Origin of the sequence: Actinomadura sp. 9N215, assembly GCF_044326345.1 — a bacterium.
GTDB lineage: Bacteria > Actinomycetota > Actinomycetes > Streptosporangiales > Streptosporangiaceae > Spirillospora.
Genome location: NZ_JBIRBA010000002.1, coordinates 57,672 through 115,342, shown reverse-complemented (window position 1 = coordinate 115,342; position 57,671 = coordinate 57,672). Strand labels below are relative to the sequence as shown.

The window sequence follows — 57,671 nt, the reverse complement described above, 5'->3', positions numbered from 1 at the left end:
GCCGGGTTCGAGGCCGCCCTGACGCCCGTGGGCGCCGGATGCCCGGATCCTTGGATCGTCTGCGCGGCGGTCGCCCAGCACACCGACCGGCTGAAACTGCTGGTGGCCTTCCGGCCGGGATTCACGCTGCCCACCTTGCTGGCGCAGCAGGCCCAGGCGTTCCAGCAGATCTCCGGGGGGCGGTTGCTGCTCAACGTCGTCACCGGCGGGGACCCCGTCGAGCAGCGGGCGTACGGCGACTTCCTGGATCACGACGCCCGGTACCGCCGGACGGCCGAGTTCCTCCAAGTCCTGCGCCGCACGTGGAGCGGTGGCCCCTACGACTTCGACGGCGAGTACTACCGGGTCGAGAACGGCGGCCTGACCGACCCGCTCACGACCGTGCCGGAGATCTATTTCGGCGGCGCCTCCCCGGCCGCCGAGCGCGTCGCGGCCGATTCCGCGGACGTGGCGCTGATGTGGGGCGAGCCGCCCGCCGCCATCGCCGAGCGGGCCGCCCGGCTGCGCTCCCTGGCGTCCGCGCAGGGGCGCGAGCTGCGGCTGGGCATCCGGCTGCACGTGATCGCCCGGGACACTGCGGAGGAGGCGTGGGCCGAGGCCGGGCGCCTGCTGGCGGGCATGGACCCGGACCGGATCGAGGCCGCTCAGCGGCGTTTCGCACGGTTCGACTCGACGGGCCAGAACCGCATGACGGCCCTGCACGGCGGCGATACGCGGAGCCTGGAGGTCTCCCCCGGCCTGTGGGCCGGGGTCGGCCTGGTCCGCGAAGGCGCCGGGACGGCACTCGTCGGCGCCTACGGCGAGGTCGCCGAGCTGATCCGGGAGTACGCCGGGCTCGGGATCGAGGAGTTCGTCCTGTCCGGCTGGCCGCACCTGGAGGAGGCGTACCGGGTCGGCGAATACGTACTCCCCCGGCTCGCCGCAGTACCGGTCTGAGCGTCCGCGGTCGTCCGGCCGTCCGCGGTCGGCCCACAGGTTCGTGAAGTCCGTCAGCCGGCGACGCGGCAGGCGCCTGTCGGTGCGGTCATCGGATCGCCTCCGTGAATTCCAGCCACTTGCTGTCGGTGACGGCCATGACGGTGTGCGGGACACCGGTCGGATGGATCAGGGTCTGGCCGGGCCCGAGGTGTGTCGGCACACCGCCGGCCGTCCCGACGAGGGACCCGGTCAGCAGGTAGATGTGGCTGTCGTGCCGGTGCCGGTGCTCGGGCGAACGGACACCGGCCGGATAGAAGACCTCCCAGAGGGTCCCCTGTTCTCCACGCAACCGGAGCCGGACCAGGCCCCGCCCGCCGATCAGCGGAAGTCCCTCGACGTTGGTCAGCGGCTGCCATGAGCCGGTTTCCGTGCTGGTCATCACGCGTCCCTCACCACGATGAGCAGACCTTTCCAGGCGCCGGCTCGCCGGTGTCCGGGACGGCGTCTCGCTTTCCACGGTCAGCCTGCGATCGGTACGGCCGCGGAGCGCCAGCCCAAGGCGGGGGCTATCAGGGTGCGGGCGTCGTGCAGGATCTGCCGGTAGTCGTGCTCGCTGAACTCGTAGGGCAGTTCGAGGCGCAGTTCCGTCACTTCCGCCGCGGCGACGTCGGCGCGCAGCCGTTCGACGATCTCCTCGGACGGGCCGACGAGGTCGGGGGCGAAGCGGACGCGCTGCTCGCCGTGGACAGTGAGCGTGCGCTCGTGCCGGCTCGCCTCGTACTCGCGGTAGCGCTTGCGGGTCGCCGCGTCCGCGCCGTCGAACGGGACGATCACCCTGCCGAGCGCGATCCTGCCGGGGCGTCCGGGCGGCAGCAGGTCCCGGTACAGGGCGATCTGCTCACGCTGCTGCTCGGCGTGGGCGTCGGGGCCCTCGCCCTGGACGATGTTGCCGGTCAGCAGGTTCAGCCCGTTCCCGGCCGCCCAGCGGACCGAGCGCGGGCTGGTGCCGCCCAGCCAGGAACGGTCGAGGATGCCGGGGCTGTACGGCTGGAGCCGGGGACGTTGCACGGCGCCTGGGGAGTGGATGACGGTGTCGGGCCCGCCGAGGTACTCGCCGCGCAGGTTCTCCAGGACTCTGCCGATGCGCCCGTAGGACAGGTCGTACTCGCGCCAGTCACCGTCGTGGACGAGGTCCGCGAGCAGTTCGGCGTGTGGCATCCCGGTGCTGAATCCGGCCTGGAGCCGTCCCCGCGACAGGACGTCGACGGTCGTCAGGTCTTCGGCGAGGCGGAACGGGTTCTCGTAGCCGATCGGGATGACGCCGGTGCCGAGTTCGATCCGGCGGGTGCGCTGCGTGGCGGCGGACAGGAACACGGCGGCGGACGAGACGCCGTGTTCCAGGTGCCGCTGCCGGATCCAGGCGCCGTCGTAGCCTTCGGTCTCGCCGTACTCGAAGAGCCGGAGCGTCGCCTCCAGCCCGGAGTAGGGGTCGTCGTCGGCGTAGTTGCCCGGGGTGAGGAAGGACAGCGAGGTGATCTCGGGCATGTCAGGCGCGCTCGTGCGGGATCTTCTCGCCGGCCTCCACGGCCACCGGCAGCCGGTTCTCCGGCGGTGGCAGCGGGCAGGTCGCCAGGTCGGTGTAGGCGCAGGGCAGGTTGGTGGCCCGGTTGAAGTCGAGCGTGACCGTGCCGTCCGCGTCCGGGGACAGGTGCAGGGAGCGGTTCGCGGCGTAGGTGGTGACGCCGGACGTCGCGTCGGTGAACAGCACGACCAGGCTGCCCGGCTCGTGGCCGGGGAAAGCGGTGAGGGCCAGCGCGCGCCCCTCCAGGTTGAAGTGGACACGGCCGGGGGCGTCGTAGACGTGTTCGAGACCGTCCACGGCGGCGCCCACCGTGGTGGGGCGCGGCTCGTCGAGGGGGAAGTAACGGCCGGTCACCACCCACCGCGGGTCCGGCTCGTAGGCGGGCGTGCCGCGGAAGGACGTGCGCAGCGGGTTGTCGGGATGGCGGGGGCGGACGATGTCGTGCCCACCGCGCTTGGCCACCTCGATCACCGCGTCGCCCCAGCGGGCGAACACGCCGCCGCGTTCCGGGATGATGCCGAAGCGGTGTTCGCCGTGCACGGTCCGGCCGTCCACGACCAGTTCCTCGCCCTCGCCGAGGACGACGACGGGGCCGCCGGGGCCGGTGGTCCAGGCGCCGGGGGCGTCGGTGAAGGTCTGGGGCTCGGCGTTCAACCAGTGCAGTCCGGTGACGGCGAGAAAGCCGTGCTTGCCGGCCAGCCGTTCCTCCTTGGCGGCGTGCCATTCGCGCCATTGCTCGGCGAACGCGGCGGTCTCGGCGGACGCGGTGCTGTGAACGGTCATCGGAAATCCTCCATCGCCTGTGCCCGCCGCCCCGGGAGAGCATCCGGTAATACCTACCTAAAAAGTAGGAAATATCTCAACGCCGGTCAACGGCCCGTCCGTGGCCGTGCTCAGGGCCGGCCGCCGGTGGTGGACGTGAGTGAGATCGCCCGGGACGGGCAGAGCCGCTCGGCGCGATCGACGGCCTGCCGGTCGCCGTCCTCGGGTTCGGGCGTCAGGACGACGACCAGGCCGTCGTCCCCATTGTCGAAGACGCCGGGGGCGGTGATCGCGCAATGGCCGGCGCCGATGCAGCGGTCCCTGTCGGCGGACACCTTCATGCCGTTCCCTCCGTCACCACGTCACCGGAAGCTTGTGCAGACCCTGCATGGTCCCGCCGCGCCGCCAGGGGAGCTCGTCCACGGGCACGGCCAGACGCAGGCCGGGGACGCGGTCGAACAGGGTGGTGTAGGCGATCTCCAGTTCCAGCCGTGCCAGGTTCTGCCCGATGCACTGGTGGATGCCATAGCCGAACGTCAGGTGCTGGCGGGAGCCCCTGCCGACGTCGAAGACGTAGGGATCGTCGTAGACGGCGGCGTCCCGGTTCACCGTGGAGGACGAGACGATGATCCCCTCACCCGGCTTGATCACGACCCCGTCGATCTCTACCTCCTCGGTCGCCACCCGCACCCCGGACACGTCGGTGACCGACACCATGCGCAGCAGCTCGTCCACCGCGCGGGTGGTCTCCTCGCCGCCGCGGCGCAGCCGGGCGAGCTGGTCGGGGTGGTCCAGCAGGGTGACCACGCCCATCGCGATCATCTGGGAGGTGGTGTCGTGCCCGCCGACCAGCAGCGTCAGCGCGATGCGCAGCAGGTCCACGCGGGTGAGGTCACGCTCGTCCACCCGGGCGGCCAGGTCGCTGAGCAGCGTGCCGTCCGGGTCGCGCTCCTTGGCGGAGACGAGCCGTTCCAGGTAGTCCCACAGCGCCTGCCCCGCGGCCTCGGCGCCGGCCGGATCCTTGGCCTGGAGCAGGCCCGCGGTCCGCTCCTCGAAGAACTCGTGGTCGGCGTAGGGCACCCCGAGCAGGTCGGAGATCACCCTGGACGGGATCGGCAGCGCGTAGCTCTCCACCAGGTCGGAGGGCGGGCCCTCGCGCACCAGCGCGTCCGCCAGTTCCGCCGCCTCCCGCTCGACGGCCGCGCGCCTGGCGCGGACCCTGCGGAGGCTGAAGTAGGGCGCGAGCAGCCTGCGGTGGACGGTGTGCGTGGGCGGGTCGAACCCGATGAGCGCCAGCGGCTTGAAGATCGCCGCCTCGAACCGGGGAAGCACGACCGGGAAGTCCTCCCGTGCCCGGTCGGCCGACATGCGCGGGTCACTGAGCAGCGCCCGGGCCTGCGCGTGCCCGGTCACCAGCCATGCCGTGCTGCCGTTCCACAGCTCCACCCGGTTCAGGGCGCCCTTCTCGGCCTGTTCCTGGTATTCGGGTGACGGCTGGTAGGGACACGTGCGGTCCTGTGGATAGCGGAGCATCGCCTCTGGGCCGGCCATCTTGGACCTCCTCGCTGACTGGGCGATGAATCTCGGCACGAAAACCAAACATTCCGGCAATGGCGCTCCGGCGCGTCGGCCTCAGCCGTCGTCGACCGTGATCGCGCCCGCCGGGCACAGGTAGGCGGCCCGGCGCACCCGGGCGGCCAGACCCTCCGGCGGACGGTCGCTCAGCACCAGCACCAGGCCGTCCTCGTCCTGGTCGAACACCTCGTCCGCGGTGGCCATGCAACGTCCCGCGCTGATGCACCGCTCCGGGTCGGCCCGCACCCGCACGGCGGTCACCATTCGACCGGCAGGGACAGCACCCGCTGGACGGTCCCGGCCCCGAGGATCGGCAGGTCGTCGACCGGGCCGGCCAGCCGCAGCCCGGGCAGGCGGGTCAGCAGCTGGTGGAAGGCGATCTCCAGCTCCAGCCGTGCCAGGTTCTGCCCGAGGCACTGGTGGATGCCGAATCCGAAGGTGACGTGGTGGGTGTCGGCGCGCAGGATGTCGAACTCGTCCGGCCGCTCATGGACGCCGGGGTCGCGGTTGGCGAGCGTCCCGGACACCAGCACGCCCTCGCCCGCCTTGATGCGGTGGCCCGCGATCTCGATGTCGCCCTTGGCGACGCGGGTGGCGACGAGGTCGGTGGTGGCGATGTACCGCAGCAGTTCCTCGACCGTTCCGGGCAGCCGGTCGAGGTCCTCGCGGAGCCGGGCCAGCTGGCGGGGATGCTCCAGCAGCGTGATGACGCCGAGCGCCAGCGACGAGGACGTCGTCTCGTGCGCGGCGATCAGCAGCACCAGGGCGATGGACACGAGTTCCGCGTGGCCGATGTCGCCGGTCGCCACGCGCTCGCGGACCAGCGTGCCGAGCAGCGCGTCGTCCGGGGCCTTGATCTTCTGGGTGACCAGCCGGTCGATGTAGTCGACCAGATCCTGCGCGGCCCGGCCCGACTCCTCCTCGGTGCCCAGCATCACCTTGCCGCTGGCGTCCTGGAAGAAGTCGTGGTCCTCGTAGGGGACGCCCAGGTGGCGGCAGATCACCAGGGACGGCAGGGGCACGATCAGGGCCGGGACGAGGTCCGCCGGCGGCCCCTGCTCGACGATGGCGTCGAGGTACCCGGCGACGATCTCCTCGATGGCCGGGCGCATCCGGCGGACCGACTTGAGGCTGAAGTGGGGATTGAGGTACCGGCGGTAGATGTCGTGGTCCGGCGGGTCCATCGCGATGAGCGCGAGGCTGCGCGCGATCTGCGACCGGAACCTCGGCGCGACGATGGGAAACCCGGGATGGGTACGCTGCGAGGACAGGTTCGGGTGGGTGAGGACCTCCCGCGCCTCCCGGTAACCCGTGATCATCCACGCCTCGCGCCCGTCGTACAGGGTCACCTTGAGGACGGGTCCGGCCTCGCCGATCCGCTGATATCCGGGCGGGGGCTCGTAAGGGCAGGTGCGCTTCTGCGGGTACGGGGGAGCCGTCGCCATTCCGGCCTGAGTCATTTCGTCCATCCTGGGAAGACGCAATGGAACGCCGCCTATAGCAGGCGGCGACCGTCACACTAGACATCCGATTGCGCGAGAGACAACGCCACCTTTAGAACTGTTTTAGCCCTGTTCATACGCTGGGCCCGGCCATCCGTGCATGACATTGGCACTCGGACCTTGGCGCATTTAACACCGCGTCGGATATTCGGCGACCTGACGTCGCACGGCGCGCCGTGAGCGTCCTCACATGGCCGGCCCTGGAGGCGACAGGACCAGCCGGTCCTTGCTCAGGGAGTTGCCGCGTACGTACTTCCAGGCCGGGGTTCGTACGCACTTTCTCTGATGTGCGCGCGGCCGGGCGGCCTCAGAATTCCTTTGTCGATCGCCAAGGAGACGCGGACGACCGGTCCGCCGCCCCTGGTCCTGCCCGAGCAACCTTGTGCGCCTGAGGAGAGTCATGCAATACGAACTGCTCGGTCCGCTGCGCCTGGTCGAGTCCGAGTTCCGCGCCTTCAACACGCCGAAGGTGGAGACCCTGCTCGCGACGCTGCTGATACGCGCGAACCAACCGGTGTCCACAGACCATCTGATGCTCCAGCTGTGGGGGGATTCGCCGCCCCGCCGGTGCCGCGCGGCGCTGCACGTCTACGTGTCGCAGCTGCGCAAGGCCCTGGCGGGCCTCTCCGCCGGCGCGGTCGTCCGCACCCACGGGCAGGGCTACCGCCTGGAGGCCGACGAGGACTCCATCGACTCGGTGCGGCTGCGCCGGTTGCACGAGGAGGGACGGATGCTCCTCGACGACGACCCCGAGCGCGCGCTGGCGGCGTTCCAGGAGGCGGTCGGGCTCTTCCGCGGGCCGGTGCTCGCGGGCGTCGGCGACGGCCTGTTCATCGGCGCCTTCGTCCGGTGGGCGGAGGAGACCCGGCTGGAGTGCCGGGAGGCGGTCGCGCAGTGCTCGCTGCGGGTGGGCCGGCACCGCGAGCTGATCGGCGACCTGTCGGTGTGGGTGGACGAGAACCCGCTCAACGAGACGTTGCGGGAGCAGCTGATGCTGGCGTTGTTCCGGTCCGGCCGCCGCGCGGAGGCGCTTGAGGTGTTCCAGTCGGCGCGCCGCGCGCTGCGGGAGGAACTCGGCCTGGACCCGCGCGCCACGATGTACCGGCTCCAGGCCGCGATCCTCCGGGCGGACGCCGACGACTTCCGGGTGGCCAGCTGACCGCTGCGGGGCGCCGCACGACGTCCCCGGGTCGCCGCCGGCAGGTCCACCCGGAAGTCCCAGCGGGGAAGGCCACCTCCGTCAGCCCTCTTCGACCGTGGAGGCGGTCTCCCCCGCGTCCGCCGGGTCGTCCGGCGCGGTCCGCGGTGCGCCGTCCGCGCGGCGCCGCGCGCCCGGGCCGAACCAGAGCAGCAGCGCCAGCACGATCGACGCCGCGGTGACCAGCGCGGCCCAGCCGAACACCGCGGAGATGTTGTCGGCGGGCCCGCGCCCGTCGCGGGTGAAGGGAATCAGCAGCAGCCCGAGGCCGAGCGAGCCGCCGATGGTCAGCGCGGTCTGGAGCAGCCCCGCGGTCACCCCGGCGTACTCCGCGGGCGCCGTGGTCAGGATGATCATGTTGAACGGGATGATCGCCACTCCGACGCCCGCGCCCATCACCAGCAGCGGCGGGAGCACACCGGTCAGGTAGTCGCTGCCGCCGTCCAGCCGCGACAGCCACAGCACCCCGGCCAGCACCAGCACCAGCCCGGCCACCGCCCGCGCCTTCAGGTCGATCTTGGCCAGCCGCTTGGTGAGCCACTGCGTGGTGACCAGCAGGGCCAGGCCGAACGGCAGGATGCCGAGACCGCTCTCCAGCGCGTCCAGTTCCAGGACGCCCTGGAGGTACTGCACCAGGTAGATCAGGAAGCTGGTGAGCACCAGCGCCAGCAGCAGCAGGTTCAGGAACGCGGCGGCACGGTCGCGGTCGGCGAACACGGCGGCGGGCAACAGCGGTTCGGCGGCCCGGGAGTCGACCACGGGCAGCAGGAGCCACAGGATCGCCGAGGCGGCCAGCGGCGTGACGGTCCAGGTGTCGGCCCAGCCCGCCGTGGTGGCGTGCACCAGTCCGTACACGGCGAGGGTGAGCGCGCCGGTCACCACGGCGGCGCTGGGCAGGCCGAGCGGGCGGGAGCGGGTGGCCTCGTCCTTCAGGCCGATGGCGGTGACGGCGGCCGCGATGACGGCCAGTCCGACCGGGACGTTCACCAGCAGGCTCCATCGCCAGTCGCCGGCCCAGGTGAGCACGCCGCCCAGCACCATGCCCGCCGACGCGCCGAGGCCGGTGATGGTGGAGTACAGGCCGAACGCGCGCTGCTGGCGCGCGCCCTCGAACACGGTCGCCAGCAGGGCCAGCCCGGTCGGCCCGGCGAGCGCGGCGCCCGCGCCCTGCAGCGCGCGGCCGGTCAGCAGCAGGCCCAGGTTGGTGGCCAGCCCCGCGATCAGCGAGGCCACCACGATCAGCGCGACGCCCGCGACGAACACCCGGCGGTGCCCGAGCACGTCGCCCAGCCGTCCGGCCAGCAGCAGCAGGCCGCCGAAGGCCAGCAGGAAGGTGTTGGGGACCCACGATCCGGACGCGGCCGACAACCGCAGGTCGTCCTGGAGATCGGGCAGCGCGACGTTCACGATCGTGCCGTCCAGCTGCAGCATGAACTCGGCGCCCACGATGGCGACGAGGACCAGTCCCCACGCCTTGGAGGGACCCGGGCCGGCCCGCGTCCCATCGGTCTCGATGCCGGTGTCTGCGCTCATCGAACCTCCGCTCGTTCAGGACCGCTCGTTCGGGCGACTGGAGGCCGTCGACGGGCGGCGGGACGGCCGACCGGACGGCCGGAGGCGGCCGGGTAGTATGTCGAGGCAACCTCAGGTTGTCTCCGACAAGTTAACCTGAGGTAGCCTCAGGTAGTCAATGCGGAAGGGTGTGCCATGACCGACGATGTGCCGCACATCGCCCGGCGCCCCAAGCGGGCGGACGGAGCGCGCAACTACGACGCGATCCTGGCCGCCGCCCGCAAGGCGTTCGAGGACGCCGGCGCGCAGGCGTCGCTGGAGGAGATCGCGGGGCAGGCCGGGGTCGCGATCGGCACCCTCTACCGCCATTTCCCCACCCGCGCCTCACTGGTCGAGGCGGCCACCCGCGACGGCCTGGGCGACCTGGTCGCCCAGGCCGAGCGCCTGGCCGGGGCGCGCGATCCGCTGGACGCCCTGGTCGAGTGGATGCAGCAGGCGGTCCGGCACTTCAGCACCTTCCGCGGCCTGGTCGGCATCCTGGCGCAGAGCATGTACGACGAGGGCACCCCCTCGCACGAGATGTGCGGCGCCATGCACGAGAGCGGCACGACGCTGCTGCGCACCGCGCAGAAGGCCGGCCGGGTGCGCGCCGACCTGTCCCCCGACGAACTGTTCGACCTGCTCACCGGGGTGGCGTGGGTGCGCGAGACCTCACCCGCCGACCGCGACCACAGCGACCGCCTGCTGAGGCTCATACTCGAAGGACTCGCCATCGGGGTTGGCATATAGGACAATTCCTACTAATTTTGTAGAGATATGTGGAGGGCCCCGGGTATGCGACATTCCCTCACCTCTCCGTATGACAGCCCACACGACCCTCACCAGACCTCCGACCCCGCCGGCCCGAGCGACTGCGTCCGCACGGCCGAGCTGGCCGCCCTGCGCGAGCTGACCACCGCGCCCGGCGCGGCGGGCCGCCTGATCGCCGTGCTCGGCGAGCCGGGCTCAGGGAAGACCCACCTGCTGGCGGCGCTGGCGCAGAGCCGCCGGTGGACCGCCCTGCCCGCCACCGTGCACCAGTGCTCCCGGCACGGCCGGGAACGGGCCATCGACGCCGTCCGCGCGCTGCTGCGCGGAGCGCGGCGGGCCGGAGCCGCCCGGTCCGGCGACGCCGGTCCCGGCACGGTGACGAGCATGACGCACCGCGGCCGGCCCGACCGCGAACTCGTCGTGCTGGAGGACGTCCACCTGGCCGACGAGCGGACCATCGCCGAACTCGCCGACCTGGCCGCCGGGAACCCCGCGCCGCTGGTCGACGTGCTGGTGTCGCTGCGGCCCCGGCAGGCCCCCACCGAACTCATCGAGGCGATCACGCGCGGCGTCTCCTTCGGGCGCACGACCTCGCTGGAGCTGGCGCCGCTCACCGACGAGCAGACGATCGCGATGGGCCCGGTCTCGCCGTCCTACGAGGCGCGCCGCCGCGCCGGCGGCAACCCGTTCAACCTGCGCGCGCTGCAGGCGCTCGAGCAGAGCACCCGGACGGGCAACGACAGCGCCGTCGCCCCGTTCGAGTTCGCGGTCCTCAACGAGACCCGCGACCTGACGCTGAACGAGCGGTACGTGCTCCACGCGGCGGCGATCCTGCGCAGCCGGTTCGACGTGGAGCTGCTCGCCGAGATCGCCGGCCTCGACGCCGTGGTGGTGTCGGCGGTGATCCCCGGCCTGACCCGGCGCGACCTGGTCAGGGCGGAGACGGGCGAGTGCGTGTTCTCGATCCGCGACGAGGTCTTCGGCACCCTGCTGCGCCGCACGATCGACCCGTGCTGGGCGGCGCGGGCCCACAAGCGCGCCGTCCAGCGGCTGTCGGCCCGCGGCGTCGGCGCCACCCACCTCGGCTTCCACCTGCTCGGCTCGGTGTCGAAGGCGCGGGCCGACGAGCTCGTCCAGATCGTCGACGGCTCGTACGAGATCATGGAGACCGACGTCAGCGAGAGCGTCTCCTGGCTCACTCCGGTGATCGCCGAGGCCCCCGCGGCCACCCCGGCGGGCGACCGGGCCCGGCTCGCCCTCAGCACGGCGTTCGGCCGGATCGGGCGGATGCACGAGAGCCGCGACCTGCTGTTCGCCGTGCACGAGGCCGGCTGCACGGCCGCCCCGGCGGAGCTGGCCGAGCAGATCGCGTTCGTCTCCGTCGTGGAGGGCGTGCTCAGCGAGGACGTGCAGACGCTCGACATGCTCACCGAGTGGATCGCGAGGCCCGACCTCCGCGGCACCCCGGCGTGGGCGCGGCTGGTGTTCGCCCGCGGCCTGCGGGTGACGATGCTCGGGCGCACCTCCGAGGCCGACGAGGTGGCCGAGGCGCTGCGCGACGCCCTCGACCACGGCGACGCCCTCACCGGCGCCGGGCTGCTGGCCCTCCAGGCGCTGGACGCGACCGCGCTGCGGGATCTCGACCGCGCCGCCGCCCTGCTGGACGACATCGGCGAGCGCCTCGACCGGGCACCGGGTCACCAGGTCGCGCAGCGCCTGGAGAGCGTGCTGGTCACCGCGCTGGCCAACGACTACCTCGGCCGCTACACCGAGGCTCGCCAGCAGTTACGACGCGGAGTCGAGCTGGCCCGGCGCTCGCAGCGGGCCTACCTGCTGCCCACGCTGCTGGTGCTGCTGTCGGAGACCGAGCGCCAGCTCGGGCTGCTCTCGCACGCGCGCGACTCGGCCGACGCCGCCATCATCGAGGCGATCTCGGGCAACTCGCTGCGGCACGCACAGGCGGTGGCGCTGCGATCGGCGGCGGAGGTGTGGCTCCAGCCGCCGGGCAGCGGACGGGCCCGGGCGCTGGCCCAGCAGGCGCTCGCCCAGCAGTCGCCCACCCGCAACGTCAACGGCAGCGCCTGCGTGGCGGCCGTCGCCCTGGCCAAGTGCTCCTGGCTGGAGGGCGACCCGCACCACTGCGTCACCCTGCTGCTGAACGAGGGCAAGGGGCCGGGGCTGTGGTCGATTCCCGTGGCCATGCGGGGCGTCGCCTGGGAGCTGATGTGCGCGGCGGGCCTGGACGCCGGGCTGCCGCTGGACGAGTGGGCCGCCAGCAGCGAGGAGCACGCCCGGCTGTTCCCGCTGCCGCACCATCGGGCGTACGCCGATCTCACGCGCGGGCACCTGGCGCGCTCGCGGTCCATGCCGGCCGAGGCCCTGGAGTGCTACCGGGACGCCGCCGGCCGGTTCGGGTCGGTGGGCATGCAGATCGAGCAGTGCTACGCGCTCGGCCAGATGGCGCGCGCGCTGGGCGACCTCGGGCGCGTGGCGGAGGCGCACGGCGCCCGCAACCTCGCCGTCGACATCGCGCAGCGGCCGAAGGCGGAGACGATGCTCGACTGGCTGTCGCGCCGGGTGCCGGCCTCGTCCGCCGCCTCGTCGGCCCAGGCCGAGTCCGCGCCCGGCGGCGCCGCCGACGCCCGGTCGACGGTCCCGACGACGGCGGACATCGGTCAGCTGGAACGGTTCGGCCGTCTCACCAAGCGCGAACGCCAGATCGCGCTGCTGATCTGCTCGGGCATGAAGCGGCGCGAGATCGCCGACCGCCTCCGCATCAGCATGCGCACCGTGGACGTCCACCTGACGCGGATCTACCGCAAGGCGGGCGTCAACTCCCGGATGGAGCTGGCACTGACCATGGGGCCGGTGCGGGCCGTCGTCACCGGACGGCCGACGGAGACGGCGTAGCGCCTTTTAGAGGACTTTGAGAAGGCCGATCTAGTGTCGGCCTCGATGCGGCGCGCCCGCTTCCCGCCCTTTCCCTGCCTCACCCCGAGGAGAACGCCATGCCAGCGAGCACACTGCCGGACCGGTTCGCGCCGCTGCTCGACGCGGTGGGCGACCTGCTGCCGCTGGCGGCGGCGCCGCCGGACCCCACCTCCGACCGGGTCGGCGAGCTGGCCGGCGACGGGCGCTCGCTCATCCTGCACGACCTGACCGAGAAGGTGGTCGAGTACGAGTCCAACAACCCCGACCCCACCGGCGGGACGCCCACCGAGGAGGACTTCGCCACCGTGAGGCTGGAGATCTTCGGGCCGGGCGGCGAGCCCCTCGGCCACACCGCCGGCGCCGGGCGCATGCTCTACAGGCGTCCGGAGGACGGGCACTTCATCGCCTACTTCGGGGAGGAGATCCGGCTCCTGGACGGCAACGTGATCCGCGCGGGCGGGCTGGTCGACGACGCCCGGCTCACCGCGGGCGAGGCCGCCGGGTTCCCGGCCGTGGTCGTCGCCGGCCCGCTGCGCGGCGCGATCGGCTTCCGCCAGTTCCGCCCGGTCGGCGAGGCCCACGGCACCTACGAGTCGTCCATCGTGGTCTACCGGAACTGAGTGGTCTACCGGAAATGAGTCGTCCACCGGAAACGACGGGAGCGGCCCGATGACCCTGACCCGACTTCCTCCGCGCCGGATCGGCTCCCTGACCGTCGGCGCACAGGGCCTCGGCTGCCTGGGCATGTCGGAGTTCTACGGCGCGACCGACGACGCCGAGTCGGTCGCGACGATCCACCGGGCGCTGGAGCTGGGCGCGACCCTGCTGGACACCGCGGACGTGTACGGGCACGGCGCCAACGAGGAGCTGATCGGCCGGGCCCTGGCGGGACGGCGCGACCAGGCCGTGGTGGCGACCAAGTTCGGCGTGGTCCGGCCGGACTCCGGTGTCGGCACGGGCATCCGCGGCGACGCCGAACACGTCCGCCGCGCCTGCGAGGCGTCCCTGCGGCGGCTCGGCACGGAGCACATCGACCTGTTCTACCTGACCCGCCTCGACCCGCGGGTGCCCGTCGAGGAGACGGTCGGCGCGATGGCCGAGCTGGTCAGGGCCGGGAAGATCCGCGAGGTCGGGCTGTGCGAGGTCGGTCCGGGGACGCTGCGCCGCGCCGCCGCGGTGCACCCGGTGGCGGCGTTGCAGACCGAGTGGTCGCTGTGGTCGCGCGACGTCGAGCCCGGCATCGTCGCCGCCTGCCGCGAGCTGGACGTGGCGCTGGTGCCGTACGCGCCGCTGGGCCGGGGCTTCCTGAGCGGCGCGATCCGCTCGCGGGACGGGCTGGACGAGGGCGACTTCCGCAGGTTCGGGCTGCCCCGGTTCACCGCGGAGAACCTGACCCGCAACGTGCCCCTGGCCGACCGCCTCGGCAAGCTCGCCGACGAGCTGCGGGTGACCTCCGCGCAGCTGGCGCTGGCCTGGCTGCACCACCAGGGCCCGGACGTGGTGCCCATCCCGGGGACCAGGCGCCGCACCCACCTGGAGGAGAACGTCGACGCGGCGTTCCTGCACCTGACCCGCGCCGACCTGGCGGCGGCGGGCGCGGCGGTGCCGCCGGAGCAGGTGCACGGCGCGCGGTGGAACGAGCAGAGCATGCGCTACATCGAGAACTGAGGAACCGCTTCCAGCAGCGTCTTGGTGTAGGGGTGCCGGGGACGGTCGAAGACGTCCTCCATCGTCCCGCTCTCCACCACCCGGCCGTCCTTCATGACGACGACCCGATGGCTCAGCCTGCGCACCACCCCGAGGTCGTGGGAGATGAACAGGTAGGCCGCGCCGGTGCGCCGCTGGACGTCCAGCAGCACCTCCAGCACCTGCGCCTGGATGGAGGCGTCCAGCGCGGACACCGGTTCGTCGCAGACGATCACGTCGGGCGACGCCGCGAGGGCGCGGGCGATGGCCAGCCGCTGGCGCTGCCCGCCCGACAGCTCACGGCCCCGCCGGTCGAGCACGTCCTCGCCGAGCCCGACGTCGGCCAGCAGGTCGCGCACCCGCGCGAGCCGCTCGCCCCTGGGCGTGCGCACCGCGCGCAGCGGCTCCTCCAGGACGCGCCGCGCGGTGTAACCGGGGTCGAACGACGCGAGCGGATCCTGGTAGATCATCTGGATGCGGCGGCGCTCCCGGCGGCGGTCGCCGCCGCGCAGGTCGCGCCAGAACCGCCCGTCCAGCTGGACCGCGCCGGCGTCGGGCCCGACATGCCCCATCAGCAGCCGCCCGACGGTCGTCTTTCCCGACCCGGACTCGCCGACGACGCCGAGCGTCTCGCCGGGCCGCACCTCCAGCGACACGGCGTCGACGGCGGTGAGCACCTGCCTGCCGGGCCGCCGGTAGCGTTTCACCAGTTTCGCTGCGCGCAGTACCGGCGCGGCGGCGGCGTCCACCGGCGGGAGTTCGCCGGGCCCGGCGCCGACGGCCTCGACCAGGCTCCGCGTGTAGGGGTGCGCGGGCGCGGTCAGCACACGGCGGGCGGGCCCGTCCTCCACGAACCGGCCGTCCTTCATCACGTACACATGGTCGGCGATCTCCGCGACCACGCCGAGGTCATGGCTGATCAGCAGCACCGCGGTGCCGTCGGCCGTGCGGGCCTTCAGCAGGTCGAGCACCTGGCGCTGGACGGTGGCGTCCAGCGCCGTGGTCGGCTCGTCGGCGATCAGCAGGGCGGGGCGGCCGGCCAGCGCCGAGGCGATCAGGGCGCGCTGCCGCAGCCCGCCCGAGAGCTCGTGCGGGTACTGCCGGGCGCGGACCCGCGGCTCGGGCACGCCCACCGCATCGAGCAGCCGCTCCACCTCGGCGTCGAGCTCGCGGGCGGGCACGACGCGGTGCTCGCGCAGCACCTCGGCCACCTCGGCGCCGACGTGCCGCAGCGGGTCCAGCGAGCCGAGCGCGTCCTGGAGCACGAGGCCGGCCCGCCGGCCGCGCAGCGCCCGCCAGTCCCGCCTGGTGAAGGCGCGCAGGTCGCGGCCGCCGAAGGCGAGTTCGTCCGCGCGCACCACGGCGTCGTCGCCCGCCAGCCCGACGAGGGCGCGAGCGGTGACGCTCTTGCCCGAGCCCGACTCGCCGACGATCGCCACCACCGAGCCGGGGGCGATCTCCATCGAGACGTCCCGGACGGCCGCGACGCGGCGCCGCGTCCCCTCGAACGTCACGCTCAGGTTCCGGACGGAGACCAGCGGTGCGGCGGCGCCGTCCGGCACTGCGGCATCCCGCGCCGCTTGTGATCTCACCGCGTGCTCCCGTCGCCCCGCCGCTGCAAATGCTGTCCCACGGCCGTGACGGCCAGGACCGACGCCGTGATCGCGGCGCCGGGGAAGGCGGCGGGCCACCAGGCGACGCCCAGCAGCTCACGGCTGCCCGCCAGCATCGCCCCCCACTCGGCGGTGGGCGGCTGCGGGCCGAGCCCGACGAAGCTCAGCGACGAGCCCGCCACGATCATCGCGCCGAGGGTCACCGTGCCGAGCGCCAGCACCGGGCCCACCGCGTTGGGCACCACATGCCGGACGATCACCTGGACGCGGGTCCAGCCGAACCCGTGCGCGGCCTCCACGTACGCCGACCCGCGCAAGGTGATCACCTCGGCCCGCACCACCCGGGCGAAACCGGGCAGCGTGATCACCGCGAGCCCCACGGTGGCGCTGCCGGACCCGGGCCCGAGCACCGCCACTACCAGGAACACCAGCAGCAGGCCTGGCACCGACAGGATCACGTCGAGGGACCGGGCGAGGAGCTGGTCGACCAGCCGTCCGAACTGCGCGGCGACGACGCCGACCACGATCCCGCCGGCGAGCGCCAGCGCGACGGCGGTGGTGCCGATCAGCAGCGACGGCCGTGCCCCGTAGACGATCCGGGCGTACAGGTCCCGGCCGTTCTGGTCGGTGCCCAGCCAGTGCCCGGGGCCGGGCGGGCGGAGGGTGGCCTCCAGGACGGCGGCGTTCGGGTCGGCCCCGGTGAACAGGCCGGGGAACGCCACCATGGCCGCCAGCAGGATGAGCACGGCCAGGCCCAGCCGGAAGCCGGCGGTCGCGCGCCGCCCGGGGCGCCGCCCGCGGGCGCCGTCCGGTCCCGCGGGCACGCCGATCGTGGGGGCGGGCGTCTTCCCGTCCGGGTGGTAGGTCACGGTCACCTCCGGGTGTCGCGGGTGCGCGGGTCGATGAGCAGGCCGAGCAGGTCCACCGCGACGGTCACCACCACGAAGACCAGCGCGGCGAGCAGCACCACGGCGGTCACCACCGGCATGTCCCGGTTCTGCACCGCCGACAGCACCAGCCGGCCGACGCCCTGCCGGGAGAACACGATCTCGATGACGACCGCGCCGCCGATGAGGGAGCCGGCGATCCAGCCGAGCACCGTCGTGGCGGGGATGAGCGCGTGCCGCAGGACGTGCCGCACGCGCAGCGCGATCTCGCCGACGCCCCGCGACCGCGCCGTCACCACGAACGGCTCGTCCAGCGCGCGCAGCAGCCCTTCGCGCAGGACCCGCGTCACCAGGGCGGTCGGCGCCGCGGCCAGCGCGAGGGTGGGCAGCACCAGGCCCGCCGGGCCGGACGAGCCGATGGCCGGGAACCAGCCCAGCCCGAAGGAGAACACGGTCAGCAGCAGCAGGCCCAGCCAGAACGGCGGCAGGGCGACCACCAGGGCCTCGGCGGCGGCGAACGCCGAGCGCACCCATCTGTTGCGCCCCGCGCTGACCACCGCGAGCGGCACGGCCAGCACCACCGTCGTGACCATGGTGGCGGCCAGCAGCAGGCCGGTGGCGGGCAACTGGGAGCCGATCACGTCCCACACCGGGCGCCGCAGCACGTACGAGTCGCCGAAGTCGCCGCGCAGCGTCCGGCCGAGGTAGGCGAGGTACTGCGTGGTCAGCGGGTCGTCGAGCCGGTACTCGGCGCTGATCCGCGCGCGGACCTGGGGCCCGACCGTCGAGCGGGCGAGCAGCACGTCGGCGGTGCCGCCCGGCATCACGTGCAGCAGCAGGAACGTCGCGGTGACCGCGCCCCACAGCACCGCCGCCGACGCCGCGACCCGCTCGGCCGCCAGGCGCGCCGACCGGAGGCCGCGGCGGCGGGGGGCGGACGGCGCGGCCTCCGCACCGTGGTCCGCGGCCTCCGCACCGTGGTCCGCGGCGTCCGTTCCGTGGTCCGCCTTCAGGAGGTCAGCCATGCGCCGTAGAAGTCGGGGGTCCCGTCGGCGTTGAAGCCGACCTCCTTGACCCGCTCGCCGCCCGCCAGCGTCGACAGCGGCGAGTAGATCGGGAACACCGCGGCGTCGTCGGTCACGAGCCGCTGCACTTCGCCGTAGACGCGGAACCCCGTGGCCTGGTCGCCCGCCTTCATCGCCCGGTCGAAGGCGGCCTCCGCGGCGGGGCTGTCGTAGCGCGAGATGTTGTTGGCGACGCCCCGTCCGGCGGTGGGGATGTTGGCCTTGCCGAACATCACCCGCAGCACCTCGGGTCCCGGCTGGGAGAAGCTGGTGTCGAGCAGGTCGTAGTCGCCGGCGAGGAGCCGTTTGACGTAGGTGCCCCCGTCGACGTTGCGCTCGACGATCTCGATGCCCAGCCGCTTGGCGGCCGACTGCGCCTGCGCGGCCAGGTCGGCGATGGAGCCGTCGGACCACAGGTGCAGCAGCGTCAGCCGCTTGCCGTCCTTGGTGCGGTAGCCGGCCGCGTCGCGTCCGGTCCACCCGGCCTGGTCGAGCAGGCGGGCCGCGCCGGCCGGGTCGTGGGCGTACGCGGCGGCGGGCGGCGCGAGATAGCCCGGTGTGGTCGAGGACAGCACGCCGCGGGCCGGTTCGTTGACGCCGAAGTACACGTTCTTGACGATCTGCGCCCAGTCGATGCCGGCGCGCAGCGCCTTGCGGACGTTCGGGTCGGTGAGCGGCCCCTTGGCGGTGTTGGGCCAGTAGCTGAAGTTGACGCCGGGATACGCCCGCGACCGCACCGTGAACCCGGGGGTCTTCTTGAGCCGGCGCACGTCGAGGGGCGACAGGTCGGTGACCGCGTCCACCTGGCCGCTGGTGAGCGCCCCGAGCCGGGACGGCCCGTCGGGCACGGTCCGCACCTCGATGCGGTCGAGCCGCGCGGGCCCGCTGTGCCGCGCGGACTTCGGGGCCCAGGCGTAGCGGGGGTTCCGGACGTAGTCGATGCCCTTCTGCGGCACCAGACCGGCGTCGCTGCGGTACGGGCCGGTGCCGACGATCTTGGCGCACAGCGCGGACGGCGAGCCCTTGAGGGTGCGGGGCGCGAGCATGCCCAGGTTGGGCAGCGCCAGCGCGCCGAGGAACCCCGAGTCGGGGGTCTTCAGCTTGACCTCGACGGTGTGGGCGCCGACCGCGCGGGACGAGTCGTACGCGGCGATCAGGCTGGAGGCCAGCAGCGACTTGGTCGCGGGGGCCACGACGTGGTCGAGGTTGGCGACGACCGCCGCCGCGTCGAACCTCTCGCCGTCGGTGAAGGCGACGTCCTGGCGAAGGTCGAAGGTGTAGGTCCGCCGGTCCTTGGAGATCGTCCACCGGGCCGCGAGCCAGGGGTGCAGGCCACCGCGGGCGTCCTGGTGGACGAGGGAGTCCACCAGGGGACGGGTGAGCAGCCGGGCCGCCTCGGTGGGGCTCTGGTGCGGGTCCAGGCATTCGGGTTCACGCTCGACGGCCAGCCGCAGCGCGCCGCCGTCGCGCGGCGGCCCGGCCGCCCCGGTGCCGCCCGCCTGCGCCGAACAGGCGGCGCCCGCCGCCAGCAGCGTCGCGCCGATGGCCGCCCTGGCGGCCGGTTTCCTCATTCGATACCTCGGCCCGCTGTGCATCCTCATCCTTCGTCGCTCGGCTCGGCAGGATCGATCGGCTGCGTTGACCGGGAGCACCGATCGGGGCTGGCGGTGCCAGCGTGCACGGCGGCGCTAAAAATCCCTTGAAAGTGCCACCGGCGCGCGGTCCGGAGCGCGGTTCAGAGCGAGGAGACGATCTTGGCGGTGAGCTCGTACGACCGGACCCTGGCCTCGTGGTCGGGCACCTGCGTCAGGACGAACAGCTCGTCGGCGCGGGTGGCCTCCACCAGGGCGCCGAGTGCGGGGGCGATGCGGTCGGGCGTGCCGACGAACTGCGGTTCGATCCGCTCCCGCAGGAACCGTTCCTCGGCGGCGGTGAAGGTGTGCGCCGCGGTCTCCTCCGCGGTGGGCAGCACGGTCTGCGGGTCGGTGGTGCGCATGAGGATCTGCCCGTAGACGAACGACCGGGCCAGCGACTGCGCGCGGTCGTCGGCGTCGGCGGCGACGACGATCACGGCGACGCAGCCGTGCGGCTCGGACCGGTGCGCCGAGGGCCGGAACTCGCGCCGGTACACCTCCAGCGCCTCCGCCGCGCCGCCGCCGACGATGGAGTGCGCGTAGACGTAGGGAAGCCCGAGACCGGCCGCGAACGCGGCGCTGCCGGCGCTGGAACCGACCAGCCAGAACTCCGGCGGCCTGGCCGGCTCGGGGACGGCGCGCACGTCGCGGCGCCGCCCGTCGAAGTAGCTGCCGAGTTCGGCGAGCTGGGCGGCGAAGTCCTGGCGGAGCGGGTCGCCCATGCGCGAGGACGCCGAGACCGGCCCGCCGCCGCCCCGGCCGAGGCCTAGGTCCACCCGGTCGGGGTAGAGGCTGGCGAGCACGCCGAACTGCTCGGCGACGACCAGCGGGGAGTGGTTGGGCAGCAGCACCGCCCCCGAGCCCACCCGGATCGTCCGGGTCGCCTCCAGGACGGGCCCGGCCAGCACCGCCGGGCTGGAGGTCGCGAGCGCGGGTGTGCTGTGGTGCTCGGCGACCCAGAAGCGCCGGTAGCCGAACGCCTCCACCGCCTTCGCGAGATCGATGGTGCGCCGCAGCGCGTCACCGGCCGTGTCGCCGCGCCAGACCGGCACCGTGTCGTGCACCGAGACCGTGAGTGCTTCGGCCATGCCCGCAATCCTCCCAACCCGCGTCCTCATCCTGAGGCAGCCTCATGTTGCCGCCGCCAGTTAAGTCGAGGTCGCCTCAGTCTGTCAACGGGCGGCGGCCGCCGTCGCGGGCTGTCGCGCCCTCCCCCGGCTCTTCGCTCCGCTCCGTCCCCGAGGCCGCTCACGGCGCCGGGACGATCTCCCCTTCGGTCGCCAGGGACAGGTGCTCCGGGACGTCCACGATGTCCCGCAGGTCGTGTTCGTACACCGTGCCGTCCTCGGTGCCGTCCTCGGTGCCGTCCTTGGTGTGCACCGCGTCCGGAGCGAAGCCGTAGTGCGGGAAGAACCGCCCGACCTTGCCGTTCTTGGCCGTCGGCCGGTACCGGCCGCGGACCGCGCGGAACCCGGCCTCGGCGGCGCGGGCGAGCACCGCCGACAGGCACGCCTGCTCGATCCCGCGGCCGAACACCCGGCAGCTGAGCAGGAAGTTCTCGATCAGCAGGACGTCGCCGCCGGCGCGCAGGAACACCGCGCCGACGACGCCGCTCGGCCCGAACCGGTCGGCGGAGGCGATCGCCAGGACGCGCGTGCGCGTCCCCTCCGCCCGTTCCCGTACCTCCTCCTGGACCAGCCGCTCGGCGGTGAGGTTGAACTGGTTGGTGCGCATCGTGAGCTGCGCGACCCGGGCGAGGTCGCCCGCGCCCACCCGGCCCAGCGTCACCCGGACGCCCAGCCCGGTCAGGAAGTCCTCGGCGGCGCCCGCCGTTTCCAGGAACTCGGTGCGCGCCGCCTCCTCCCGGTACCGGGTCGTGCGGACGCGGTCCTCGGCGGTCACCTCGGGCACGGTGAACCAGCCGTCGGCCAGCAGCGTCTCGGCGTGCTCGGCGGGGTCGCGGTCCAGGTGCAGGACGGCGACCTCCGGCAGCTCCGCCGCGACGGCGGCGCACTCGTGCGGGCTGTCGTCGGCGAACACCACGCTCTCCACGCCGAGGTTGAGCTCACCGGCCAGCTCGGCGATGGCGCCGGGCTTCGGCTTCCAGTCGGCGCGGACGCGGACGAAGTCGTCCTCGCGCAGGATCATGGCGGGATGCTCGCGCAGCGCGGTCCACACGGGCTCCTCGTCGTTCTTGCTGACCGCGGCGACCAGCACGCCCTGGGAGCGCAACTGCTTCACCACCCGCTGGAAGCGGCGGAACCCGGGGCCCCGGCCGACGTCCCCGAGCTCGATCCCCGCCACCCCGTCGTCGCCGAGGACGCCTCCCCACAGCGTCTCGTCCAGGTCCAGGGCCAGCACCTTCTTCGCCCTGCCGGTGTGCGCCCTGACGAGGTGGACGAGCTCGCGCGCGTAGGCGTCCAGCAGCCCCGCCGAAAGGTGCGCGCCCGCGTAGGTCGACAGGCGCGGCTCGGACAGCTCCACGCCGGCGGCGGTCAGCAGCGGATCGAGGTCCATCACGACGACGCGGCCGCCGGTCGCGCCGCCGAGCTCCAGCAGCTCGGCGTTCGCCGACCGCCACACCGCTCCGAGCCGGGCCCGCGCACGGTGCTCCAGCAGCTGCGCCTGCCAGAAGCGCGGCAGCGGGATCGTGTTCAGCACCAGCGTGCCCGAGCCGCTCTCGGCGAACCGCGCGGCCAGCCGCCGCCACAGCGCCAGTTTCTCCGCCAGCGCCCGTTCCACGTCCTCGACGGTGAAGGGGATCGCGACCTCGTCGAAGACCGTCGCGTGGTCGAGCACGCACACGGTGAGGCCGGGCCGCCGCGCGTACAGCTCGCTGCCGGGGTCGCCCAGCTCGAACACGTAGGAGTCGAAGCCTGCGAGCCACACGTCGGGCACGTAGCCGTGCCGCGCCAGCCGGCCGACCAGCGCGGTGCGCAACGCGTCGAGGGTGCCGTGGCCGGTGATCGCGACCGTGACGGACGGCAGGCCGGGATGGTGCTCCCGGATCAGCGCGGGGTCCGTCCCGGCCAGCAGCCGGGACGAGCGGGCCAGGTCGTCGTCGTCCATCGCGGCCAGCAGCGGCGGCACCCTGTCGAAGCGCCGGGCGAGCGTCCCGTCGCGGTGCAGCGCGCGCAACCGCGCGCGGGCATCGGAGCCGTTCACCGGTGTCCCCCTCCGATCAATTCGTGGACGCCGTGATGGGTGTCGTGGTGGGCGTCGAGCCGGCCGTGCAGGTGCGCCGCAAGGTCCCGCGCGGTGCTGTGGTCGAGCACCGCGCCCGGCGCGACGTCCAGGCCGAGCGTGTCCGCGAGCCGCCGGGCGATGGTCAGCGCCCCGAACGAGCTGAGGCCGATCTGCGTCAGGTCGTCGCCGTCGTCCACCGTGCCCGGCGGATGGCCGAGGACGTCGCAGACCGCGTCGAGCACCAGCCGCGCGAGCGCGGCGGGGCGTTCCTCCGCGGGCAGCGCGTCGAGGACGAACTCCGGCTCCTCGGCGGGCGCCGCCGCCAACGGGTCATCGTCCCGGCCGTGCCAGCGGCGCAGGGCCCTGACGACCTGCCCGACGGCGTCGGACGGCAGGTCAAGCCCGCCGACGACGGCGGCGAAGCGCTCGGGATCGGCGTCCTCCACCGCCTGCCACAGTTCCCGGTCGCGCGGCGAGGCCGCCGGGCCCGCGCCGGACGCGGCGAGCCAGTACCGCCGGTGCTGGAACGGGTAGGTCGGGACGGACGCGGGATCGGCCGCCGGGCCATCGCCGAGCACCCGCCGCCAGTCCACCGCGACACCGCCCGCGTGCGCCTGCGCGACCCCCGCGACCACCGAGCGGGCCTCGGCGTCCGGACGGCCGACCAGCGGCACCGCGACCGCCTCGCCGCGCTCCCCGGCCAGGCAGTCGGCGATCATCGTGGTCATCGTCGAGTCCGGGCCGATCTCCACGAACGTGTCCACGCCGAGCCCGGCCAGCGTCCGCACGCAGTCGTGGAACCGCACCGTGCCGCGGACCTGGTCGGCCCAGTAGCGGGGCGCGCGCAGCTCGCCGCGCCCCGCGACCAGGCCGGTGACGTTCGACACCAGCGGCACCGACGGCGCGTCCGGCTCCAGCCGCGCCGCCGCCTCCGCCAGCCGGGGCAGCGCCGCGTCCATGTGCGCGGAGTGGAAGGCGTGCCCGGCCTTGAGCCGTTTGGTCCGCGCGCCCTCGGACCGCCAGCGTGCCGCCAGCGCCCGCACCGCCTCGGCGTCGCCGGACACGACCGTCGAACGCGGGCCGTTCACGGCCGCGACCGACACCTTCCCCTCGAGGCCCTCCAGCGAGGCCAGCGCGTCCGCCTCCGGGACGCGCAGCGCGACCATCGCGCCGCCCGGCGGCGCCGCCGCCATCGCCAGCGCCCGGGTCGCCACCAGCGTCGCCGCGTCGTCCAGGTCCAGGGCCGCCGCGACGTGCGCGGCGGTCACCTCGCCGATCGAGTGGCCCGCCACCGCGTCGGCGGCGAGGCCGAAGTGCTCGGCCAGCCGGCACAGCGCGAGCTGGGTGGCGAACAGCGCCGGCTGGGTGAAGTCGGTGCGGTCCAGCAGCGCCGCGAGGTCCGTGCCGGGAGCGGCGAAGACGACCTCGCGCAGCGGCGGCGCGCCGTCCATGCCCCCGGCGGCCTGGCGGGCGCGGTCCAGGGCGGCGCAGGCTGCGTCGAACGCCTCCGCGTAGACGGGGAAGCCGTCGTACAGCTCGCGTCCCATGTCCGGACGCTGGGTGCCCTGGCCGCCGAACACGAACGCGATCTTGGGCGCGGTGCGGGCCCGCGCCACGGGGGCGGAGGGATCGGCGGCGGCGTCCAGCGCGTGCGCCAGTTCGGCGGCGTCGCGGCCCACCGCCACCGCGCGGAACTCCAGCGGCTGCCGCCGGGTGGCGAGCGTCCGCGCGACCGCCGCGAGATCCGGCGGCGGCTCGGCGCGCAGCAGCTCGCGCAGCCTGGCCGCCTGGGCGCGCACGGCGCCGGCGGTCTTGCCGTAGATCACCCACGGCACCGCCGGCGGCGCGGGCTCGGACTCGGGCTCGGGAGCTGGCTCGGGAGCGGGCGGCTCCTCGACGATGACATGCGCGTTGGTGCCGCTGATCCCGAAGGACGACACCCCGGCGCGGCGCGGCCGTCCGCCCGCGGGCCAGGGCCGGGGCCGGTTCAGCACCGCCACGTTCCCGGCCGCCCAGTCCGCCAGCGGCGAGGGCTCGCCGGCGTGCAGCGTGGCGGGCAGCACGCCGTGCCGCAACGCCTGCACGACCTTGACGACGCCCGCCACGCCCGCGGCGGCCTGGGTGTGCCCGAGGTTCGACTTGACCGAGCCGACCAGCAGCGGCGCCCGCCGGTCCGGGTGCTCGCCGTAGGCCGCGATGAGCGCGCCCGCCTCGATCGGGTCACCGAGCCGGGTCCCGGTGCCGTGCGCCTCCACCGCGTCCACGTCGGCGGCGCTCAGCCCGGCCGCGCGCAGCGCGTCCTCGATCACCCGCCGCTGGGCGGCGCCGCTCGGCGCGGTCAGCCCGTTGCTCGCGCCGTCGGAGTTGACCGCCGAGCCGCGGATCACCGCCAGCACCGGATGCCCGGCGCGGACCGCGTCGCCGAGCCGCTCCAGCATCAGCAGGCCCGCGCCCTCGCCGAAGCCGGCGCCGTCGGCGGCGGCGCCGAACGCCTTGCAGCGGCGGTCGGCGGCCAGCCCGCCCTGGGCGGCGAACTCGCCGAACACGCGGGGCGTGGACATCACCGTCACGCCGCCCGCCAGCGCCAGGTCGCACTCGGCGCGCAGCAGCGCCGCGCACGCCAGATGGATCGCCACCAGCGACGACGAGCACGCGGTGTCCACGGTCACCGCCGGGCCCTCGAACCCGAAGGCGAAGGCGGGCCGTCCGGACGCGACGCTGGCCGCGTTCCCGGTCATCAGGTGGCCCGCGAGGTCGGCGGGCGAGGCGGACGCGGGCGGCGCGTAGTCCTGGTAGATGACCCCGGCGAACACGCCGGTGCGCGAGCCGCGCAGCGCCGCCGGGACGATGCCGGCCCGCTCCATCGCCTCCCAGGCCAGTTCCAGCAGCAGCCGGTGCTGGGGGTCCATCGCCAGCGCCTCCTTCGGCGCGATGCCGAAGAAGGCGGCGTCGAACGCGGCGGCGTCGTCGAGGAAGCCGCCCGCCGCGGCGTGCTCGCGGGCGGCGGGGTCCCAGCCGCGGTCGGCGGGGGCCGGCGACACCGTGTCGACGCCGTCGTCCACGATCCGCCAGAGATCCTCGGGGGTGCGGACGCCGCCGGGGTACCGGCACGCCATGGACACCACCGCGACGGGCTCGGGGTCCGACAGTTCGGCCAGCCTCCGCTTGGTGCGGGCGAGCTCCTCCGTGGTCCAGCGCAGATACTCGACAAGCTTCTTCTCGTCGGCCATGACGGCCGCCACCTCCACAGGACGGTCGCTCAGGAGCGGAATTCGGAATCGATGAACGCCAGCAGTTCCTCGGCGGTCTCGGGCGCCCTCGGCTCGTCCGGCTCGGGCGCCGGTCTCGGTGCCTCCGGTTTCGGGGACGCGGGGGCGAGCCGGTCGAGGAGGTGGTCCACGAGCGCGGCGGGGGTGGGGTGGTCGAACACCACGGTCGCGGGCAGCCGCACACCGGCGGCGGCGGTGATCCGGTTGCGCAGTTCGACGGCGGTGAGCGAGTCGAAGCCCAGTTCCTTGAAGCTGCGCGCGCCGCCGGGATCACCGCCGGGATCGGCGCCGGGGGCGTGTCCAAGGACGGCCCGGACGAACCCGGCCACGGCGTCGGCGACCACCTGGCGGCGGTGCTCGGGAGCGGCGGCGGCGACCGCCCCGGCGAGGTCCGCGCCGCCTGGCGCGTTCGGCTCCGGCCCGCTCCCCCGCCGGGTGACCAGGGACCGCAGCGGCGGGGCGAGCGCGGAGCCCGCGGCCAGCCGGGCGCGGTCGAGCCGGACCGCGACCAGCGCGGGATCGGCGGCGGCGGACGCCGCGTCCAGCAGCGCCAGGCTCCGCCCCGCCGGCAGCGGCAGCACTCCGGAACGCGCCATCCGGGCCCGGTCCAGCTCCGACATCGAGCCGGTCATGGCACTGCCCGCCGCGCCGCCCGGCCCCGGGCCCGTCTCCCACAGGCCCCACGCCACGGAGGTCGCCGGCAGTCCCGCGCGGGCGCGCGCGACCGCCAGCGCGTCGAGGAAGACGTTGGCGGCGGCGTACGCGGCCTGGCCCGCGCCGCCCACCACCCCGGCCGCCGACGAGAACAGCACGAACGCGGCGAGGTCGGCGGTCCTGGTGAGGCGGTGCAGGTGCCAGGCGCCGTCGGCCTTGGGCCGCAGCACGGCGTCGAGCCGCTCGGCGGTCAGCCCGGCGAGCGTGGCGTCGTCCAGCACCCCGGCCGCGTGGAAGACGGCCGTCAGCGGGTGCTCGGCCGGGATCCCGGCGAGGACGCGCTCCAGCTCGGCGGCGTCGCCCACGTCGGCGGCCACGACGCGGACCCGCGCGCCGAGCGCGGCCAGGTCCGCGGCGAGGGCGGCGGCGCCGGCGGCCTCGGCGCCGTTCCGGCTGACCAGCGTCAGGTGCCGGGCGCCGTGCCGCTCGGCCAGATGCCGGGCGAGCAGGGCGCCGACGCCGCCCGTCCCGCCCGTGATCAGCACGGTGCCGTCCGGGTCGGGCCGCCGCGGGAGGGTCAGCGCGACCTTGCCGACGTGCCGGGCGTGCGCCAGGTGCCGGAACGCTTCCGGCGCGCGCCGGACGTCCCAGGCGGTGACGGGCAGCGGCGTGAGGACGCCCTCCCGCAGCAGCGCGCCGATGTCGGCGAGCATCTCGCCGATGCGGTCGGGTCCGGCGTCCATCAGGTCGAACGCGTGGTAGCGGACGCCGTGGGACGTGGCGACGGCGGCGGCGTCGCGGACGTCGGTCTTGCCCATCTCGACGAAGCGGCCGCCGTGGGCGAGCAGGCCGAGGGACGCGTCGACGAACTCGCCGGCCAGCGAGTTCAGCACGACGTCGACGCCCCGCCCGCCGGTCGCCGCCCGCACCGCCGCCGCGAAGCCCAGGTCGCGCGAGCCCGCGATGCGTTCGGCGGGCAGGCCCGCCCTCCGCAGCGCGGGCCACTTGCGCTCGCTGGCGGTTCCGTAGGCGACCAGCTCCCAGTGCCGGGCGAGCTGGAGCGCGGCGCCGCCGACACCGCCCGCCGCGGAATGCACCAGCACGCTCTCGCCCGGCCGGACGCCGGCCAGGTCGTGCAGCGCGTAGTAGGCGGTCAGGAACACCGCCGGGACGGTCGCGGCCTCGGCGAAGCTCAGCCCGCCGGGGATCGGCGTCAGCAGCCGGTGGTCGGTCACCGCCTCCGGGCCGATGCCGCCGGAGATCAGGCCCATGACCCGGTCCCCCGGACGCAGCCCCGGTACGCCGTCGCCTACCGCCAGCACTACGCCCGCGCCTTCGGTGCCCAGGTCGGCCGCGCCCGGATACATGCCGAGCGCGAGCATCGCGTCGCGGAAGTTCAGCCCGGCGGCGCGTACGGCCAGCCGCACCTGCCCGTGGCCGGGCGCGGCGTCGTCCCGGACGGGCCGCGGCGCGAGGTCGTCCAGGACGCCCGTGCCGCCCGCCTCCAGCCGCCAGTTCGGCGCGTCCGGGACGGTCAGCGGCGGCTCCGGTCTGCGCAGCCGCGGCACCAGCGGCACGCCGTCCCGGATCGCCACCTGGGGTTCACCCACCGCGACCGCGATCTCGGACGCGGTCTCGGACGGGTCGCCGTCCAGCAGCACCACGCGTCCCGGCTCCTCGGTCTGGACGCTGCGGACCAGCCCCCACACGGCCGCGCCGTGCAGCGCGGACACGCGGTCGCCCGGAGCCGCCGCCACCGCGTCATGGGTGTGCACGACCAGCGTCGTCCCGGCGAGGCGGGGTTCGGCGAGCGCGCCGCGCAGCACGTCCAGGACACGCAGCGCCGCCGTCCGGACGGCGTCCGGCACCGGCTCCTGTTCGGGGACGCGCGGCACGGGGACGACGAGCGCGCCGGGCGGGGCGGCGCCCGCGTCCAGCGCCGCGATCACGGCGGGCAGGTCGGCCAGGTGCTCCTCCGCCATGTCCCAGACCTCCCGGGGGCGCGGGCCGGGGCCGTCCTCGGCCGGGACCCACGCCAGCTCGTGGACGAGATCGTCGTCGGCCAGGACGGTCCCGTCGGCCGTGCGGAACCGGACGGCCGCGACGCTCGCCACCGGATCTCCGCCCGCGGTCGCCAGGTCCACGGCGACGGAGCCGTCGTCGGCGGGACGCAGCCGGACCCGCACCGGCCCGGTCGTCGCGGCGTGGCATTGGAAGCCCTGCCAGTTGAACGGGAGCCGCACGTTCGCGCCGTCCGCGGACTGCGCGGCGAGGCCGCTCGCGTGCAGGGCCGCGTCGAGCACGGTGGGCGGGACGCGGAATCCGGACGGCCCGGCCGCGTCCACCTCGGCGAAGACGTCGGTGCCGTTCCGCCACACCGCGCGCACCCCCTGGAAGGAGGGGCCGTAGTCGTAGCCGCGCGAGGCGAGGTCCGCGTACAGGTTCCCGACCTCGACGGGCTCCGCCCCCGGGGGCGGCCACTGCGCGGCGGCCTGTCCGGGAAACGTCGTGTCGGCGGCTCCGGCAGGGCCCAGCAGTCCTTCCGCGTTCGTCGTCCACGGCGGGCCCAGGGCGGCTGGGCCGGGGTCGTCCGCCGGACGGGAGTGGATGCCGACCGGACGCAGCCCGTCGTGTTCGGGTCCCCCGACCGTCACCTGGATCTCCACGGCGCCGTCGAGGACCAGGGGCCTGCTCAGCGTCAGCTCCGCCACCCGGGGCGCACCCGCCAGGTCACCGGCGAACGAGGCCAGTTCGGCGAGCACCGCGCCGGGGACGATGACGGTGCCGTCCACGGCGTGGTCGCCGAGCCAGGGCTGCTCGTCCAGCGCGACGCGGCCGCCGAGCAGTAGGTCGCCGCCGGTCGCGGGCCGGACCACGGAGGTCAGCAGCGGATGCCCGGGGCCGCGCGCGGGCGGTGGCGCGGCCGCGTCCAGCCAGTGGCGGCGGCGGTCGAAGGCGTAGGTGGGCAGCACCGGCAGTCCCGCCGTCCGCCCGCCCAGGTGCGCGGCCCAGTCGACCGGCACCCCCGCCGTCCACGCCTCCGCGACCGAGGTCAGGACGCGGGCCATGCCGCCCTCGACGCGGCGCAGCGTGCCGGACACGGCGGGCGCGCCGAGCGCCGCGGACACGCCGCCCGGCTCGCCCCCGGCCGCCGCGTCGAGGGTCTCCTGCACCCCCATGCCCAGGACGGGGTGCGGGCTGACCTCGATGAACACCCGGTGACCCGCGTCCAGCGCCGCCTCCACCGCCGGCTGGAGCAGGACGGTCCCGCGCAGGTTCGCATACCAGTAGGCGGGGCCGCCGAAGCCGCCGGCGTCCGCGGGGTCGACCCGGGCGCCGGTGACGGTGGAGAACACGTCGGCGTCGAACGCCTCGGGGACGGCGACGTCGGGCAGCACGTCCAGCAGCTCGTCCCGCAGGTCCTCGACCTGCGGCGAGTGGGACGCGTAGTCCACGTCGATCGCGCGGACCCGCACCCCCTGATCCTCGAACACCTCGCGCGCCGCGCGCACGGCCCCGGGCTCCCCGGCGATCACGGTCGAGTCCGGTCCGTTGACGGCGGCGACGGCGACGGCGCCCGGCACGCCGCCGAGCACCGCGCGGACACGCTCCGCGGCCGTGCCGACCGACAGCATCGCGCCGCCTCCCGCCAGCGAACGCAGCGCCCGCGAGCGCAGCGCCACCACCGCCGCGCTCTCCGGAAGGGTCAGCGCCCCGGCGGCCGCCGCGGCGGCGATCTCGCCCTGCGAGTGGCCGATCACCGCGGCCGGGCGGACGCCGAACGACTCCCAGACCGCCGTCAGCCCGGTCATCATCGCCCACAGCAGCGGCTGCACCACCTCGACCGGCCAGGTCGCGGCCCCGTCGTCCGGCTCACCGTTGAGGGTGTCGAGCAGCGGCCGTCCGGCGAGGCCGTCGAGCGCGGCGGCGCACTCGGCGATCCGGGCGGCGAAGACGGGCGAGTCGGCGAGCAGCGCACGCGCCATGCCCGCCCACTGCGCGCCCTGCCCCGGATAGAGGAAGACCGGCCGCCGCTCCTGCGGCGCGTGGCCGGTGACCACCCGCGGATCGGGTGTGCCGTCGGCCAGCGCGCCCAGCGCGTCCAGCGCCTGGTCACGGTCTTCGGCGATGACGACGGCGCGGTGGTCGAACCGGGCGCGGGTGTGGACGAGCTCGGCCGCGACGGCGCGCTGCGGGACGTCCGGGTGCCGCCGGAGATATTCGTGCAGGCGCCGCGCCTCGCCGCGCAGCGCTGCCGGGGACTTGGCCGACAGCGGAAGCGGCACCGGCCCCGTACCCGAAACCGGCGCGGATGGTGGCGCGGCCTCCGATGACGGCGGTTCCTCGACGATGACGTGGGCGTTGGTCCCGCTCATGCCGAACGCCGACACCCCGAAGCGGCGCGGACGGTCCGCGGCGGGCCAGGGGGTGTTCTCGGTCAGCAGGGCGACGCCGCCCGTATCCCAGTCCACGTGGCGGGTGGGCGCGTCCACGTGCAGTGTGCGCGGAAGCGTCTCGTGTTCCAGCGCCTTCACCATCTTGATGATCCCGCCGACCCCGGCGGCGGCCTGCGCGTGCCCGATGTTCGACTTCAGCGAGCCGAGCCGCAGCGGCGGCGCCTGCTCCCGCGCGGCGCCGGAGGTGTTGAGGAGGGCACGCGCCTCCACCGGGTCGCCGAGGGTGGTGCCGGTGCCGGGCGCCGCGTCCGCGTCGACGTCGGCGGGCGTCAGGCGGGCGGCGGCGAGGGCCGACTCGATGACGCGCTCCTGCGCCGGGCCGTTGGGGGCGGTGAGCCCGTTGCTGGCTCCGTCCTGGTTGACCGCCGAGCCGCGCACCACCGCCAGCACCCGGTGCCCGTTGCGGCGCGCGTCCGACAGCCGCTCCACCAGGATCAGGCCCACGCCCTCGCTGAACCCGGTGCCGTCGGCCGCGTCGGCGAACGCGCGGCACCGGCCGTCCGGGGACAGGCCGCGCTGCCTGCTGAACTCCACGAACGTCGCCGGCGTCGCCATGATCGTCGCGCCGCCGGCCAGCGCCAGGTCGCACTCCCCGTCGCGCAGCGCCCGCGCGGCCAGGTGCAGCGCGACCAGCGAGGACGAGCAGGCCGTGTCCACCGTGACCGCCGGCCCCTGGAGACCGAAGGTGTAGGCGATCCGGCCGGACGCGACGCTGCCCGCGCTGCCGGTGCCGAGATAGCCGCCGTGCTCGCGCGGCCGCGCCTGCGCCCGCCCGCCGTACTCGGTGTAGATCAGCCCGACGTACACGCCGGTGCGCGAGCCGCGCAGGCGGGACGGGTCGATCCCGGCGCGCTGGAACGCCTCCCAGGAGGTCTCCAGCAGGAGGCGCTGCTGCGGGTCGGTGGCGGTGGCCTCGCGCGGGTTCATCTCGAAGAAGTCGTGGTCGAAGTCGGCCGCGCCGTAGAGGAATCCGCCCGTGGACGCGTAGGACTTGCCCGGTGCGTCGGGGTCGTCGTCGAACAGGCCGTCCAGGTCCCAGCCCCGGTCGGCCGGGAAGGAGCCGACCGCGTCGGTGCCGCTCTCCAGCAGCTCCCAGAGCCGTTCCGGGGTGTCCGCCCCGCCGGGGTAGCGGCAGCTCATCGCCACGATCGCGATGGGCTCGTCCGCGGCGGGACGGTCGCGGCCGGCGGCGGCGCGGGGCGCGTCCGCGACCAGGTCGCCGAGATGGCGGGCCAGCTCGCGCGGCGTCGGATGGTCGAACGCGAGCGTGCTCGGCAGCCGCCTGCCCACGATGCGGCTCAGGTGGTCGCGAAGCCGGACGGCGGTCATGGAGTCCAGGCCGAGATCGCGGAACGACCGGTCCGGGCGGACCATGCCCTCGGACTCGTGTCCCAGCACCCCGGCGACGGCCTGCCGCACTGTCGCGAGCAGCCGTCCCTCCCTCTCCTCGGGCGTCAGCGCGGCTAGCTCGTCCCCCGCCTCCGGCGACGCGGCGGACGCACCGGGCGGGCGGCGCCGGGCCGGGCGGAGCGCGACCGCGGGTGCCGGCACCGCCTGGGCGTGTCCGAGCTCGGCGGTCGGCCGGACGACCACCTCGTCGGCGGTCAGCACGACGCGTCCGTGCTCGTCGGCGGCCGTCAGCGCGTATCCGCCCGAAGCGTCCGGTACCAGCCGGACGCGCAGCGCACGCGGGACACCGCCGGGCGCCGTCCGCACCCCGCTCCAGCCGAACGGCACGGCCAGCGCCGGGCGTTCGCCCCGCTCGGCGGCCTCCCCCGCCAGGCCGAGCACGATCGCCTGCGTGGCGCCGTCCAGCAGCGCCGGATGCAGGACGAACCCGCCGGCGGAACTCTCGGACGGCAGTTCCACTTCCGCGTACAGCGCACCGTCGTGGCGCCACAGGACGCGCACGACGCGCAGCGCCGGGCCGTAGTGGACGCCGAGTTCCTCCAGCCCGGCGTACCCGGCCGCGACGTCGAGCCGGTCGGCTCCGGTCGGTGGCCAGTCCGCGTCCCACCGCTGCCCCGGCGCCTCCCGGGCGCTCAGCGTCCCTGACGCGTGCAGTCGCCAGGGATCGCCGGAGTAGATCGAGAAACCGGCGGCCTCCCCGTCGCCCGCGGCCTCCGCCTCCACCTGGACGCGCAGCGGCGCGCCGGTCACGTCGACGGGCGCCAGGAACGTCAGCTCGTCGACGGCGGGCAGCCCGAGGCGCTCACCGGCGGCCAAGGCCAGTTCGACGAGCGCGCCGCCGGCCAGCACCTCCCGGTCGCCGACGCGATGCTGCCGCGCCCAGCTCGACGCGGGCGCGGGAAGCGTCCCGGTGAACAGCGCGCCGCGCCCGTCGGCGGGCTCCACCGCGAACGCCAGCAGCGGATGCCCGGACGTGGCCCGCACGTCGGCGGCGTTGGTCTCCAGCCAGTAGCGCCGTTCCTGGAAGGCATAGGTCGGCAGGTCGACGTGCTTGCCGCGCGTCACCGGCGTCCAGTCCACCGGCACGCCGCTCGCGTACAGCTCCCCGGCGGCGGTGAGCAGGCGGCCGGGGCCGCCGTCGTCGCGGGCGAGGGTCGCGACGGCGTACCCTTCGAGACCGGCCTCCTCCAGGGTGTCCAGCAGCGCCCCGGTCAGGACGGGATGCGGGCTGACCTCCAGGAAACGGCGGTGGCCCGCACGCGCCAGCGCCTCGATCGTCTCGGCGAGCCGCACGGGCTCGCGCAGGTTGTCGTACCAGTACGCGGCCCCGAGCCGCTCCGGGTCCAGTTCGCCGGCGGTGACCGTGGAGTGGAACGGCACCGCGGCCGGACGGGGGGTCAGCCCGCCGAACCGCTCCAGGAGGGTGGCGCGCAGCGGCTCCACGGCCGGGGAGTGGGAGGCGTAGTCGACCGGGATCCGCCGTGCCTTGATCCCGTCGGCCTCGCAGGAGGCGACCAGCTCCGCGACGGTGTCGGCGGCGCCCGACACGACCGTGGCGCGCGGCCCGTTGACGGCCGCGACGCTGATCGCGGCGTCGCCGATGCGCCGGCGGGTCTCCTCGGCGGGCAGCGCGAGGGCGGCCATCGCTCCCGCCCCGGCGATGCCGACCAGCGCGCGGCTGCGCAGCGCGACGAGCGCGGCGGCCTCGTCCAGGTCGAGCGCGCCCGCGACGCAGGCGGCGGCGATCTCACCCTGCGAGTGGCCCACCACGGCGGCGGGCTCCACACCCAGGGCCCGCCACGCCGCCGCCAGCGACACCATGACCGCGAACAAGGCGGGCTGGACGACGTCCACGCGCTCCAGCGGTTCGGGATCGTCGCCGGTCACCACCGCGATCAGGTCCCAGTCGACGTGGGGGGCCAGGGCGTCGGCGCAGCGACGCAGTTCGGCGGCGAACGCGTCGTTCGCGTCGATCAGCTCGCGCGCCATTCCCGTCCACTGGGAGCCCTGGCCCGGGAACACGAACACGGGCCGTCCGGTGATCTCGGCCTCGCCGCGTGCGCCGCGCGGGGACGGCAGGTCGTGTTCCAGCGCCTCCAGCACCGTGCCGAGCTCGCCGAGGGTGGTGCCGACCGCGACGGCGCGGTGCGGCAGGGCCGCGCGGCCGGTGTGCAGGGTGTGCGCGATATCGGCCGGCTCCATGTCGGGACGGGCGGCGGTGAAGGCCCGCAGCCGGTGGATCTGCTCGCGCAGCGCCTCCGGCGTGTTGCCGGTGACCACCCACGGCACGACCCCGCCCGGACTGGGCCGGACGGGCTCCGCGGAGCCGGCGGGCACGGGCGGCTGTTCGAGGATCACGTGCGCGTTGGTGCCGCTGATCCCGAACGACGACACGGCGGCACGGCGGGGCCGGGTGCGCTCCGGCCAGGCCCGCTCCCGGGTGAGCAGCGCCAGCCCGCCCGCGTCCCAGTCCACGTGCGGGGTCGGCCGGTCGACGTGCAGGGTCGCCGGCAGCACGCCGTGCCGCATCGCCTCGATCATCTTGATCACGCCCCCGACGCCCGCGGCGGCCTGGGTGTGCCCGATGTTGGACTTCAGGGAACCCAGCCAGACCGGGTCGTCCGGGGCATGGTCCCGGCCGTAGCTCTCCAGCAGCGCGTTGGCCTCGATGGGGTCGCCGAGCCCGGTGCCGGTGCCGTGCCCCTCGACGGCGTCCACCTCCGACGGCGCCAGCCCGGCGTCGGCCAGCGCGGCGCGGATGACCCGCTGCTGCGCGGCCCCGCTGGGCGCCGACAGGCGGCTGCTGGCCCCGTCGGAGTTGACCGCGCTGCCGCGCAGCACCGCCAGGACGGGACGGCCGTCGCGTTCGGCGTCGGAGAGCCGTTCGATCAGCACCAGCCCGACGCCCTCGGCCCAGCCGGTGCCGTCCGCGGACGCGGCGTAGGGCTTGCAGCGGCCGTCCGGGGACAGCCCGCGCTGGCGCGAGAACTCCACGAACGTCGCCGGCGTGGCCATGACCGTCGATCCGCCCGCCAGCGCCATCCGGCAGTCGCCGCGCCGCACCGCCTGCGCGGCGTAGTGCAGCGCGACCAGCGACGAGGAGCAGGCGGTGTCGACGGTGACGGCGGGCCCCTCCAGGCCGAAGGAGTAGGCGACGCGGCCGGATGCGATGCTCCCGGCGCTGCCCATGCCGATGAGGCCCTCGAAGCCCTCCGGCGCCCGGACGTGGCGCGAGCCGTAGTCGTCGTACATCACCCCGGTGAAGACGCCGATCGAGCGGTCGCCGGGTGCTCGGGGGTCGAGACCGGCGCGTTCGAAGGTCTCCCACGCGGTCTGGAGCAGCAGCCGCTGCTGCGGGTCGACGGTCAGCGCCTCGCGGGGACTGATCCCGAACAGCCCGGCGTCGAAGTCCCCCGCCGAGGCCAGGAATCCGCCCTCGCTCGCGTACGTGGTCCCCTCCCGGTCGGGGTCGGGATCGACCAGCTCGTCCAGCCGCCAGCCCCGGTCGGTGGGAAACGGGCCGATCGCGTCGGTGCCTGAGGTCACCAGGTCCCACAGGTCGCCGGGACCGCGCACGCCTCCGGGGTACCGGCAGGCCATCGCGACCACGGCGAGGGGTTCGCGCGCGGCCCGCTCCAGGTCGTCCACCCGGGCGCGGGCCTTGAGCAGGTCGGCGGTGGTACGCCGCAGATAGTCGCGGAGTTTGACTTCGTCGCCCATCGAGGAACGCTCCTCCGGAGGTGTCGGTCGCCAGGTGTCAGTCGCTCAGTTCGCGGTCCAGGAGGCCGAACAGCTCCTCGTCGGACACGGGGACGGCCGGTTCTCGTTCCTCGTCCGCCGTCCCGGGTTCGCCGGCCGGGTCGTCCTCGCCGATGCCGCAGCGGACGAGCAGGTAGGTGGTCAGCGCACCCACGTTGGGGTGGTCGAACAGGACGGTGGCGGGCAGCGGGAAGCCCGTCTCGGTGCTCAGCCGGTCGCGCAGTTCGATGGCGGTGAGCGAGTCCAGCCCGATGTCGAACAGGCCGCGGTCGTCCGGGACCAGGGCGGGCCCGCCCAGTCCGAGGACCTCGGAGACCCGGCGCGCGACGGTCTGGCGGACCAGGGCCGCCGCCGCGTCCGCGCCGAGCCCGTCCAGGCGCCGCGGCAGCGGCGTCACCGCCCGCGTCCGCGACCCGCGCGCGGCCGCGGACGGGTCGAGCCGCACCGGCACCGGCACGGCCAGCCCGGAGGCCAGGGACCGGTCGAACAGGTCGAGCCCCGCCCGGTGGCCCAGCGGCCGGACGCCGAGCCGGGCGATGCGGGCGCGGTCGGCGGCGCCGAGCGCGGACGCCATGCCCGTGTCCCATTGCCCCCACGGCAGGGAGGTCGCGGGCAGCCCCGAGGCGCGGCGGTGCAGGGCGAGCGCGTCGAGGAAGGCGTTCCCGGCGGCGTAGGCGGACTGCCCGGCGCTGCCGAGCGTTCCCGCGATCGAGGAGAACAGGACGAACGCGCGGAGCGGATGGCCCGCGGTGAGCCGGTGCAGGTTCCAGGCCGCGTCGACCTTGGGCCGCAGGACCCGGTCCAGGGCGTCCGGGGTGACGTTCTCCAGCACCGCGTCGTCCAGAACGCCGGCGGCGTGGACGACGGCGGTCAGCCGTGTCCGGGCGAGCAGCGCCTCGACGGCGCCGGCGTCGGCCACGTCACAGGCGGTGATCTCGACTCGCGCCTCGCCGCCCAGGTCCGCCGCCAAAGAGCGCAGCGCCGGGTCGGCGTCGCCCCGGCGGCTGACCAGCAGCAGGTCGCGGACGCCGTGCGCGGTCACCAGATGCCGGGTGACGGCGGCGCCGAGCGCTCCCCCGGCGCCGGTGACCAGGACCGTCCCGCCGCCGAGATCCGGACCGGCGGCGGGGTGCGCGCGAGGTGTGGGACGCAGTTCGGGGTGGAACGCCTCGCCGCGGCGGAGCGCGAGCCGGTCGGCGCGGCCCGCGACGGCGCGCGGGAGCAGCGAGAGGGTGCCGGGGTCGCCGTCGACGTCGATGACGCCGACCCGGCCTGGCCGCTCGTGCTGGACGGCGCGCACCAGGCCCCAGACCGCAGCCGCGGCGAGGTCCGTCACGGCGTCGCCGGCGCCCGTCGAGACCGCGCCGGAGGTCACGACGGTGAGGCGGCCGTCGTCGGGCAGGCCGAGGATCAGGTCGCGGACGGCGTGGAAGCCCGCACGCACGCCGCCGACCGGGTCGGCCTCGTCCAGTCGGACGGACACCACGGGGAACGGCAACCCGGGATCGTCGACGCCGACCAGCGCTACGAGCGGCGCCTCAGCGGCCTCGGGTGACGCGCCGTCGGCCTCAGGTGACGCGTCGCCGCCGATCGGTTCCGGGAGCCAGGCCAGCTCGTAGGGGCGGAGTCCCGGGTTGCGCAGGGCGTCCGCCTCGACGGGGCGCAGCCGCACCTCGTCCGCCGACAGCACGCCGCGTCCGTCCGCGGTGACGACGTCGAGCGCGAAGCCCGTGCCGTCGCCGAGCCGGATCCTGGCGCGCAGCGGCCCGGACGGTTCGCCCAGCACCCGGACGTTCCGCCAGGCGAACGGCACGTCGACCGCCGTCCCGGCGGCGCTCTCGCCGGTTCCGGCGAGCCAGGCGTGCAGGCACGCGTCCAGCAGGCCCGGGGCGAGGTCGCCGCCGGTGTCCACCTCGGCGTGCAGTTCCCGGTCCGTCCGCCACAGGCCGCGCAGCCCCTGGAACGCGGGGCCGTAGTCGTATCCCCGCTCGGCGAACGAGGCGTAGACGCCGGTGAGGTCGACGGGCCTGGCCTCGGCGGGGCGTTCCCCGGTCCAGCGGGGATCCGCCTCCCCGCCGGACCTCGCCGCCGGGTCGTCTCCGAACTCGACCTCCGCGTGCAGCGTCCAGTCGGGAGCGTCGGCCGCGCGTGCGTGGATCCGCGCCCGCGCGCCGTCCACGGTGATCGTGAGCCGGACGTCCTCGTCCGCGGCGACGACGAGCGGGGCGTGCAGCACCAGCTCCGCCACGGCGGTGTCGTGCCGCCGGGCCAGCCATCCGGCGACGTCGGCCAGCGCCGCCGCGGGCAGCAGCGGTGTGCCGTGCAGCGCGTGGTCCGGGATCCAGGGCTGCCGCCCGTGTGAGAGCACGCCCGTGTACACGGTGGTCTCGCCGCCCGGGACGGTGACGGAGGCCGCGAGAAGCGGGTGGTCCGGCTCGTCCGCGCCGACGCCGGAGGCGGTCGCCGGCTCCGCCGGCGGGGCCAGCCACAGCCGCTCCCGCGCGAAGGGGTAGGTGGGCAGCGGTACGACGACGGCGTCGTCGCCGAGCAGCGCCCGCCAGTCCCAGGCCACGCCCGCGGCGAACGCCCGCGCCACCGTCGACCACAGCGCGAGCAGGTCGTCGCGGCGCCGGTTGAGGGACGCGATCGCGGCGCACGTCCCGCCGGGGTCGGCCTCCCGGATCATGGGGGTGAGCGCCGCGTCCGGGCCGGCCTCCACGAAACGCGTCACGCCCAGTTCCCTGAGCCGCGCCACCGCGTCGGCGAACCGGACGGTGCCGCGCGCATGCCGGGCCCAGTGCGCGGGCGACCCGAGCGTCCCGGCGTCGGCCTCCTCGGCGGTGAGCGTGGACACCACCGTGCGGTCGGGCGCCGCCGCGGCGATCCCGTCGAGCGCGGCCTCGAAGGCGTCCAGCATGGGCTCCATCAGGGCGGAGTGGAACGCGTGGCTGACGGTGAGGCGGCGGGTGCGGCGGCCGGCGGCGGCCAGGGCGGCGGCGACGGCGGCGACGGCCGGTTCCTCGCCCGACAGCACGACCGACTCCGGCGCGTTGACGGCGGCGAGGTCCACGCTCACCCCCGTCTCGGCGGCGATCCGGGCGACGTCGGCGGCGGTGGCGCGCACCGACACCATCGCGCCGCCCTCGGGGAGGTCCTGCATCAGCCGTCCGCGCGCGGCGACCAGCGCCGCCGCGTCGGCCAGGCTCAGCGCGCCCGCGACGTGCGCGGCGGCGATCTCGCCGACCGAGTGGCCGGCCAGCTGCCCGGCGTCCAGTCCCCAGGACTCCAGCAGCCGGAACAGCGCCACCTCGACGGCGAACAGCGCGGCCTGGGCGTTGCGGGTCCGGTCGATGGGGCCGGCGGCGGCGTCCCCGGCGACCAGGGCGGCGACGTCGGGCCCGCCCGCGCGCAGGAGTTCGGCGCGGGCCTCGTCGAAGGCGCGGGCGTAGGCGGGGAAGGCCCGGTGCAGCTCCGCGCCCATGCCCGCGCGCTGGCTGCCCTGCCCGGTGAACACGACGGCGGTGCGCCCGCGCACCGGGCTGCCGGTGACCACGATGGGGTACGCGCCGCGTTCCGGCTCGGTGCCCTCGATCAGGTGGCCGAGCCCGGCGAGGAGCTCGGCGCGGTCCCGTCCGACGACGACGGCGCGGTGCTCGAACGCGGTGCGCGTGGTCGCCAGCGAGAACGCGATGTCGACGTCCCGCGTCCCGGGGGCGGCGAGCACGTGCCGCCTGAGCCGCGCCGCCTGTTCGCGCAGCGCGTCGGGACCGCGAGCGCTCAGCACCCATGGCAGGGGCCGCGCGGCCCGCTCCCGCGGCTCCGGTCCGGGGGCGCCCTGCCCGGGAGAGCCTTCTTCGAGGACGACGTGGGCGTTGGTGCCGCTGATCCCGAACGACGACACCGCGGCGCGCCGGGGGCCGGGCGTGTCCGGCCACGGAACGGACTCGGCCGGCACCTCCACTCCGCCGCTCTCCCAGTCGACATGGTCGGTGAGCCGGGCCGCGTGCAGGGTGCCGGGAACGCGTCCGTGCCGCATCGCGAGGACCGCCTTCATGATCCCGGCGGCCCCGGCGGCGGCCTGGGTGTGCCCGAGGTTCGACTTCACCGATCCCATCACCAGCGGCGGCAGCCCGTCGCGGCCGCTCCCGTAGGCGGCGAGCACGGCGCCCGCCTCGATCGGGTCGCCCAGCGCGGTGCCGGTGCCGTGCGCCTCCAGGACGTCCACGTCCCGCGGCCGCAGCCCCGCGTTGCGCAGCGCCGCCCCGATGACGCGCTCCTGCGACGGGCCGTTGGGCGCGGTGAGCCCGTTGCTGGCGCCGTCCTGGTTGACCGCCGAGCCGCGCACCACCGCCAGCACCCGGTGCCCGTTGCGGCGCGCGTCCGACAGCCGCTCCAGCAGAAGCAGCCCGGCGCCCTCACCCCACGCGGTGCCGTCGGCGTCGGCGGAGAACGGCTTGCACCGGCCGTCGGGGGCCAGCCCGCGCTGGCGGCTGAACTCGATGAACGTCGCGGGGCTCGCCATCACGGTCGCGCCCCCGGCCAGCGCCAGCGAGCACTCGCCCAGCCGCAGCGCCTGCGCGGCCTGGTGCACGGCGACCAGCGAGGACGAGCAGGCCGTGTCCACGGTGATCGCCGGCCCCTCCAGGCCGAGCGTGTAGGCGATCCGGCCGGAGGCGACGCTGCCCGCGCTGCCGCTGACCAGGTAGCCCTCCAGCTCGTGGTGGACGCCGCGCCGCTGGTGCAGGCGGGCCCCGTAGTCGGAGTACATGACGCCGACGAACACCCCGGCCCGGCCGCCGCGCAGCGTTGCGGGGTCGATGCCCGCGTCCTCCACGGCCTCCCAGGCCGTCGTCAGCAGCAGCCGCTGCTGCGGGTCGACGGCCAGCGCCTCGCGCGGGCTGATGCCGAAGAACGCGGGGTCGAACTCGGCGGCGTCGCGCAGGAACCCCCCGTGCCGGGTGGAGGACGTGCCGGGACGGTCGGGGTCGGGATCGAACAGGTCGGGCGCCCAGCCCCGGTCTGCGGGGAACCCGGTGACGGCGTCAACGCCGGCGTCCAGCAGCTCCCACAGCTCGGCCGGAGTGCGGACGCCGCCGGGGAACCGGCACGCCATCCCGACGATCGCGATGGCCTCGCCGGGGTCGGCGGGCGCGGCGGCGCCGCCCTCGGTCCCGTGCGGGGACGGATCGTCCTCGGCCGGGTCCGTGCCGGTGCGGGCGGCGAGGAAGCGCGCGAGCGCGGCCGGGGTCGGATGGTCGAAGACGACGGTGCCGGGCAGCCGGACGCCGAGGGCCGCGGCGAGCCGGTCGCGCAGCTCCACCGCCATCAGCGAGTCGAGCCCGAGGTCGCCGAAGGCACTGCCGGGGTCGACCTCGGCTGCGGAAGCGTGGCCGAGCACGGCCGCCACCGACTCCAGGACGAGGGATTCCACGTCGCCGGTGGCACGCGCCCGCGGCGTCAGGAGGAGCCCGGGCACCGGCGCGGTCGCCGCGGTCGCCGCCGCGGTCGCCGCCTGGGCCCGGCGCGGCAGATCCAGGTTCGCGGCGACCGCCACGGGACGGTCCAGCGCCAGCGCGCCGTCCATGAGCGCGAGGGCCGCGCCGGGGTCCATCCGCCTGATGCCCGCCCGTTCGAGCCTGGCCACGTCGGTGTCGCGCAGGCCCGAGGCCAGACCGCCCGGCACGTCCCACAGGCCCCAGTGCAGGGCGAGGGCGGGCAGTCCGGCGTCGCGGCGGCGGTGGGCGACGGCCTCCAGCGCGGCGTTGGCTGCGGCGTACCCTGCCTGGCCCGCGGTGCCGAGCGCCCCGGCGACCGACCCGAACAGCACGAACGCGTCGAGGTCGCGGTCGCGTGTCAGCTCGTCCAGGTGCGCGGCGGCGCCGGCCTTCACGGCGATGGCGTCCCGCAGCGCGGCGGCGGACAGGCGCTGGACGGTCGCGTCCGCGGCGAAGCCCGCCGCGTGCACGACGCCGGCGAGGTCCAGCCCGTCCAAGAGCGCGGTGAGGCTCTGCCGGTCGGTGACGTCGCAGGCGTGGACGGCGGCGTCGGCGCCGAGCGCGGCGAGGTCGGCGACCACGGCGGCGGCGTCCGGATGCTCGGGACCGCGCCGCCCGGCCAGCAGGAACCGCCGGACGCCGTGCGCGCGGGCCAGATGCGCCGCGACGCGGCGGCCGACGGCCCCGGCGCCGCCGGTGACCAGGACGGTGCCGCCCGCCGCGCTGCGCGGCCACGCCGCCGCGGACGCGTCCCGCCGGGGCGTGTCGTGCGGGGACAGGCGGGGCAGCAGGACGGCTCCCTCCCGGAACACCGCCTCGTCGTGGGCCGCGCCGATGGCGGCGAGCAGCCCCGGATCGCCGTCTTCGGCCTCCAGCAGCGCGAACCGTCCGGGATGTTCGGCCTGGACCGAGCGCACCAGCCCGCGCAGCGCCGCGGGCTCCGCGCGGGCGGGGCCGGGCGGGAGGAGGAACACCAGGCGGGAGCCGGCGGTGCGGTCGTCGTCGAGCCATCGCCGGATCGTGCGCCGTCCGGCCTCGGCGTCGCCGGCGGTGATGAGCACCGTCGGCGGCACCAGATCCGGCCAGGCGTCCCGGCCGGTACCCGCGTGGACGAATCCCTGGGCGAGGGGTTCGGGTGTGCGGACCTGCTCCAGGCCGGGAAGGTAGAGGCGGCTGGAGCCGGTCAGGGCGCGCAGCCCCAGCCGCCCGATCGTCAGGACGGGCCGCCCGTCCTGATCGGCCACCTCGACCTTGTAGGAGTCGGGGTCGAGACGTGTGAAACGGGCCTGGACGCGATCGACCGGTGCGTGGGTGTGCGCGTGGACGTCGTCCAGGGTGGCGGGCACGCGCCTCGGACCGTCGAGGTCATGCAGCGGGATGGCGTGCAGGGCCGCGTCGAGCAACGCGGGATGCAGGCCGTACCCGGCGGGTTCGGCGCGCAGCGCGGCGGGCGGTTCCGCGACGGCGTGGAGGTCGTCGCCGTCCCGCCGCACGGCGCGCAGTCCCTGGAAGCGGGGCCCGTACTCGTAGCCGCGTCCGGCGAGCGCGGCGTACGCGGCGGAGACGTCGAGCCGGTCGACGTCCGGGAAGGGCCGCCCGCCGGTAGCGGACCCCACCTCGCCGGACGGCGCGGCGGCGGTCGCGGCGGTCGCGGCGGTGACGTGGACGACCCAGCCGTCGCCGTCGCCTCGCCGGCTGCGCACAGTGATGTCACCGGACGCCGACACGCCGACCTGGAGCCGGGCCTCCACCTCCGGTCCGAGTTCGAGCGGGGCGCGCAACACCAGCTCCTCCAGGGCGTCCCCGCCGGACGCGGCGAGCACGATGCCGGTGAAGACGGCGGCGGGCACGAGCACCCGCCCGTCGATGCGGTGCTCGGCCAGCCACGGCTGCCGGCGCTCCGACAACACGCCCGTGAAGATCCGGCCGCCGTCCGGTGTCTCGACGGAGCCGCCCAGCAGCGGGTGCGCGGCGGGCTCCAGCCCGAACGCGTCCGGACGGCCGTCCTCGCCGGGTGGAGGCAGCAGCCAGTACCGCCGGGTCTCGAAAGGGTAGGTCGGCAGGTCCACGACCCTGCCGCCCACGTACCAGGGGCCGAGGTCGACCGGCACACCGGCGGCGTGCAGCCTGCCCAGCGCGGTCCGCGGCCCCTCGCGCAGCAGCGGGACGGCCACCACCGGACCGTCGATCGTTTCGCGGACCAGCGCAGACAGGGAGCCGTCCGGGCCGAGCTCAGCGAAACGGGTCACGCCGGTGTCGTGCGCGGCCCGTACCGCGTCGGCGAACCGCACCGGGCGGCGGATCTGCTCCACCCAGTACTCCGGGCTCGACATCGCCGAGGCGTCCACGGGCGCGCCGGTCACGGTCGAGATGATCGGGACGGCCGGGACGCGGCCCGCGCCGGACGCCGGGTCGGGTACGGCCGCGCGGAACTCGTCGCGGAACTCCTGGAGCACGTCCTCCATGTGGTGGGAGTGGAAGGCGTGGCCGACCTTCAGCCGCCCCGCCCTGCGGCCGTCGCCGCGCCACCGTTCGACCAGCCGGTCGACCGCGGCGGCGTCGCCGGACAGCACGACCGAGCCGGGCGCGTTCACCGCGGCGATCTCCACCGCGCCGCCGGCGCCGCCGCCGGCGATCAGCGCGGCGGCCTGCTCCTCGGACGCGGCGAAGGCGGCCATCGCGCCACCGTCCCGCGCGGACTGCATCAGCCTGCCCCGCACGGCCACCAGCGCGCAGGCCGTGGCCAGATCGAGGATCCCGGCGACGTGCGCGGCGGCGATCTCTCCGACCGAGTGGCCGATGAGCACGTCCGGCCGCAGCCCGTACCGTTCGGCCAGCCGGTACAGGGCCGTCTCGACGGCGAACAGCGCCGGTTGCGCATAGCGGGTCTGCCGGAGCCGCTCGGCGTCCTCGGAGACCAGTTCGCGGAGCCCGACGCCGAGATGCGGCTCCAGATGCGCGGAGACCTCGTCGAAGGCGGTCGCGTAGGTCGTGGAAGTCTCCAGCAGTTCGGCGCCCATGCCGATCCGCTGGGTGCCCTGGCCGGCGAACAGGAACGCCAGTCGCGCGTCGCCGGCGCCGGCCGCCTCGCCGAGGACGAGCCCGGGATGTTCCGTCCCGTCGTGGAGCGCGGTGAGCGCGGCGAGCAGTTCGGACGCGTCCGTGCCGTGGACGACGGCGCGGTGCTCGAACCGCGCCCTGCGGTCGAGGGTGAAGCCCGTGTCGAGGAGCCGGGGCGCGTCGCCGGAGGTGAGGACGTCGTGCAGCGCGCCCGCCTGAGTCCGTAGCGCGCTCGGTGTCTTCGCCGACAGGACGAGCGGCACCGGCCGGTCCTCAGCCGGGGCGGGGGCGCCGTCCGGGGGTTCTTCGAGGATGATGTGGGCGTTGGTGCCGCTGATCCCGAACGAGGACACCCCCGCACGCCGAACCCGCCCCTCCCGGACGGGCCAGGAACGCTCCCGACGCAACAACGCCACGCCCGAACCGTCCCACCGCACCAGCGGCGAAGGCTCATCTGCGTGCAACGTGCGCGGCAACACCCCATGCCGCAACGCCATCACCATCTTGATGACCCCGCCCACACCCGCAGCCGCCTGCGCATGCCCCACATTCGACTTCAACGACCCCAACCACAACGGACCATCCCCGCGCTCGCGCCCATAAGCCGCGATCAACGCCTGCGCCTCGATCGGATCACCCAACCGCGTCCCCGTCCCATGCCCCTCCACCACATCCACATCCCCAGGCCCCAACCCCGCATCCGCCAACGCCCGACCGATCACCGCCTCCTGCGCCCGCCCACTCGGAGCCGTCAACCCATTACTCGCCCCATCAGAATTGACCGCCGAACCACGCACCACCGCCAACACCCGATGCCCTTCTCGGTGGGCACGCGACAAACGCTCCACCACCAGCACGCCGACGCCCTCGGCCCACCCCGTCCCATCAGCGCCCGCACCAAAAGCCCTGCACCGCCCATCAGGCGACAACCCCCGCTGCCGCGAAAACTCCACAAACATCCCCGGCGTCGCCATCACCGCCACCCCACCGGCCAACGCCAGACCACACTCACCCGACCGCACCGCACCCACCGCCAAATCCAACGCCACCAACGACGACGAACACGCCGTATCCACCGTCAACGCACGACCACCCAAACCCAACACATACGCAATCCGCCCCGAAGCCACGCTGGATTCCGTACCGGCGAGAAGGAGACCCTCAAGGTCTTCCGGCGCGGTTTTGAGCCGTGTTCCGTAGTCGTCGTACATGGCACCGATGAAAACGGCGGTGTCGGTGTCTTTCAACGAAGTCGGATCAATTCCGGCACGCTCCAACGACTCCCACACCACCTGCAACAACAAACGCTGCTGCGGATCAGTCGCCAACGCCTCACGCGGACTCAACCCGAAAAACCCCGCGTCGAACTCACCCGCATGCGACAAGAACCCGCCACGCCGCGTATACGACCGCCCCCGACGATCAGGATCCGGATCAAACAACCCCTCCACATCCCAACCCCGATCACCAGGAAAATCCCCCGTCGCATCCACACCCTCCGCCACCAAATCCCACAAATCCTCCGGAGACTCCACACCACCCGGAAAACGGCACCCCATACCCACGATCACCACCGGATCGTCATCCACGGCCTCCGCCACGACCGCGGACGCGGTCTCCGGCTCGGTGCCGGCCGCCGGGCTCGGCGAGCTCTGCGCCGTGAGGGTCTCCAGGAGGTGTTCGCCGAGCGCCGCGACGGTCGGAAACTCGAACACGACGGTGGCGGGCAGGGTCAGGCCGGTCAGCGCGTTGAGCCGGTTGCGCAGCTCCACGGCGGTGAGGGAGTCGAAGCCGAGTTCCTTGAACGCGCGGTCGGCGTCGAGACCGGCGGGGTCCTCGTGACCGAGGACGGCCGCGACCTGGTCCCGCAGCAGTGCCAGGAGGGTGCGCGGCCGCTCGTGCGGCGGTTCGGCGCGGAGCCGCTCGGGCCATGCGCCGCCGCGCCGCGCGGCCGGGAGCGTCGGGACGAGCGCGGACAGCAGGGCGGGCAGCCGTCCCGCCGCCGCCTCGCCGCGCAGGACGACCTGGTCCGGGAGCGAGACGACGGTGTGCGGGCCGGGGGCGCGGTCGAAGGCGGCGAGGGCGTGGCCGGTCGGGACGGAACCGACGCCGTACCGGGCCAGGCGGGCGCGGCCGGACGTCCCGACCTGCCGGGTCATCGCGCTCGTCTCGTCCCACACCCCCCAGGCGAGGGACCGCGCGGGGAGGCCGCGGGCGTGCCGGTGGGCGGCGAGGGCGTCCAGGAAGGCGTTCCCGGCGGCGTAGTTGGCCTGGCCGGGCGCGCCGGTCGTCGCGACGGCCGAGGAGAACAGCACGAAGTCCTCAAGGGGAAGCCCGGCGGTCAGCTCGTGCAGGTGCCAAGCCGCGTCGACCTTGGGGAGCAGCACGGTGCGCAGCCGCTCCTCGCTCAGCTCGGCGACGGTGGCGTCGTCGAGGGTCCCGGCGGCGTGCACCACCGAGCGCAGCGGACGCCCGGCGGGCACGGAGGAGATCAGCTCGGCCACGGCGGCGCGGTCGGCCAGGTCGGCGGCCGTCACCGTGACGCCGGCGCCCAGTGCGCGCAGTTCGGCGGCCAGGTCGGCGGCGCCCGGGGCGTCCGGGCCGGACCGGCTGACCAGCAGCAGGTGCGGCGGATCCGCCGCGGCGGCGACCGCGGTGGACACGAGGTGGCGGGCGATCAGCGCGCCGAGTGTCCCGGTGCCGCCGGTCACGAGGACGGTGCCGCCGCCGCGGGCGGCGGCGGGCGCGGCGGGTTCGGCGGGCAGGTCGCCGGGGACGAGCCTCGGCACGAGCACCCTTCCGGACTGGACCGCCGCCTCCGGTTCCGCCCCGCCCACGGCGCCTGCCAGCAGCGCGGCGGGCGCGGGCGCGTCGGTCTCGACGAGCGCGAACCGTCCGGGATGCTCCGACGCGGCGGTGCGCAGCAGCCCGCGCACCGGAGCGGCGCTCAGGTCGGCCGCCCCGCCCGCGCCGAGCACCACGACGAGCCGGGTCGGCTCCAGCGCGGGATCGTCGATCCACCGGCGCAGCAGGCCCAGCACGGCGGCGGTACGGTCGTGGGCCGCGGGCACCGGCGGGCCGTCGCCGGTCCCGCCGACCGGCACCAGGACGACCGGACGCCCCACGGCGCCCGGCTCCTCGATGATCCCGGCGTCCTGGACCAGGCCCGCCACGTCCCCGAAGCCCGCGAGCACGGCGGCGCTCGCCGGAGCCGCGCCGTCCGCGGCCGCCGGGGCGGCCTCCACCCACTCGATCCGGTGCACCGGGACGGCGCCCGCCACGGCATCGAGATCGGCGGGACGGAACGCCAAGGACGCGATCTCCCCCACGACCGCGCCCTCGCCGTCGCTGAAGCCCAGGCGGACGCGCGCCTCGGCGAGCGGCTCCACCCGCACGCGCAACGTGCGCGCCGCACGCCCGCCGGTGAGGCGCAGCCCCTCGAACGCGAACGGCAGCAGCGGGCGGTCCCCGGCGAGGAGACCCACCACCGGGTGCAGCGCCGCGTCCAGCAACGCGGGGTGCTGGACGAAGCCGCCGGCGTCCTGCTCCTCGGGAAGTTCCACCTCGGCGTGCAGAACCGCGCCCTCGCGCCATGCCGCCGTCAGGCGCTGGAAGGCGGTCCCGTAGTCGTAGCCCGAACGGAACAGGTCCTCGTACAGGCCGGTGACATCGACGGGTTCCGCGCCGGGGGGCGGCCATGCCGCCGGCTGCGCGTCGAGCCGGCCTGACGCGTCCGGGACGAGCACGCCTCGGGCGTTCTCGATCCACGCGGCGGCCCCGTCCGTCCGGGAGTGCACCGTGACGGTTCGCCGCCCCGCGCCATCAGGGCCGCCCACGCGGATCTGCGTCTCGGCGGGCGGGACGAGCGGCGCCCGCACCGTCAGCTCGCGGACCTCCGGGCAGCCGACCAGCCCGCCCGCGTGGGCGACCGCCTCGGCGAGGAGCACGCCCGGGGCGATCACCGTGCCGAGCACGCGGTGGTCGGCCAGCCACGGGTAGGCGCGGTCGTCGAGCCGCCCGGCGAGCACGGTGTCGCCGTCGGCCAGCTGGACGGGCTCGCCGAACAACGGGTGCCCCGACCGGGCGGCGGCCCTCGGCGCGGACGTCGCGTTCAGCCAGTAACGTCGGCGCTCGAACCGGTAGGTCGGCAGCTCGGCCGCCGGTGTCGCGCCGTCGCCCGGCCGTGCCCACGCCACGGGTGCGCCGCCGAGGTGCGCCGCGGCCAGCGACCGTCGCAGCCGGTCCGGGCCGCCCTCGTCCCGGCGCAGGGTGCCGGTGACGCACACCGGCCCCGCGTCCCGCTCGGCGAACGCCTCCTCGATCGCGGTCGTCAGCACCGGATGCGGGCTGACCTCCACGAACCGGGTGTGCCCCGCGTCGGCGAGCGCCGCGACGGCCCGGTCGAACCGGACGGTCTCCCGCAGGTTGCGGTACCAGTAGGCGGCGTCGAGCGCCGTGGTCTCGGCGCGGTCGCCCGTCACCGCGGAGTAGAACGCGGTCCCGGACGGCCCCGGTCGCACCGCGGCGAAGGTCTCCAGGAGATGGTCGCGGAGCGGCTCGACCTGCCGGGTGTGCGAGGCGTAGTCCACCGGGACGCGGCGCGCGCGGACGCCCCGCTCCTCGCACCAGGCCAGCAGTTCCGCCAGCGCCGCGTCGGGGCCGCCGACGACGGTGGAGCGCGGGCCGTTGCGGACCGCGACCTCGATGTCGCCGGGCCAGTCCTCCAGGTCCGCCGCGCCGAGCGCGACGGACGCCATCCCGGCGCCGCCCGCGATCCGGGTCAGGGCCTTGCTGCGCAGCGCCACCAGGCGCGCGGCGTCGTCCAGGCCGAGCGCGCCCGCGACGTACGCGGCGGCGATCTCCCCCTGCGAGTGGCCGACGACCGCATCGGGACGCACGCCCGCGCCCTGCCACACGGCGGCGAGGGCCGCCATGACCGCGAAGAGAGCGGGCTGGACGACGTCCACCCGTTCCAGTGGGGGCGCGCCCGGTTCGCCGCGCAGCACCGCGAGCAGCGACCAGTCGGTGTGCTCGGCGAGAGCGGCGGCGCACGCCTCGATCTCGGCACGGAACACCGCGTCGGCGTCCAGGAGTGCCCGCGCCATCCCCGGCCACTGCGACCCTTGTCCGGGGAAGACGAAGACGGTTCTGCCGGGTGTGGTCTCGCCGGTGAGCACGGCTTCGTGGGGTTCGCCTGCGGCGAGGGCGCGCAGCGCCTGGGACAGCGTGCCGGTGTCGTCCGCCGCCACGGCCGCGCCGTGCGACAACCGCGCCCGGGTCAGGAGGGTTCCGGCGACCGCGTCGGCCGTGAGGTCGGGGTGGCGGGTCAGATGGTCGGCGAGCGCGGCGGCCTGCCTGCGCAGCGCATCGGGCCCGTTCCCGGACAGCAGGACGGGCGGCGCCGGGCCCTCGACCGGCTGCGCGGCGTCGGCGGGGGATGCGGGAGGCTCTTCGAGGATGATGTGGGCGTTGGTGCCGCTGATCCCGAACGAGGACACCCCCGCACGCCGAACCCGCCCCTCCCGCGCAGGCCAGGAACGCTCCCGGCGCAGCAACGCCACCCCCGAACCGTCCCACCGCACCAGCGGCGAGGGCTCCTGCACATGCAACGTGCGCGGCAACACCCCACGCCGCAACGCCATCACCATCTTGATCACCCCGCCCACACCCGCAGCCGCCTGCGCATGCCCCACATTCGACTTCAACGACCCCAACCACAACGGACCATCCCCGCGCTCGCGCCCATAAGCCGCGATCAACGCCTGTGCCTCGATCGGATCACCCAACCGCGTCCCCGTCCCATGGCCCTCCACCACATCCACATCCGCAGGCCCCAACCCCGCATCCGCCAACGCCCGACCGATCACCGCCTCCTGCGCCCGCCCATTCGGAGCCGTCAACCCATTACTCGCCCCATCGGAATTGACCGCCGAACCACGCACCACCGCCAACACCCGATGCCCTTCTCGGTGGGCACGCGACAAACGCTCCACCACCAGCACGCCGACGCCCTCGGCCCACCCCGTGCCGTCAGCGCCCGCACCAAAAGCCCGGCACCGCCCATCAGGCGACAACCCCCGCTGCCGCGAAAACTCCACAAACATCCCCGGCGTCGCCATCACCGCCACCCCACCGGCCAACGCCAGACCACACTCACCCGACCGCACCGCACCCACCGCCAAATCCAACGCCACCAACGACGACGAACACGCCGTATCCACCGTCAACGCACGACCACCCAAACCCAACACATACGCAATCCGCCCCGACGCGACACTGACGGTGCCGCCCGTGAGGAGGTATCCGTCCGTGCTGCCGCCTCCGCCTTCGTCCAGGCGAGGCGCGTAGTCGGATGAGGTGGCGCCGATGAAGACGCCGGTATCCGTGCCTTTCAGTGAGGTCGGATCAATTCCCGCACGCTCCAACGACTCCCACACCACCTGCAACAACAAACGCTGCTGCGGATCAGTCGCCAACGCCTCACGCGGACTCAACCCGAAAAACCCCGCATCAAAACCACCCGCATCCAACAAAAACCCGCCACGCCGCGTATACGACCGCCCTCGACGATCAGGATCCGGATCAAACAGACCCTCCACATCCCAACCCCGATCACCAGGGAATTCGCCGGTCGCGTCCACACCGTCGGCCACCAATTCCCACAAGTCCTCCGGCGACTCCACACCACCCGGAAAACGGCACCCCATACCCACGATCACCACCGGATCGTCATCCACGACCTCCGCCACGACCGCGGGCACGGTCTCCGGCTCGGTGCCGACGCTGAGGTGGACGACCAGTTCGTCGATCGTGGGATGGGCGAAGAGCGTGGCCGCGGGGACGTCCGTGCCGAGCGCGGCGCCGAGACGTTCGCGCAGGTCGACCAGGCCGAGGGAGTCAAAGCCGAGGTCGCGGAACACCGCGTCCCGGGCGATGCGGTCCGGGTCACCGTGACCGAGCACCGCCGCGACCTCGTCCAGGACGAGACGTTCCACGTCCACGGCGGCCGCCTGGGCTGTGTCGCCCTCCGCGACGGAATGCGCCGCGAGCGCGGCCGCACGTCGCGGCTCCGGTTCCGGAATCGAATCCAGCCAGAAGCGCTCGCGCTGGAACGGGTACGTAGGCGGCTTCACGCGGGGACCGCCTGGCGGGAACCAGGCGTCCCAGTCGACGGCGACGCCCTCGGTGAACAGGCGGCCGACCGCCGTCTCCACGTCGTCGGCCTTGCCGAGGACGGGCACGAACGCGGCGCCCGTCTCCCACCCGGCGGCGACCTCCCGGCCCATGCCGCTGAGCGCGGTGCCGGGCCCGGACTCCACGAAGATCCCGGCGCCGAGGGCATGGAGGCGGTGCAGCCCGTCGGCGAACCGCACCGCCCGCCGGGCGTGCTCGACCCAGTAGTCCGGGCCGGTCGTCTCAACGCGTTCTCCGGTGAGGGACGACACGAACGGGATGCGGGCGGCGCCGAAGTCGAGCCCTTCCAGCACGGTGCGGAAGGCGTCCAGCATCGGGTCCATCAGCGGCGAGTGGAAGGCGTGGCCGACGCGCAGCGCACGGGTCCGCAGGCCGCGTTCGGCGGCGAGCGCGCCGATCCGTTCGATGTCCGCGTGCTCACCGGAGACCACCACCGAGGACGGGCCGTTCACGGCGGCGAGCGCGACGACGCCGCCGGCGGCTCCGAGCAGCTCGCCGGCCTCGTGTTCACCGGCGCCGAGCGCGAGCATCGCGCCACCGGCGGGCAGCGCGTCCATCAGCCGCCCGCGCGCGACGATCAGGTCGGCCGCGGCCTCCAGCGTGAGCATCCCGGCGCAGTGCGCGGCGGCGACCTCGCCGATGGAATGGCCCGCGACGAAGCCGGGACGCAGTCCCAGCGACTCCAGCAGCCGGAAGGTGGCGACCTCCACGGCGAACAGGGCGGGCTGGGTGAAGGCCGTCCGGTCGAGCGCGGCGGCCTCCGCCGTGCCGGGCCCGGCCCAGGCCACCTCGGTGAGCGGGCGCGGGAGGCGCTCGTCCAGGACGGCGGCGACCTCGTCGAACGCGGCCCGCCACGCCGGGTGCTCGCGGTGCGCCCGGCGCCCCATGCCGGGCCGCTGGCTGCCCTGCCCGGGAAACAGCACGGCGACCGGGACGCGACGTGCCGTGCCGGTGACGACCCCGGCCGCCGATCGTCCGGCGGCGAGCGCGCCGAGCCCGGCGGGAGCGTCACCGGAGACGGCGGCGCGGTGGTCGAACGCGGTGCGCGTGGTCGCGAGGGCGCGGGCGAGGCCGTCCGGCACCGTGCCGTGCTCGTCCACCAGGTCGCGGAGGCGACCGGCGAGGTCGCGCAGCGCCGTCGCGGACCTCGCGCTGAGGACGAGCGGGCCGCGCCCGCCCGCGGCCGGGGCCCGGCCGTTCCCGCGCGGACCCACCGGAGCCGCGCCCGTCGGGGCCGCGTCCGCCGGAGCCGCGCCGACGATCAGGTGGCAGTTGGTGCCGCCCATGCCGAACGAGCTGACCCCCGCCAGCGGCGGCTCGTCCTCCCGGGGCCAGGGGCCCGACGCGTCCCGCACGCGCAGCCGCAACCCGGCCAGGTCGATCGCCGGGTTCGGGTCGCTGAAGTTGAGGCTGGCGGGCAGCCTGCGGCGGTGCACGCCGAGCACCGTCTTGATGAGCCCGGCGATGCCCGCCGCGCCCTCCAGGTGACCGATGTTGGTCTTCACCGAACCGACGTCCAGCAGCGAAACGCCCTCGCCGCGGGCCAGGCCGAGACCGGCCGCCTCGACCGGGTCGCCGACGGGGGTGCCGGTGCCGTGCAGCTCCACGTAGTGCAGGTCCGCCGGGCTCACCCCGGCGGCGGCGCAGGCGGCCTGGACGACCTCCGCCTGCGCCCGCGCGTCCGGCACCGTGAGCCCGCCGGTCGCGCCGTCGTTGTTGACCGCGCTGCCGCGGATCACGGCGTACACCTCGTCGCCGTCGGCGAGCGCGACGTCGAGGGGCTTGAGCAGGACGAGTCCCGCGCCCTCGCCGCGCACGTACCCGTTGGCCCGGCGGTCGAAGGTGTGGCACCGCCCGTCGGGAGACAATCCCCCGAACGCCGCGACGGCGGACGTCCCGCCCGGATCGACGATCAGGTTGACCCCGCCCGCCAGCGCCAGCCGCGACTCGCCGCGCCGCAGGCTCTGGCACGCCAGGTGCACCGAGACCAGCGACGACGACTGCGCGCTGTCGACCGCGACGCTGGGCCCGCGCAGCCCCAGCAGGTAGGACACGCGGTTGGCGATGACGCCGCGGGTCGTGCCGGTCAGCGTGTGCCGCCCCACCGCCGCGGGACGCGACAGCGCCGCGTACTCGTCGGCCATGCCGCCCACGAAGACGCCGGTGGCGGTGCCCCCCAGGTCGGCGGGCACGACGCCCGCGTCCTCCAGGGCCTCCCAGGCCAGCTCCAGGACGAGCCGCTGCTGCGGGTCCATCGCGGCGGCCTCGCGCGGCGAGACGCCGAAGAACTCCGCGTCGAACCCGGCGATGTCGTCCAGGTAGCCGCCGTACCGCAGGGCGGGCGCGTCCGCCGCGAGCCGTTCGAACGCCGCCGACGAGGCCGCCCGCGCGGCGGGGATCTCGCCGATGGCGTGCCGGCCCTCCTCCAGCAGCCGCCACAGGGCGTCCGGGCCGTCCGCGCCGGGGAACCGGCACGCGACACCGATCACCGCGACGGGGCCGGCCGCCGTCTCGTCGTACCAGCTCACCGTCGTCCTCCTGGGAAGTCCGCGCGGACGGCGTCCGCGACCTCGTGCAGCCGGGGAATCAGGTAGAAGTGGTCGCCGGGCAGGACCCGCAGCTCGAACGGGCCGGGAGTGTGCTCCCGCCAGGCCCGCGCCTCCGCCACGGCGACCCGGGGGTCGTCGTCGCCGGTCAGGGCCACCACCGGGCAGCCGACCGCGGTGCCGGGCGCGGCGGTGTATCCGCGCAACGCCCGGTAGTCGGCGCGGAGGGCGGGCAGGATCAGCGCGCGCAGGTCCGGGTCGGTCAACACGGCCGGGGAGGTCCCGCCGAGGAACAGCACCTCGTCCAGCAGCGACCGGTCGGCCCGCACGACGGCGTCCTCGACCCGCGCCAGGTGGGGGGCGCGGGCGGCCGAGACGAACAGCCGGTCGGGGACCGGCCCGTGACCGCGCTCGCCGAGCAGGGCCGTCTCGTACGCCACCAGCGCGCCCATGCTGTGCCCGAAGAACGCCAGCGGTCCGCCGCCCGCACCGGCGGCGTCGGCGGCCAGCGCCCCGGCGATGCGCCGGGCGAGTTCCCGCACGTCCTCGACGGGCGGTTCGTCGCGCCGGTCGAGGCGTCCCGGGTACTGGACGGCCAGCACCCGCAGCGCCGGGGACAGCGCCCTGGCGAGCGGGGCGAAGAAGGCGGCGGACCCGCCGGCGTGCGGCAGGCACACCAGGGTCGGCGCACCGCCCGCGGCCGGGGCGAACTGCCGCAGCCACTCGGCGCCCGTCGCGACCGCGCCGCCGGACCCGCCCGCCGTCATGCGCCCGCCCGCGCGCGTGCCGCCTCCAGCGCGGCGGCCAGCCGCGCCTTGACGGCCGGATCGGCGTCCGGCCACATCTCCAGCACCGCCAGCAGGCTCCACAGCCGTGTCTCGGCCAGATGCGCGGGTGCGCCGTGCACGTCGTCGTGCTCGATCAGCCGCAGGTCACGCACGTTGCGGCGAAGCCTTTCGGTGTCGCCCGGCGGGATGATCTCGTCGCGGGCGGCGGTCACCACGGCCAGCGGGATCGCCAGCTCGCGCAGCCGCGCGTCGTCCAGGGCCCAGTCGCGGACGTGCCCGAACACCTCGTCCGGCGGCACACCCGTCAGATGCGCCAGCGTGTCGCCCGTCGTCTTGGGGACCCGCCGCTGCCAGGCGGTGTCGGTGAAGAAGTCGTGGACGGGCGGGCCGTTGCCGACCAGCCCCCGGACACGCGGATCGGCGAGCGCGGCGGTGATGGCCGAATGCCCGCTGAAGCTGAGCGCCAGCAGATAGGCCTGCGACACGTCCGCGCGGCCGGCGAGCGCGTCCAGGATCGCGGGGAACAGCCGCCAGCCGTCCGGCCCGTACCGCAGCGGGCTCTCGCCGACGCCCGGCAGCTCGGCCACCACGCCCGCCAAGCCGAACGCGGCGATCTGCGGCAGGACGGGCCCCCACTGCTCCTTCGGGCTCACGATCCCGCCGGTCATGACCAGCAGCGGACGGTGCCGTTCCGCCGACAGCCCCGCGCACCACACCCGGACCGGCGTGCCCGCCACCTCGACCGTCACCGGCTCGATCCCCGGATGGGCGTGGCGCCAGCGGTCGAACGCCTCGACGGCCCGGTCGAGGGCGCGCTTGCGGCCCGGGCCGTCCACGAACGGGAACCGGCCCATGACGTAGTGCTGGCAGGCGGCCAGCGTCTCCCCCGCCGCGTCCAGCCGCTCCCCCTCGGCGATCCACTCGTGCGCCCACGTGCCGGGGGCGTCGCCCTCGTCGGCGGTGATCCGGTCCAGCAGCGGCCCGTAGTGGTCCGCGGGCAGGTTCTGCGAGATCGCGTGCGCGACCACCAGCCGCTTCAGCTCGTCCAGATCGTTCATCTCGGCCCCTCCTCCAGCGCGTCCTTGATCTCGGTCAGCACGTCCGCGGCCTCGGCGCCGTCGACGACCCGGTGGTCGAAGGCCAGCGACAACCGCATCACCGGGGCGATCGCGACGGCGCCGTCCCGGGCGACCGGACGGTCCAGGATCCGGCCGACGCCCAGCGTGATCGTGGTGCCGCCGACGGAGTGGAAGCCGTCCACCGCGCGGTGGCCCAGCGAGGTGACGCTGAACGTGCCGGTCACCGCCGGCCTGTTGTGGAGCTGCGCCGCCGCCTCGCGGAACCGCTCCAGCGCGGCCCGCCACGGCGCCAGGCCCAGCGCGCGGATCCCGGCGAACTCCGGCGCCGTGTCCGGGTCGGCCGCCGTGGCCCGGTCCAGGTGCTCCTGGACGTCGGCGAGCGAGGCGTCCTCCAGCTCCGGGATCACCGTGGCCAGCACCACGCGATGGCCGTCCAGCGTCCGGTCGAGCGTGACTTTGGCGCTGACGGTGTCGAAGGTCGCGACCGTCGGGTCGAGGCGGCCCTGGATCGCCGCGTTGGCCAGTGGGTGCTTGCGCAGCACCCCCGCCGCGGCGTGCACAACGTGCGCGACGACCGACAGCCGCCGGCCGTCCCGGCGCGCCGCGTCGCGCGAGGCCCCGATCGCCGTCGCGTCCACCTCGGTGCCGAGGAACACCGGCGAGAAATCGCGGATCTGGTCGAGAAAGAACAGCGTGTGCCGCCGCTGCGGCGGAAAGGGCCGCACCGTCACCGGGTCACCAGCCGATAAATCGATTCCAGATTTCCCACGTCGAGGAAGTCGGGCAGCGACAACGGACGCTCCGATCGTTTCTCCAGCAGCAGCAGAATGGTCAGGAGGTGCACCGAGTCCCAGCCGGCGACCTCGTCGAAATCGCGAGGCAGGTCCTGTTCGGTGATCTCAAGGCCCATCTCGTCCTGGAGCAGCTCGACGAATTCGGCTCTGGTCAGCACGGTTTCCTCCGCCCGGCGCCGTCCGGGGACGCGGCGCTCACGTCAACTCCAGTGCGAGGCCGCCCTTGATCCACTTGCTGGACTCGATGGCCGCGGCGACCGCCCTGGCGGGCGCGGTCATGGTCTCCAGCAACATCTCCAGCTGGAA

28 protein-coding genes (2 of these 28 cut by a window edge) are annotated in these 57,671 nt (G+C 75.1%); 6 read left to right on the top strand and 22 right to left on the bottom strand.

All coding sequences use genetic code 11. From position 1 onward, the window contains the following. Nucleotides 1–936, top strand: the 3' portion of a protein-coding gene (locus tag ACH34T_RS03265) for an LLM class flavin-dependent oxidoreductase (protein ID WP_395990425.1). 141 nt of this gene lie to the left of the window's left edge; the window shows 936 of its 1,077 coding nt (coding positions 142–1,077); its start codon lies beyond the left edge, outside the window; it ends in the stop codon at nucleotides 934–936. 88 nt (nucleotides 937–1,024) lie between these two features. Here ACH34T_RS03265 and ACH34T_RS03260 read toward each other — a convergent pair whose 3' ends face one another. From ACH34T_RS03260 to ACH34T_RS03230, 7 genes are all read right to left on the bottom strand, one after another. Beyond that, nucleotides 1,025–1,357: a cupin domain-containing protein gene (locus ACH34T_RS03260; RefSeq protein WP_395990424.1), complete on the bottom strand. Its 333-nt coding sequence runs from the start codon at nucleotides 1,355–1,357 to the stop codon at nucleotides 1,025–1,027. Between the two features lie 80 nt (nucleotides 1,358–1,437). Then, on the bottom strand, nucleotides 1,438–2,463 hold the full coding sequence (locus ACH34T_RS03255) for an LLM class flavin-dependent oxidoreductase (protein ID WP_395990423.1): 1,026 nt from the start codon (nucleotides 2,461–2,463) through the stop codon (nucleotides 1,438–1,440). A gap of 1 nt (nucleotide 2,464) precedes the next feature. Then, nucleotides 2,465–3,283, bottom strand: a complete 819-nt coding sequence (locus ACH34T_RS03250; protein ID WP_395990422.1) for a DUF1684 domain-containing protein — start codon at nucleotides 3,281–3,283, stop codon at nucleotides 2,465–2,467. Nucleotides 3,284–3,393: 110 nt separating this feature from the next. Continuing rightward, complete coding sequence (locus ACH34T_RS03245; RefSeq protein ID WP_395990421.1) at nucleotides 3,394–3,603, bottom strand: ferredoxin; 210 nt, start codon at nucleotides 3,601–3,603, stop codon at nucleotides 3,394–3,396. 13 nt (nucleotides 3,604–3,616) lie between these two features. Further along, nucleotides 3,617–4,813 (bottom strand): cytochrome P450, encoded by a 1,197-nt coding sequence (locus ACH34T_RS03240; RefSeq protein ID WP_395990420.1) that lies wholly within the window; start codon nucleotides 4,811–4,813, stop codon nucleotides 3,617–3,619. 81 nt (nucleotides 4,814–4,894) lie between these two features. Beyond that, a complete protein-coding gene (locus ACH34T_RS03235; RefSeq protein WP_395990419.1) occupies nucleotides 4,895–5,089 on the bottom strand; it encodes a ferredoxin in 195 nt (64 codons plus the stop codon). A 5-nt stretch (nucleotides 5,090–5,094) separates the two neighbouring features. Continuing rightward, complete coding sequence (locus tag ACH34T_RS03230) at nucleotides 5,095–6,297, bottom strand: cytochrome P450 (RefSeq protein ID WP_395990418.1); 1,203 nt, start codon at nucleotides 6,295–6,297, stop codon at nucleotides 5,095–5,097. A 442-nt stretch (nucleotides 6,298–6,739) separates the two neighbouring features. On the opposite strand from ACH34T_RS03230, the gene ACH34T_RS03225 reads away from it, so the two are divergent. Beyond that, the gene (locus ACH34T_RS03225; protein WP_395990417.1) at nucleotides 6,740–7,498 is read left to right on the top strand and encodes a BTAD domain-containing putative transcriptional regulator; all 759 of its coding nucleotides are present in this window, start codon (nucleotides 6,740–6,742) and stop codon (nucleotides 7,496–7,498) included. An 81-nt stretch (nucleotides 7,499–7,579) separates the two neighbouring features. Here the strand turns inward: ACH34T_RS03225 and ACH34T_RS03220 are convergent, their stop codons facing one another. Continuing rightward, on the bottom strand, nucleotides 7,580–9,070 hold the full coding sequence (locus ACH34T_RS03220) for an MFS transporter (RefSeq protein WP_395990416.1): 1,491 nt from the start codon (nucleotides 9,068–9,070) through the stop codon (nucleotides 7,580–7,582). Between the two features lie 174 nt (nucleotides 9,071–9,244). Between ACH34T_RS03220 and ACH34T_RS03215 the strand changes: the two genes are divergently transcribed. From ACH34T_RS03215 to ACH34T_RS03200, 4 genes are all read left to right on the top strand, one after another. Next, the gene (locus ACH34T_RS03215; protein WP_395990415.1) at nucleotides 9,245–9,838 is read left to right on the top strand and encodes a TetR/AcrR family transcriptional regulator; all 594 of its coding nucleotides are present in this window, start codon (nucleotides 9,245–9,247) and stop codon (nucleotides 9,836–9,838) included. A 45-nt stretch (nucleotides 9,839–9,883) separates the two neighbouring features. Beyond that, nucleotides 9,884–12,769 carry a LuxR C-terminal-related transcriptional regulator gene (locus tag ACH34T_RS03210; RefSeq protein ID WP_395990414.1) on the top strand — a complete coding sequence of 962 codons (2,886 nt, stop codon included), beginning with the start codon at nucleotides 9,884–9,886 and terminating at the stop codon, nucleotides 12,767–12,769. Between the two features lie 98 nt (nucleotides 12,770–12,867). Then, a complete protein-coding gene (locus ACH34T_RS03205; protein WP_395990413.1) occupies nucleotides 12,868–13,410 on the top strand; it encodes a hypothetical protein in 543 nt (180 codons plus the stop codon). Nucleotides 13,411–13,459: 49 nt separating this feature from the next. Then, entirely contained in the window at nucleotides 13,460–14,458 is a 999-nt protein-coding gene (locus ACH34T_RS03200; protein ID WP_395990412.1) for an aldo/keto reductase, read from the top strand. On the opposite strand, the gene ACH34T_RS03195 is transcribed toward ACH34T_RS03200, so the two are convergent. The 14 genes from ACH34T_RS03195 to ACH34T_RS03130 all read right to left on the bottom strand — a co-directional run. Continuing rightward, on the bottom strand, nucleotides 14,443–16,068 hold the full coding sequence (locus ACH34T_RS03195; protein WP_395990411.1) for a dipeptide ABC transporter ATP-binding protein: 1,626 nt from the start codon (nucleotides 16,066–16,068) through the stop codon (nucleotides 14,443–14,445). The genes ACH34T_RS03200 and ACH34T_RS03195 overlap by 16 nt on opposite strands. Further along, entirely contained in the window at nucleotides 16,065–16,958 is an 894-nt protein-coding gene (locus ACH34T_RS03190) for an ABC transporter permease (RefSeq protein ID WP_395990410.1), read from the bottom strand. The genes ACH34T_RS03195 and ACH34T_RS03190 overlap by 4 nt, the downstream gene beginning before the upstream one ends. A gap of 2 nt (nucleotides 16,959–16,960) precedes the next feature. Then, nucleotides 16,961–18,001, bottom strand: coding sequence for an ABC transporter permease (locus ACH34T_RS03185; RefSeq protein WP_395990409.1), 1,041 nt, complete (start codon nucleotides 17,999–18,001; stop codon nucleotides 16,961–16,963). Next, nucleotides 17,986–19,611 (bottom strand): ABC transporter substrate-binding protein, encoded by a 1,626-nt coding sequence (locus ACH34T_RS03180; RefSeq protein WP_395990408.1) that lies wholly within the window; start codon nucleotides 19,609–19,611, stop codon nucleotides 17,986–17,988. Before ACH34T_RS03180 ends, ACH34T_RS03185 begins: the two co-directional genes overlap by 16 nt. 164 nt (nucleotides 19,612–19,775) lie before the next feature. After that, nucleotides 19,776–20,762 carry an MsnO8 family LLM class oxidoreductase gene (locus tag ACH34T_RS03175; protein WP_395990407.1) on the bottom strand — a complete coding sequence of 329 codons (987 nt, stop codon included), beginning with the start codon at nucleotides 20,760–20,762 and terminating at the stop codon, nucleotides 19,776–19,778. A gap of 160 nt (nucleotides 20,763–20,922) precedes the next feature. Next, nucleotides 20,923–22,839, bottom strand: a complete 1,917-nt coding sequence (locus ACH34T_RS03170) for an HAD-IIIC family phosphatase (protein WP_395990406.1) — start codon at nucleotides 22,837–22,839, stop codon at nucleotides 20,923–20,925. Next, nucleotides 22,836–26,090 carry a type I polyketide synthase gene (locus tag ACH34T_RS03165; RefSeq protein ID WP_395990405.1) on the bottom strand — a complete coding sequence of 1,085 codons (3,255 nt, stop codon included), beginning with the start codon at nucleotides 26,088–26,090 and terminating at the stop codon, nucleotides 22,836–22,838. The genes ACH34T_RS03170 and ACH34T_RS03165 overlap by 4 nt, the downstream gene beginning before the upstream one ends. A 29-nt stretch (nucleotides 26,091–26,119) precedes the next feature. Next, a complete protein-coding gene (locus ACH34T_RS03160; RefSeq protein WP_395990404.1) occupies nucleotides 26,120–36,370 on the bottom strand; it encodes an SDR family NAD(P)-dependent oxidoreductase in 10,251 nt (3,416 codons plus the stop codon). Between the two features lie 37 nt (nucleotides 36,371–36,407). Next, the gene (locus ACH34T_RS03155) at nucleotides 36,408–54,686 is read right to left on the bottom strand and encodes an SDR family NAD(P)-dependent oxidoreductase (RefSeq protein WP_395990403.1); all 18,279 of its coding nucleotides are present in this window, start codon (nucleotides 54,684–54,686) and stop codon (nucleotides 36,408–36,410) included. Continuing rightward, on the bottom strand, nucleotides 54,683–55,471 hold the full coding sequence (locus ACH34T_RS03150; protein WP_395990402.1) for a thioesterase II family protein: 789 nt from the start codon (nucleotides 55,469–55,471) through the stop codon (nucleotides 54,683–54,685). Before ACH34T_RS03150 ends, ACH34T_RS03155 begins: the two co-directional genes overlap by 4 nt. Further along, on the bottom strand, nucleotides 55,468–56,550 hold the full coding sequence (locus ACH34T_RS03145; RefSeq protein ID WP_395990401.1) for an alpha/beta fold hydrolase: 1,083 nt from the start codon (nucleotides 56,548–56,550) through the stop codon (nucleotides 55,468–55,470). Before ACH34T_RS03145 ends, ACH34T_RS03150 begins: the two co-directional genes overlap by 4 nt. Then, a complete protein-coding gene (locus tag ACH34T_RS03140) occupies nucleotides 56,547–57,302 on the bottom strand; it encodes a 2-oxo acid dehydrogenase subunit E2 (protein ID WP_395990400.1) in 756 nt (251 codons plus the stop codon). Before ACH34T_RS03140 ends, ACH34T_RS03145 begins: the two co-directional genes overlap by 4 nt. Beyond that, nucleotides 57,299–57,523 carry a phosphopantetheine-binding protein gene (locus tag ACH34T_RS03135; RefSeq protein ID WP_395990399.1) on the bottom strand — a complete coding sequence of 75 codons (225 nt, stop codon included), beginning with the start codon at nucleotides 57,521–57,523 and terminating at the stop codon, nucleotides 57,299–57,301. Before ACH34T_RS03135 ends, ACH34T_RS03140 begins: the two co-directional genes overlap by 4 nt. Before the next feature lie 37 nt (nucleotides 57,524–57,560). Beyond that, nucleotides 57,561–57,671 carry the 3' portion of a 3-oxoacyl-ACP synthase III family protein gene (locus tag ACH34T_RS03130; protein ID WP_395990398.1) on the bottom strand. It continues 831 nt past the right edge of the window, so the window shows 111 of its 942 coding nt (coding positions 832–942); its start codon lies beyond the right edge, outside the window; it ends in the stop codon at nucleotides 57,561–57,563.

Excerpts from the sequence above, each read along its gene's own strand:
- ACH34T_RS03260 (WP_395990424.1), bottom strand. The coding sequence starts at position 1,357 with ATGACCAGCACGGAAACCGGCTCATGGCAGCCGCTGACCAACGTCGAG.
- ACH34T_RS03255 (WP_395990423.1), bottom strand. The coding sequence starts at position 2,463 with ATGCCCGAGATCACCTCGCTGTCCTTCCTCACCCCGGGCAACTACGCC.
- ACH34T_RS03250 (WP_395990422.1), bottom strand. The coding sequence starts at position 3,283 with ATGACCGTTCACAGCACCGCGTCCGCCGAGACCGCCGCGTTCGCCGAG.
- ACH34T_RS03245 (WP_395990421.1), bottom strand. The coding sequence starts at position 3,603 with ATGAAGGTGTCCGCCGACAGGGACCGCTGCATCGGCGCCGGCCATTGC.
- ACH34T_RS03240 (WP_395990420.1), bottom strand. The coding sequence starts at position 4,813 with ATGGCCGGCCCAGAGGCGATGCTCCGCTATCCACAGGACCGCACGTGT.
- ACH34T_RS03230 (WP_395990418.1), bottom strand. The coding sequence starts at position 6,297 with ATGACTCAGGCCGGAATGGCGACGGCTCCCCCGTACCCGCAGAAGCGC.
- ACH34T_RS03225 (WP_395990417.1), top strand. The coding sequence starts at position 6,740 with ATGCAATACGAACTGCTCGGTCCGCTGCGCCTGGTCGAGTCCGAGTTC.
- ACH34T_RS03220 (WP_395990416.1), bottom strand. The coding sequence starts at position 9,070 with ATGAGCGCAGACACCGGCATCGAGACCGATGGGACGCGGGCCGGCCCG.
- ACH34T_RS03215 (WP_395990415.1), top strand. The coding sequence starts at position 9,245 with ATGACCGACGATGTGCCGCACATCGCCCGGCGCCCCAAGCGGGCGGAC.
- ACH34T_RS03210 (WP_395990414.1), top strand. The coding sequence starts at position 9,884 with ATGCGACATTCCCTCACCTCTCCGTATGACAGCCCACACGACCCTCAC.
- ACH34T_RS03205 (WP_395990413.1), top strand. The coding sequence starts at position 12,868 with ATGCCAGCGAGCACACTGCCGGACCGGTTCGCGCCGCTGCTCGACGCG.
- ACH34T_RS03200 (WP_395990412.1), top strand. The coding sequence starts at position 13,460 with ATGACCCTGACCCGACTTCCTCCGCGCCGGATCGGCTCCCTGACCGTC.
- ACH34T_RS03185 (WP_395990409.1), bottom strand. The coding sequence starts at position 18,001 with ATGGCTGACCTCCTGAAGGCGGACCACGGAACGGACGCCGCGGACCAC.
- ACH34T_RS03180 (WP_395990408.1), bottom strand. The coding sequence starts at position 19,611 with ATGAGGAAACCGGCCGCCAGGGCGGCCATCGGCGCGACGCTGCTGGCG.
- ACH34T_RS03175 (WP_395990407.1), bottom strand. The coding sequence starts at position 20,762 with ATGGCCGAAGCACTCACGGTCTCGGTGCACGACACGGTGCCGGTCTGG.
- ACH34T_RS03165 (WP_395990405.1), bottom strand. The coding sequence starts at position 26,090 with ATGGCCGACGAGAAGAAGCTTGTCGAGTATCTGCGCTGGACCACGGAG.
- ACH34T_RS03160 (WP_395990404.1), bottom strand. The coding sequence starts at position 36,370 with ATGGGCGACGAAGTCAAACTCCGCGACTATCTGCGGCGTACCACCGCC.
- ACH34T_RS03150 (WP_395990402.1), bottom strand. The coding sequence starts at position 55,471 with ATGACGGCGGGCGGGTCCGGCGGCGCGGTCGCGACGGGCGCCGAGTGG.
- ACH34T_RS03145 (WP_395990401.1), bottom strand. The coding sequence starts at position 56,550 with ATGAACGATCTGGACGAGCTGAAGCGGCTGGTGGTCGCGCACGCGATC.